A 55,650-nucleotide genomic window follows, 5' to 3' on the forward strand; every position below is an offset into this window, starting at 1 on the left:
CGCGGCCGGACACCCGGCTCGCGGTGCGCGGCTGGCTGGCCTTCACCACCGCGGTCTGCCTGGAGTGGCTGCGCGGCGCGGAGTTGGGCCGCGAACAGGTGCGCGACCTGTGTGCGCGCGCCCTCCTGGGTGTGCTCACGCCCTGAATCCCGCGGTGAGGATCCCGTCATCCGGTTGGCGCGCACCCCGATCTTCGATAGGTTAGGCAAGGCTTGCCTAACAGGAGGTTCGGGATGGGTGACGACACGCACAACTGGACGGCCGCACCGGGCGCGGCGGCGCGGGCCCGCTCGGTGCTCGCCGCCGCGTGGTCCTGCGCGGTGACCACGGAGGGCACCCGCGAGGAGTTCGTCGGTGCGCACACCGTCACCGACGACGGACGGGTACTCCTCCAGGTCCCGGAGGACAGCGTCCTGCGCGCCGCCGCGATCTGCGCGCCGCGCGGCGAGCCGTCCGCGGTGCTGGAGTTCGCCGACGTCGCGCCCGTCCCCGTGCGCGACCGGATCCGCGCCCGGCTGTGGCTCGCCGGCTGGTTCTCCGACCGGGACGGCCGTCTCGCCTTCCAGCCGACCCGCGTCGTGCTCCGGCAGCCGTCCGGCGCCGTCCTCGTCGACCCCGGCGAATTCGCCACCGCGGCACCCGACCCGCTCGCCACCGCCGAGGCCCGGCTGCTGACCCACCTCGCCGACTGCCACGCCGACGCGGTCGAACGCCTCACCCGCCTGGCCGACACGGGCAGCCTGCACGGGGCGGTCCGCGTCCAGCCGCTCGCCGTCGACCGGCACGGACTGACCCTGCGCATCGAACGCGTCCGCGCGGACGGCGACGTCCGGCTGCCGTTCCACGCTCCCGCCGACGACCTCGCCCAACTCACCGAACGCATGCACGCACTGCTCTCCCAGGCTGCCGCCGCCTCCTGCCCCCGCGCGCTGCAGCGCCGGCGCGCGGACGGCGACGGGTGAGGCGAACGGGTCGCTCGGCGACCACGGTCCACCGCCGCCCCGGTCGACGGGGAACCCGCCGGCCGGGGACCGCCGGGCACGAGGGCGCCCGCGCCCGTGACCGTGCGCCGCTCACCCGCACGGGTGAGCGAGGCCGCTCACCAGTCACCGTCCCGCACCGGTGCGCCCGTCGCGTCCCCCAGGGGTTTCACCTGATGGGGCGAAGGGGCCTGCCAGGGCTCGTGGTCGTCACCGAGCCAGTCGCCGACCGGCTTCACCTCCCGCAGCGCGTCCGAGGGGGCCAGGTCCTCGGCGTCCTGGTCGTAGTAGTCGAACCACGGCAGGCCTGCCCGGGTGTAGGCGGCCCGGTCCACCGGCGACGGCGGCGGCGCCTCACCCGTGATGCTCCGCCACTGGGGCGGTGTGACCAGATGGACGAACACCCGCCCCGAGGGCCGCTCCGACCAGTCCGTCAGGGGCCGGTCGTCCGCGTAGACCTCCTGCCGCATCGAACCCCCGGCCCCGAGCCCCATCGCCGCGCCGGCCCGGCCGGGCCGCCCGGCACCCGGCGCGGGCGCCGCCATCGCCGCCGGGGCGCCCGGCCCCGCGGCGAAGGGCGCCGCCGAGCGAGCCCGCACCGCCCGCCGGCGCCGCGCCTCCTCCTCGCGCCACCGGGCCAGCGGACCGTCGTCCAGCGGGAAGGACCGCAGCTGGACGCCGCCCCACACCTCCTCGCCGGTGACCTGTCCCTCGACCGTCGCACCGAGACCGAGCGGTACCGCCACGAACTGGCGGACCGTTCCCTCACCGGAGTTGATGCCGTCCAGCCAGGGCTGGCGGGGCAGGACGACGTAGTTCTGCGGTCCGCGCGTCAGCCGGTCGCTCCACGGGCGGCCCGACACCGCGCACACCTTGCCCACTCCGACCTGCAGCGCGGCCGGTTCGCGTGTGCCCGCGAAACTCAGCCACATGGCCTCACGCAGATACACCGGCAGCATCACTCCGCCCCGCGCCCGCCACGCCTTGGGCACCGCGTCCCCGTAGTCCGTGACGCGCCGGAGGGGGAACTCGCCCAGGCCCGGCGGCAGCGCGTGCGTGCCCGACTCGGGCAGCCGCAGCGTCCGGACGAACCGCACCGCCACCCCTCCGGGCAGCCGCAAGGTGTTCCCGTCGATCCGTACGCTGCCCTCGGTCATCCGCACACGCCCCCTTCGCGTTCGCCGGACCCCGCGCGAGTGCGCGGGCCCCTCCGCTCAAGAACGAGCGGAGGCACCGCGGCGGTTCCGGCTCAGCCGGTCCCACAGGCGGGTGAGCCGGGGCAGCCGCTCGCGCTGCTCCCGGGAGTGCCGGTCCAGTTCTTCGAAGAGCCGGCGCGTGCGGTGCTCGGTGTCCATCTCGTCGAGGATGCGGTTGACCTCGGTCAGCACAGCCCCGAGGAGCTGCCACTGGCCGGCGTCGCGCCGGGCCTCCGCGAAGAGCGACTCGGCCAGCTTGTCCCGGGTCGCCGCCGCCTGCCGCAGCTGGGAGGCGAGCCGGTCCTCCGCCGACTCCGCGTTCGCGCTCACACTCGTGGTCACCAGCACCGCGAAGCTGACCACGGCATCGGCGATCTCGGACAGCAGCTGCTCGAAGACCGCCCCCGTGTCCGGCGCGAACAGCCTGCCGGGCCCGCGCTCCTTGGACAGGTCGGTCAGGGTGCGTGCCAGCACCCGCAGCACCACGGTGCAGATCTCCAGCGTGTCGAGGCCGGTGCGCAGCACGATCCGGTGCAGCAGCCCCTCACGCACGCGGGGGTTGAGCCGCAGACTGTCCTCCGCCTGCCGGAGGTCCGCGTCCACCTCGGAGATGTCGTGGTCCAGCCGGCGGGCCTCGTACAGCCGGGCCTCCGCGCGCGACGAGGGCGGGCCCTGCGCGGCCTCCTCGCCGATCCGCAGCATCAGCTGCCGCACCCGCCGCGCCAGCTCCTCGATCGACTCGCCGGCCTCCTCCACCCACACCGGCGGAGCCAGCAGCAGGTTGAAGCCCATCCCGACGACCGCTCCGATCAGGGTCTCGACGATCCGGGCCCAGGCGGTGTCCCCGTGGGTGGTCACCCCGAGCACCAGCATCGCGCTGATCGCCACCTCGGGAACGAACTCGTCCACCCGCACAAGATGGCCGATGATCAGCGACGACAGGATGAGCAGACCCAGGCTCCACCAGGTCAGACCCACCAGGAGGCTGAAGAGGATCGCCACGACGACCCCGGTCACCACGGCGTTCACCCGGCGCAGCCCGGTGGTGAGCGTGGAGTACAGGGTGACCTGGACGACGAGCAGCGCGGTCAGGGGCGCGGTGAGCGGCGCGGTCTCGGGACTGAGCCGCACGGCGATGACGTAGGCGACCGTGGCGGCCGCCGCCGACCGCACCGTCTGCACGGTCAACGGGTCCCGGCGCCGCTTGAAGAACTGAACGGCCGAGGCGGTCATCTCACGTACACCTTGCATCTCGGGACGGTTCCCCTTACCCGGACGCGACGAACGTGTTGCGTGGTGACGGCAGTCCCCCGGCGGACAAGCGGGGCGGAGCTACAGCTTGTCGAGGAAGGCGAACAGGTTGCGCCGCGTGCGGTCGATCTGCTCCTCCAGGGACAGGCTCTCCTCGAAGCGGCCCCCGCTCTCCGGGACCTTTCTGCCGCGCACGTAGAGGGAGCAGGCGAGATCCGTGCACATGTAGGCGCCGACCGAGTTGCCCTCGCGGCCGGCCGTTCCCGCCCTGCGCGCCGTCATCAGGGAGACACCGCCGCGCGGATGCGTCGTCAGGCACAGGGAGCACATGCTGCGGTGCAGGAAGCCCCGGCGGGCGGGCTGGAACCGCATGGCCACCCCACGAGCCGCCCCTCGCGCTCGGCGACGACATAACTGCGGTCGGGCGCGCCCGGGTCACGCCAGCCCAGGAAGTCGAGATCGTCCCAGGGGTGGGTGTCCAGGCCCCGGGGCACCGCCAGCCGCTTGGCCTCACCCTTGGAGCAGTTGATGAACGACGTGCGGATGTCCTGCTCGGTGAGCGCTCTCATGAAGGCCGTCTCCTGGCGTGCGCCGGTGCGCGTGCTGTACGTGATCTTGCAGGACCCGGGGTCCGGGTCTCCGGCTCAGGGTAAGGACGGGTTCGCCGGGGGAGCCAACGGTTTTCCCGCCGCGCTCGCCGTCCCGGAGGAGACCGCCGAGTACCTGGGCGCGGGCCTGCCCGACCTGATCAGCCTCTTCCAGCCGGAGCGCGTCCTCAGGGACGGCTGGGCGGGTTTCCAGGACCCCCAGTCCCCGCACCTCGCCCGGCGCACCGCCGTCGCGGACCGCACCCCACGCTGAGCGGCGTCCGCCGCACGCACCGATCCGGTGCGTGCGGGTGCCCAGCGAGTCCGGTGCGTGCGGGTGCCCAGCGAGTCCGGTGCGTGCGGGTGCCCAGCGAGCGGGTCCCACGGCCCGGCCACCGGCCCGACGCCGCGGAGCGGGCCCACGGGGGCGGCTCGGCGCGACGGTGCCCGTCCCCGGGTGCCCGACGCGCGGCCCGGCCCGGTTACGCGGAGGGCTCGTCAGGCACCGGCTGCTCAGGGTCGCCGGACGCCGAGTGGGGAGCGCCCCTGCGGCCCGTTCCGGCCTCGTCCGTGTCGGGCACGTCGGAATCGGCCCGGTCCGTCTCCGGCTCCTCCGACTCGCCTGCCTTCTTCTCGCTCTCCCGTTCCGCGGCGGCAGGGGCCACCTCCCAGGGGTCCTCACCCGGGCCGGCCTGCTGGTCGGGCAGATCGCGGGGTACCCCCGCGCCGTTCTCACCGGGGCCTTCGAGGCGGTGGTCGGTCACGTCCCTCTCCCTCCGTATGTGCCGGCATTCGCGGGTACCTCCGGGATCACCCGCGAAACCAGGCACTCATCCGGCCTTGCGCCCGCGCAGCGGCTCCGTGGCGTCCCCCGCCCCCTGCCGCAGCCCCAGCAGGAACTCCTCCACCACCTGCGTCGCCGTGCGCACCGGCCGCCAGCCCAGTTCCTCACGCGCACGCGTGCAGTCCATCAGCGGCAGCCTCAGCACGGCGTCGAACAGGTGCGGGGAGGCCGGCAGCAACCGCAGCCCCCACCCGGCGGCGACCGCCGAACGGGCGGCCGCACGCGGCAACCGCACCCGGCGGGTGCCCAGCATCTCCCCGAGCAGGTCCGCGTCGACGGTCGGCTCGGCGGCGAGGTTGAAGGCGCCCCGCGCCTCGGCGGACAGCACCGCCAGCCGGTAGGCGTCGGCCGCGTCGTCGGTGTGCAGGGCCTGGACCCTCAGACCCGGGATGTCGGGCAGGAACGGCAGCAGATCGGGCCGCGCCATGGGACCCGGCAGGAAGCGCCCGCCGAAGATACGGCGCTGTTCGCTCGCCGACTCCCGCTTGAAGAGGAACGCGGGCCGCATCCGCACCACCCGTGTGCCGGGATGGTCCCGCTCGAAGGTGTCCAGCGCCCTCTCCAGGTACGCCTTCTCCCGGCAGTACGCGGCGTCCGGCCAGCCGTGCGTCGGCCAGGACTCGTCCACCGTCCGGTCCTTCGGGCCCGGTGAGTACGCCCCGACGGACGAGGCGTGCACCAGCGCCCGCACCCCCGCCTCGGCCACCGCGTCGAACACCCGCATGCTGCCGAGCACGTTGGTGCGCCACGTGGTCGCCGGATCGTGCGTCGGCTGGAACGCCCAGGCCAGATGGATCACCGCGTCGGCGCCGGCGAACTCCGCCGCGAGATCGAACCGGTCCGATGCCACGTCCACCGCCGACCACTCGGTCTTCGGCGGCGACCACTCGGGGACCCGCCGGGCCAGACCCCGTACGGACGCCACCCCCGGGTCCGCCGCGAGCGCCCGCACCACGCTGGTCCCGGCGTTGCCCGTGGCGCCCGTGACGACCACCCTCATGCCCGCTTGGCTGCTCACCTTCCGCTCCTCTCGGCCGTACGCTCCGCGGAACCGGCGGGTACCCCCGGGCGACGGCGTTCACGCGGCGAGGCGGGTCGGCCGCCCTCGCGCACATGAGGGCTGTCCGGGACCCGGTGCGGACGCGTCGACGCGGGGCAGTCCGCCCCACCGCACTGTCCGCAGCGAGCGGCACCGGCTCGAGCGACGCCGGAGCGGTGGGTGAGGGGGCGCCCCGCACAGAGAGCCCCGACCGCGACGGGGGAATCACGGCCGGGGCGGACAGAGGGTGGGTACGGACGGCGGTCGCCTCTCGGCGAAGGGCTCCACAGGGCTTCAGCCGAACGATCGTCCCTGTGGGCGAACGATGAGGTCCGGGGACACTGTCCCGTCCGCACCCACGTTCTGTTCAACGGCCGGCCTTCGCCGGCTGTTCCGCGTCCGGCCGGAGGCGCGCGTGAGGTGCGTCACCGAGCCCGCCCCGCGCCGTCGAGCTCCGCCCAGAGGTTCTCCGCCTGGAGCAGCAGCGTGCCCAGGACCGCCGTCCGCGCGGCGCCCTGCCCGGCGTGCTCGCGCAGTCCTTCCTGGAGCCTCTCGTGCAGCTCCCTCATCACGGCCTCCGTCCGCTCGTCCAGCAGCCGGTCCTCGCGGACGCCGCCACCCACCAGCCGGTCGGCCTCCGCCCGGCAGCCGTCGCCGAGCAGCTCCAGCAGTTCCGCGTAGCAGCGCAGCACCGCGGCGTCCGGAGCGGCGGGCGTACGCTCCTCGTCCGCGGCCACCGCCAGCGTGCGGGTCAGCGCCGTCACGTGTCCGGTGATCCGGCTGAACCGCTCGTCCTCCTCCGCCGGCGGCAGGGCCGCGGTCGGCGCCCGATGCAGGCCACGCAGGACACCCGAGGTCAGCCGCAGGCTCTCCGTGCTCCAGCCCCGCGCCGAGCGCAACGCCTCGAGACGGTCCTGAAGCCGCCCCGACGCCCCCACCCAGCCGACGGCCGTCTGCCCGTCCCACTCGCCCTCGCGCAGGTCCCCGGCGACGGTGCGCAGCACCTCGCCCGCCTCCCGGGCCAGCGCCGACAGGTTCTCCCGTACGTCGCGCAGATGGATCGGCGGCAGCACCAGCGCGTTGACGGCGATCCCGATGACCGCGCCGAGCGCGGCCTGGCCCAGCCGGTGCCCGACGGCGACCGCGCTCACCGTTCCGGTGGCGATGGTGAACACGGCCGTGGTGGCGGCGTAGATGCCCTGGTCGCCGAAGCGCGGCCAGTTCGACAGCAGCACCAGCACCGGCACGGACAGCGCCAGCGCGCCCGTCGTGTCCCCGGTGACGGCCTGTGCCCCCGAGGCCACCAGGGCGCCCACGCAGATCGCGGCGAACTGCCGGGCACCCTGGACGATCGAGCTGTAGACGGTGGCCTGCACCAGCACCAGCGCCACCCACGGAGCCATCAGGGCCATCGGATCGCCGAGCCACACCTGCGCCAGCAGCCAGGCCAGCAGTGCCGCCGCCGCGGCCTTCAGCGACTGGACGAGCAGGTCCCGTTCCCGCCCCGGCCCGCGCCAGGCGGCCCGCGCCGCCCGCCCGACGTTCCGTGCGTCCCAGCGCACGGCCTCCCGCAGCCTGGCGATCGCCGAGACCTGTCCGCCGGCCTCATCCGGCGGCATCTGTTCCCACGTACGCACCATGCCCTGCGGGTATCCCGTTCGCCCGGCACCTCATGCCAGGGGACTGTCCGGCAGGGACGCCAGGAGCTGAGCCGGACCGTCGTAGACCGCGTCGGCGCCGGCCTCCTCCAGATCGGCCCGCGCAATGCCCCCGCACAGCACGCCCACGCAGCGCACCCCGGCGCGGCTGCCCGCCCGCATGTCCCACACCGTGTCACCGACGAAGACCGCCCGCCCGGCCGGCACCCCGGCCAGCTCCAGGGCGCGTTCGACGGGCTCCGGCGCGGGTTTGCCCCGCTCGACGTCGTCGGCGCTCGCCGTCGCGGTGATCGCCTCGTCGGCGTCGATCGCCCGGCGCAGCGCGCTCAGCTCCGCACCGCCGGCCGAGGTGGCGAGCACCACCGCCCAGCCGTCCCGGTGCAGCCGTTTCAGCAGCCGTCCGGCGTCCGGCAGTGCGGGCAGCCGGTCGAAGTACTGTCCGTACAGCGCCTTGTGCGCGGCGCTCAGTTCCTCGTCGCGCCCGGTGTCCCGGTCCTCGCCCAGCAGGTGGGCGACGAGGTCGGAGGAGGGCAGTCCCACGGCCCGGTGGACGGCGTGCATCGGCACCTGGTGGCCCGCCTGCCGGAGCGCCTCCCACCAGGCCGTCACGTGCAGGTGGTTGGTGTCGACCAGAGTGCCGTCGACGTCGAACACGGCAGCCCGTTCCATACGTGATCCTTTCTCGGGGGCGGGGACGGGTACCACCTCAGGCGCCCGCCACTCCGGAGGGCACCTTCCGTTCCCGGGCCCACGCCAGCACCTCCTCCAGGGACCAGGTGGTGACCACCCGCTCCGGCGGCACTCCGCACTCCTGCGCACGGGCGCAGCCGAGGATCTGCCAGTCCAGCTGGCCCGGCGCGTGCGCGTCGGTGTCGAGGGAGAAGAGCACACCCGCCCCGACCGCACGGCGCAGCAGCCGGCGGGGAGGGTCGAGCCGCTCCGGCCGGCTGTTGATCTCCAGGGCGGTCCCGGTCTCCGCGCAGGCCGCGAACACCTCGTCGGCGTCGAACTCGGATTCGGGCCGGCCGCGTCCGGTCAGCAGCCGTCCGGTGCAGTGCCCGAGGACGTCGGCGTGAGGATCGCGCACGGCGGCCACCATCCGGCGGGTCATCGACCGCGCGTCCATGCGGAGCTTCGAGTGCACCGACACCACCACGACGTCCAGCCGGTCCAGCAGTTCCGGCTCCTGGTCGAGGGTGCCGTCCTCGAGGATGTCGCACTCGATTCCGGTCAGCAGCCGGAACGGCGCCCACCGCTCGTTGAGCTCCGCCACCACGTCCAGCTGCTCGCGCAGCCGGTCGGCCGACAGCCCGCGCGCCACGGTCAGCCGCGGCGAGTGGTCCGTCAGCACCGCCCACTCGTGTCCCAGCAGCGCGGCGGTGCGGCCCATCTCCTCGATCGGGCTGCCGCCGTCCGACCAGTCCGAGTGCAGGTGGCAGTCCCCCCGCAGCAGGTCCCGCAACCGCTGTCCGTCCCGCTGCGCGGGCTGCCGCTCCGCCTCGTCCTCCAGCTTCCGCAGGTATCCGGGCACCTCGCCGGCCAGCGCCTCGTACGCCACCTGGGCGGTCTTCGGCCCGACCCCCTTGAGCGCCTCGAGCGTCCCGGCGGCCGCCCGCTCGCGGACCCCGTCCGCGCCGAGCTCCGACAGTGTGCGGGCCGCGGTACGGAACGCACGGACGCGGTACGTCGGTGCCAGGGACCGCTCCAGCAGGAAGGCGATCCGCTCCAGCGCCTCGACGGGTTCCATCACCACCTCCTCGCTCCAGGGTTCCCCAGGGCGGGTACGGCCGCACGACGGCGGACGCCGCGTTCGTCCCGTTCGCGCTCTACCCTCGAGGCATGACCGAAAGCGCGAGCCCGTACATGTCGCACCCGCGGATCATGGTGCTCGGGGTACAGCCCGGGACCCCGCCTTTCCGGATCGTGGAGATCGACGGACAGGTGGTCGGTGAGGCCAAGACGCTCACCGACGTGCTGCAAGCCGCCGCCGCGTTCGGGATCACGGTCCACGACCTGGACGACCCGGACACCGTCCGCTGGGTCGGTGGTGACAAGCTCACCTGGACCGTGCGCCAGTTCTCCCAGGAGCAGCGGGAACGGGGCGAGCGAGCCTAGGCGGGACCCTCCCCGCGCCGGCCCGGACGCCGGGGAGGCTGCCCTGCCGCGCCGCGGCGGGCGACGGAGAACCCGCCGCCCGCCGGCCGGGGGGCCCTCAGGCTTTCGGCTTCCGCGCGTGCACGGCGCGGCTGAGGCGCCGGCCCAGGAGCAGATAGCCGATCAGCGCCCCGCTGGTGTTCAGGATGACGTCGTCGATGTCGAAGGCGCGCCCGGTCACCAGGAACCCCTGGGCGACCTCGACCAGCAGCATCACCACGGACGTCAGCACCAGCACGCGCAGGAATCCGCGGGTGCGCGGTGCGACGACCGGCGCGAGGACACCGAAGGGCACTCCGAGCAGGATGTTGCCGCCGATCTGGCGCACGGCGTCGCGCAGCGCGGGCTGGTCGAGATAGGCCCGCAGGGAGCGGCCCGGATGCAGATTGGTGTGGGTCAGGGCCTCCGAGGCGGGCGACGGCTGAAGGGTGAGCCGGGCCAGCACCACCGCGAAGACGACCATGAAGACGAGGGCGCACAGCAGCACCAGCAGCCGCAGGGGCAGCGGGAGCGGTCGTGGGGCGGCGCGGGCCATTCGGTCCTCCAGTCGTCAACTTCCTTCAGTGATACGGCTGTTACCCCCGGCGGGGGTCGTCAGTCGCCGTAGGTGACGCGCACCTTCTCGAAGCCCAGGGAACGCAGCAGGCCCTCGAGCATCCCGGTGGTGTTGGCCTCGGCCCGGGCGGTGAGTCCGCTCTCCTTCGCCGCGTCACCGATGTGCCGCACCGCGAGCTTCTGCACGGCCTGCTCGCCGTTGGGATTGTCGGAGAAGAGGTCGCCGAGCCGGTCGAACAGCCCGCGCTGCTTGGAGACGGCGTAGGAACGCTCGGGATCGAGCGCCGGTGTGCCCAGGCGCGCGTGGGGCAGTCGCAGCGTGGCGGACGTGCGGTCCTCGTCCACCCGAACGTCGTCCTCGCCCAGCTTGCCGAGATCGACGTAGGCGTCGACGGTACCCGCGCCCACGTAGAGCGTACGGCTGCCGCGGACCGCGTCGGGCAGGTACTTGGCGTCCTTCTCCAGGTCCACCACGACCTGGAAGTTGCCCGAGGCGGCGTCGTAGCGGCTGATGTCCTGGATGGACTCCAGCAGCGCGGGGCCGGAACGGTCCCGGGTCTCCGTACCGAACACGTCCTTCAGGCCCGGCAGCACGCTGAGCCGGATGCCGGCGAACAGCACGGCCAGCAGGAGCACCACCGAGCCGACCACTTTCACCCAGCCCGGAACGCGAGCGGTCATTGCCTTCACCTGAGTCGTCATGGCGACGGCCCTCCTTCCTGAAGTCCGGATGCCCCTCAGTTCGCATGCCAGACAGGGAAGTTGAGGATCCGACGACCGTGGCGGAAGCACGCAGGGGCGCACACCGGGCCGCCCTGCCCCGGCAGGATCCGGCGGGGACCGGCGGTGCCGTCAGAGCGGGCCGGACGCGGACTCCGGCTGCTGCAGGGCCGCCTCCAGGGTCGGCCACGGGGGCAGCAGACGGGACAGGCCCGTGATGCGGAGCATGCGCAGGGTCAGCGGATGGGCGCAGACCAGGTGAAGGCTCCCCGGCCCGTCCGCGGTCCGGTGCCGGGCCCGGTACAGCAGCCGCAGGCCCGAGCAGTCGAAGAACTCGACCCGCGACAGGTCGATCACGATCCGGGCCTCCGGTTCGGCGGTCGCCATGTCCAGGTGCGGGACGATCTCCGCGGCCGCGGCGATGTCGATCTCGCCGCGGAACTCCAGCACCGTGTGTCCCCGGTCCTGGCGGACGCGCAGATGCCGGGTCAGCGGCGCAGGTTCGTACCGCACGACGCCATCTCCTCCAGCCTGCTCCGTGCGACGGGGCGGGTGACGGCCCCAACGCCGGTCCCTGCCCTGCAAGTTACCCTCGATCGACTGCATTTGAGCATGCCCGATTGACATATGTCTTCGCATTACGGCCGAGTTCTTCCGTGTCGCTTACGGACCGGGTGCCCGACTGAAACCGGCGAGCGGGGACAGGTGTCACCTACAGGGCGGGGCAGCAGCGCCCCGCACCGGGACCCCGGAGGAGACATGGCACTGGTGACGACGGGCGTGGTGGTGCTCGACTGCGCCGAGCCCGAGAAACTCGCCGAGTTCTACAAGGAGTTGCTGGGAGCCGACGAGGCGGACGTCAACGCCAACCGGGTGGAGATCCGGGCCGCCGACGGCTTCCGGCTGGCGTTGCGCCGCGACGTCAACGCGACCGCGCCCAGCTGGCCCCGCCCGGAGAACTCCCTCCAGGCGCACCTGGAGTTCGTGGTGGACGACCTGGACGCGGTGGAACGCCGGATCGTGAGTCTCGGGGGCCGCCCGATCGAGTCGGGCGACCCCGCGGGCCCCGCCGAGGAGCGCGGCTACGCCGACCCGGCGGGCCACTCCTTCGTCGTCCGCCGGGGCGCCCCGACGGCACCGAAGCAGGGCTGAAGCCTCACCTCAGTCACGGCCGCCCTTGTCCGGGACCGGCCAGCTGCCCGTGGACCGCTCGATCGCCTTGGCGCCCGCGCGGTCCACGGCACTGCGCACCACCGCGAAGATGGCGCCCTGGATGGCGGCGGCCAGCAGGATCTCGCCCCAGCGGCGGTCCCGGTCCAGGGCGTCCGGCGCGTCGTCCTCGTGCCGGATCACCTTCCAGGTCTTCTGGAAGGCCATCCCGGCCAGGGTGCCGCTCGTCCAGCCCAGTACGAACCCGACGGGCTTGTACGCCAGGGGCATCTTGTTCTTGACCTTCTTGCTCTTCTTCGCCACGTCGATCTCCCGGATCGGTTGCTTGCTCGGTTCTCTTCGATGGATGTCGGTCGGGCCGGACGGTCAGGGGCGGCCCCGCGCGGGCACCTCCTCGCCGGCCGGCACCGGCCCCGGGGGAGTGCCGTCCCCGAACGGCCGCCCGCCCAGCTCCTCGCGGTGGTGGGGCGTCGTCCAGCCGGACAGGTCGGGGCCCAGGGGCACGATGCCGGACGGGTTCACCCCCGTGTGCACCTGGTAGTAGTGCCGCTTGATGTGGTCGAAGTCCACGGTGTCTCCGAATCCCGGCGTCTGGTACAGGTCGCGGGCGTAACCCCACAGCACCCGGTTCTCCGCCAGCTTCCACCGGTTGCACTTGAAGTGACCGTGGTACACCGCGTCGAACCGCACCAGCGTGGTGAACAGCCGGATGTCCGCCTCGGTGATCGTGTCGCCGACCAGGTACCGCTGCCGCTCCAGCCGTCCCGCCAGCAGTTCCAGCCGCCGGAACACGGCCGTGCACGCGGTCTCGTACTCCTCCTGGTCCGTGGCGAAACCCGCTCGGTACACGCCGTTGTTGACGTCCTGGAACACGTCCTCCATGACGGCGTCGATCTCGTCGCGCAGCGCCGGCGGATACAGGTCGGGCGCCCCCTCGCGGTGCAGGGCCGTCCACTCGGTGGCCAGGTCCAGCGTGATCTGCTGGTAGTCGTTGGTGACCAGCTGTCCGCTCGGCACGTCCACGATCGCCGGCACACTGACCCCGCCGGGGTGGTCCGTCTCGTGCCGGTCGTACGCCTCGCTCAGGTACCGGATGCCGAGCACCGGGTCGCGGCCGTCCGGATCCAGGGTGAAGCGCCAGCTCCGGTCGTCCTGCACCGGGTCCGCCACCGCCAGGGACAGCGCGTCCTCGAGCCCGAGCAGCCGCCGGGACACCAGGGCCCGGCTCGCCCACGGGCAGGCGCGGCTCACCACCAGCCGGTAGCGTCCCGCCTCCACGGGCCAGGAGTCCCGGCCGTCCGCGGTGATCCGGTCCGCGAAGTGGGCCTTCGACCTCCTGAACTTCTTCCTGCCGTACGCGCTGTTGCCGACGCCCCCGTCGTCGCGGCCCATGGTGTTCTCCTCCTCGCCGTTCGGATGTCCCTGTGACCGCGTTCCCCGTTTTCCGCCGACGGCACGGTGTGCCCTGGGCCGACCGGGGCAATCGGCCGAGGGTGAGTACTCGATCGGATCGCAGAACCCGGATCACGGTGCTGGTGGCGCTCGCCGCCAACCTGGTGATCGCCGCCGCCAAGGCCATCGGTGGACTGGCCGCGTCCTCCCCGGCGTTGCTGTCGGAAGCGGCGCACTCGGTCGCCGACAGCCTGAACGAGGTGTTCCTGCTGGCCGCCCTGCGGCGCAGCCGCCGCCCCGCCGACCGCCGTCACCCGTTCGGCTACGGCAAGGAACGCTTCTTCTGGTCGCTGCTCGCGGCCGTCGGCATCTTCGTGATGGGCGGCTGCTTCTCCTTCTACCAGGGCATCGAGGCGTTCAGGGGCGGAGGCGAGGAGAAGGACCTGAGCGGCTACGTCGCCGGACTGATCGTGCTCGGCGTCGCCCTGCTCGCCGAGGGCGGCTCGCTGCTGCGCGCCCTGTACCAGGTGCGCCGGCAGGGCGGCCTCGCCAGCGGACTGCGCGATCCGGCGCTGCGCACGGTGGTCGCCGAGGACGGCACCGCGGTGGTGGGCGTCACCCTGGCCGTCGCCGGCATGGCACTGCACATGATCACCGGCCGCGTGGTCTGGGAGGCGGCCGCCTCGCTCGCCATCGGCGCCCTGCTCGTCTACGTCGCCTACCGGCTCGGCCGCGAAGCCCGCGACCAGCTGATCGGCGAGGCCGTCGCCCCCGAGACGAGCGAGCGCATCCGGGAGCTGCTGCGGGCGCAGCCCGAGATCGACAGCGTGGAGGCACTGCTCACCATGAAGACCGGCATGGACACCGTCCTGGTGGCCGCCCGCGTCGACCTGATACCCGGACTGGACAGCGAGCGGGTGGAGGAGGTCGCCGTACGTATCAAGCGGTCCATCTCCCACACGTTCCCCGAGGCGGAGCAGATCTTCCTCGACGTCACCGAACGGGGCTCCCCCGAAGCGCGCGAGGCATGGGAAAGCCCCGCCGCGACGGGGGAGCGCGGCGGGGCCTGAGGCACGAATGCCCGGCGGCCGGGGCTTCATGCGTACCGGGCGCAAGAATCTTCCGGGCCGCCGGGCCCGCGTGCGTCAGCCCTGTTCGGGCCGCTCCAGGACGAAGACCGGAATCTCACGGTCCGTCTTCTCCTGGTACTCGGCGTAGGCCGGGTAGGCCGCGACGGCCCGCTTCCACCACTCGGCCTTCTCCTCCCCGGTGACCTCACGGGCCGTCATGTCCCACTTGTCGGGACCGTCCTGGAGCTCGACGTGCGGGTCGGCCTTGATGTTGTGGTACCAGACCGGGTGCCGGGGCGCGCCGCCCAGCGAGGCCACCGCCGCGTAGCGCCCCTCGTGCTCGACCCGCATCACCGGGGTCTTGCGCAGTTTGCCGCTCCTGGCACCCCGGCTGGTCAGCACCACGACGGGCTGCCCCGTCTGCTGCAGGGTCGTCCCCCGGGTGCCGCCCGAACTCTCGTACAGCTCCACCTGTTCGCGCACCCATCGCGTCGGGCTGGGTTCGTACTCCCCTTGCAGAGGCATGGCATCCGTCCCATCGTCGTCGTGTACTGCGCCGAGTCGATCATCCGTGGAACACCGCCGCACGCCGAATTCATCCGGACCGCGCGACCTCTCAGACGGACGACACCGCCATGCGCGGCGCGAGTACCGTCATCACCGCCGCTCGCGACCAGGGCGGTCACCAGGCGCCCCCGGCGCCCCGTCAGGGCCCCGGCCCAGCAGCGCGCCGGCCCCGGCGGGCAGCACCACGCGCAGCGCGGCCGTCATGAGCGCGGCGGTGTCGGTCCTCCCCGGAGGCCGGACCGCTGCTCATGGTGGGGATTTCGGAGCCTGCTCCGGGAAACGGGCCATCGGTTCTCCCGGGGTGGTTAGGGTTTCCCGGTGACCGAGAAGCCCTTCCTCTACGTCGTGGTCTGCGCCGCGGGTGTCGCCCCCGGCGTCAGCAAGCTGATCACCCGCGCCCAGGAGCGGGGCTGGGAGGTCGGTGTCATCGCGACACCCCTCGCCATGAACGGTTTCTTCGACGCCGCCGCCGTCGAGGCACAGACCGGCCGTCCGATCAGGTCCGCCTGGCGCTCCCCGGGCGAACCGAGCCCCTTCCCGGCCCCCGACGCCGTGGTGGTCGCACCGGCCACCTTCAACACCGTCAACAAGTGGGCCGCCGGCATCGCGGACACGCTCGCCCTCGGCACCCTGTGCGAGGCCACCGGTCTCGGTGTGCCCGTCGCCGTCCTGCCGTCCGTGGCCGGTGCGCTGGCCGCCCATCCCGCCTACCGGGACAGCCTCACCCGGTTGCGCGGCATGGGCGTGCGCTTCGCCGATCCGTACGCGGGCGAGTCCGAACCGGACGGCGAGCGGCCCGAGTTCGGCTGGGAGCGGGCGCTGGACCTGCTGCGGCGGGAGTGACGCACCCGGCGGCGAGCGCGCGCGGAGCACCCGCGCCCCCCGGCGAGGACGGTCGGCCTCCGGCAGCGGACCGGATCGGGCGGGCGGCCACCGGCGGCCCGGGGGCACCGGCCGCCCAGGGGGTCAGACCTCGTCCACCAAGGACAGCTCCGCCCAGATGGTCTTGCCGTCCGCCGTGTGCCTGCTGCCCCAGCGCTGGGTGAGCTGGGCGACCAGCAGCAGCCCCCGGCCGCCCTCGTCCCAGGTCTTGGCCCGGCGCAGATGGGGGGCCGTGTGGCTGGTGTCGGACACCTCGCAGATCAGCGTCGAGGCGTCGTGGATCAGCCGCAGCCGGATGGGCGGGGCGCCGTAGCGGATGGCGTTGGTGACCAGCTCGCTCACCACCAGCTCCGCCGTGAACGACGCCTCCGTGAGCGCCCAGTCGGCCAGCTGGTCGAGGGCCTGCTTGCGGATCGGGGCGACCAGCGCCGGATCGGCCGGGATGTCCCAGGTGGCGACCTGCGCGGACGGCAGCCCGTGGATACGGGTGAGCAACAGGGCCACGTCGTCACTCGCGCCGCCCGGTGCGAGCACCGACTGCAGCACGCGGTCGCAGGTCTCGTCGAGCGGGCCGGAGGCGTCGGACAGCGTCTCGCGCAGCAGCGCGTACCCGGCCTCGCGGTCACGCCCGGGGGACTCCACCAGTCCGTCGGTGTAGAACGCCAGCACCGCCCCGTCGGGCAGCTCCAGCTCGGCCGACTCGAAGGGCAGTCCGCCCACGCCCAGGGGCGGGCCCGAGGGCAGGTCCAGGTGCCGTGCGGTGCCGCCCGGCGGGATCAGCACCGGCGCCGGGTGTCCGGCCCGGGCGAGGGTGCAGCGGCGCGACACGGGGTCGTACACCGCGTACAGACAGGTCGCGCCGACCTCGTTCTGCACCGGGTCGCCGCCCGACTCCTGCGACAGGTGGTGGACCAGGTCGTCGAGGTGGGTCAGCAGTTCGTCGGGCGCCAGGTCGATGTCCGCGAGCGTGCGCACCGCGGTGCGCAGCCGGCCCATGGTCGCGGACGCCTGGATGCCGGACCCGGCCACGTCCCCCACCACCATGGCCACCCGCATCCCGGACAGCGGGATCACGTCGAACCAGTCGCCGCCCACCCCGGAGCGCGCCGTCGGCAGGTAGCGGGTGGCCGCCTCCACGGCGGCCGTGCGCGGCAGGGTGCGGGGGAGCAGGCTGCGCTGGAGGGCGAGGGTGGTCTCGCGCTCCCGGGAGTACCGGCGGGCGTTGTCGATGCAGACCGCGGCGCGCGCCGTGACGTCCTCGGCGAGCAGCACGTCGTCGTGGGTGAACGCCTCGGGGTGACTGAAACGGGTGAAGGCCGCGACACCCAGCGTGGTGCCACGGGCCTGCAGCGGCACGGACAGGATCGAGTGCACTCCGCGCTCCCGGATCTCCCGGGCCCGCACCTCGTCCACGGCGAGCCACGGATCGAGCTCACCGGAGGACATCGAGGCCATGACGCTGTGGCCCGCGATCAGCGAGTCGGCGTGCGGCGCGGCGGCCGGGTAGACGACCACCTCGCCCACCTCGGCGGTCGCTTCGGGGTCGCCCGGTGTGCGGGAGCGGTGGGCGACCCGGCGCAGCGAGACCGGAGTGGTCAGCGGCTGCACGGGCTCACCCCCCGGCTCGTCCGGCTCCAGCAGGTCCACGCTGACGAAGTCGGCGAGCACCGGTACGCAGACCTCCGCCAGCTCCTGCGCCGTACGGGTGACGTCCAGGGTGGTGCCGATCCGCATGCTGGCCTCGTTGACCAGTTGCAGCCGCTCGCGCGCCCGGAACTGGTCGGAGAAGTCGTGGGCGGTCACGCACACGCCCCGCACCCGGCGGGCCCCGTCGGTGAGCGGCGCCAGCCGGGCCAGCCAGGCGTGCGCGCGGCTCTCGCTCGTGGCCTTCATGTACGTCTGCATCTCGTGCGGCCGGCCGGTGCGCAGCACCTGGTCCAGGTGCCGCTCGAGCTCGCTGTGCTGCACCCGCCCGCCGACGTCGGTGGGCCGCAGCCCCCGCAGGTGGTCGGCCGGCAGTCCGAGGAGGTGCGCCATCGCGTCGTTGACCCCGCGCAGCCGCAGGGCACGGTCGAAGACCATCGCGGCACAGGGCGACTGGTACACGGCCGCCCTGACCAGCGGTTCGTCGGGCAGTTCGTGCTCCGAGGCCTCCAGCGGGCTGACGGCGAGCCAGTCGCCGGGACCGCCGTCCGCCGGATGTCTGTGGTGGGCGAGCACCCACACGGTGACGGTGCCGCCGTCACGGTGGCGCAGCGCCAGGGTGCCGCTCCAGCGGTCGGCCGGGAGCGGGACGGGTTCCGTCCCCTCGGCCAGCAGGACGGCGGCCGGCCGGCCGACGACCTCCTCGGCCGTGTGCCCGAGCAGCAGACGCGCGCCCTCGCTCCACCGCGCGAGCGTGCCGTCGGCGGCGATGACGGCCCTGGCCGTCACGGCATCGTCGAACGGGTCGTCCGGCCTCATCGTCGCCACTCCATCGCGCACACTCACCGTGAACCGGTGTATCGCCAGAGCCCCAGCCTAGTGCGTCCGGGCCCCCCGCGAACGCGAACGCGCGTGGGCGCCGACCGTCACCAGTCCCGTCCCACCCGTTGACGGGCCGTCACCACAGCCACAACCATGGTCGGCGCACGGAGATGGGAGCGCTCCCAATGCGCGCTCCGGAGCCCCGCACCTCCCCAGAGGAGCTCAGACGTGAACAGACGCAGAACCGCCCTGCTGTCCCTGACCGGCCTGCTGGCGACCGCCCTCACCGCGCTGCCCGCCGCGCCGGCCGGGGCCGACGAGGTCGAGCAGGTGCGCAACGGCACCTTCGACAACGGCACCGACCCCTGGTGGGCCTCCGCGAGCGTCACCGCGGGCCCCTCCGAGGGCCGCCTGTGCGCCGACGTCCCCGGCGGCACCGCCAACCGCTGGGACGCGGCCGTCGGCCAGAACGACATCACCCTGGTGAAGGGCGAGTCGTACCGCTTCTCCTTCCAGGCGACCGGCTCTCCCGCGGGCCACGTCGTACGGGCGATCGTCGGCCTGCAGGCGGCGCCGTACGACACCTATTACGAGGTGTCCCCGCAGCTCAGCGTCTCGGGGGACACCTACTCGTACACCTTCACCTCGCCCGTCGACACCGCGCAGGGGCAGGTCGGCTTCCAGCTCGGCGGCAGCGCGGACCCCTGGCGGTTCTGCGTGGACGACGTGTCCCTGCTGGGCGGGGTCGCCCCGGAGCCGTACGTGCCCGACACCGGCCCCCGGGTCCGGGTCAACCAGGTCGGCTACCTGCCCTCCGGGCCGAAGAACGCCACCCTGGTCACCGACGCCGTCGAGCGGCTGCCCTGGCGGCTGGCGGACGGGAGCGGCCGGGTGGTCCGCAAGGGCTGGACCGTGCCGCGGGGCGTGGACGGCTCCTCGGGGCAGAACGTCCACTCGATCGACTTCGGCTCCCACCGCAAGCGCGGGACCGGCTACACCCTGACCGTGGACGGCGAGACCAGCCGGCCGTTCGACATCGACGCGCGCGCCTACGAGCGGCTGCGGCTCGACTCGGCGAAGTACTACTACACGCAGCGCAGCGGCACCCCGATCCGCGACGACCTGCGGCCCGGCTACGGCCGCCCCGCCGGGCACGTCGACGTGGCCCCCAACCGGGGCGACGGCGCGGTGCCCTGTCAGCCGGGCGTGTGCGACTACACCCTCGACGTCACCGGCGGCTGGTACGACGCGGGGGACCACGGCAAGTACGTCGTGAACGGCGGCATCAGCACCTGGGAGGTCCTCAGCACCTACGAACGCGCCCGGCACGCCCGCACCGGCGAGGCGGACAAGCTGGGCGACGGCACGCTGAACATCCCGGAGAGCGGCAACAAGGTCCCGGACATCCTCGACGAGGCCCGCTGGGAACTGGAGTTCCTGCTGAAGATGCAGGTCCCCGACGGTGAGCCGCTGGCCGGCATGGCCCATCACAAGATCCACGACGAGCAGTGGACCGGGCTGCCGCTGCTGCCGAGCGACGACCCGCAGAAGCGGGAACTGCACCCGCCGACCACCGCCGCCACCCTGAACCTCGCGGCCACGGCCGCACAGGCGGCACGGCTGTACCGCTCCTACGACAAGGAGTTCGCGGCCACGGCGCTGGCGGCCGCGCGCAAGGCATGGACCGCGGCCCTCGCCCACCCGGACCTGCTCGCCGACCCCGACGACGGGATCGGCGGCGGGGCCTACCCGGACGACACGGTGTCCGACGAGTTCTACTGGGCGGCCGCGGAGCTGTACCTCACCACGGGGGAGCGGCGGTTCGAGGAGTACGTGCTGAACTCCCCGGTGCACACCGCGGACATCTTCGGCCCGCTCGGCTTCGACTGGGCGCGCACCGCCGCGGCCGGCCGGCTCGACCTCGCGACCGTGCCGAACCGGCTGCCCGGCAAGGACAAGGTCCGCCGCTCCGTGATCGAGGGCGCCGACCGCTACCTGGCCACGCTGAAGGCCCACCCGTACGGCATGCCGTACGCGCCCGCCGACAACCTCTACGACTGGGGCTCCAGCCACCAGGTGCTCAACAACGCGGTCGTCCTCGCCACCGCCTACGACCTCACCGGAGCGTCGAAGTACCGCGACGGCGCGCTGCAGAGCATGGACTACGTCCTGGGCCGCAACGCCCTGAACATCTCCTACGTCACCGGCTACGGAGAGGTCAGCGCGCAGAACCAGCACAGCCGCTGGTACGCCAGGCAGCTCGATCCGAACCTGCCGAACCCGCCGGCCGGCACGCTCTCCGGCGGACCGAACTCCAGCATCCAGGACCCCTTCGCCCAGTCGAAGCTGCAGGGCTGCGTCGGCCAGTTCTGCTTCATCGACGACATCCAGTCCTGGTCGACCAACGAACACACGATCAACTGGAACGCGGCACTGACCCGGATGGCCTCCTTCGTGGCCGACCAGGGCTGATACCGGCACCGCGGGCCGGTGGCCGCCGGCTGACCGGCCCGCGGCAGGCGAGCCACCGCCCGCGCGAGGCGAGCCACGGCCCGCGGCACGGCGACCGGCCGTGCCGCGGGTCTCTTGGTACCCCTGCGGGAGCCTTCTGACCTGCGGCTATTTACGAGTAAGTACCCGAGCGGTACCGTGTGGGCATGCCTGCTCTCAACGTGGAGTTCAGCGACCGCGAGCTCGAGGACCTGCGGCAGATCGCCAAGGAACGCGGTACGTCCATGAAGGCGCTGGTGCGCGAGGCGGCCGCGGCCGACATAGCCCGTCACCGCGCCCTGCAGGAGGGCGCGGAGGCCTTCCGCCGGTTCTTCGCCTCCCACAAGGACGAGTTCGCCGCCGCCTTCCCGGACGACGAACCTCCCGCCAAGGGCGAGGGGCGGGCCGCCTGACCGATGGCACCCGTACTGCACATCGACGTGCCCTGGCTGCTCCAGCGCCACGAGGAGGTCCTTCCGGACCAGCCCACCGTCAACGACTTCTCCGCCCTGGTCGCGGCCGTCGCCCGGCATCGCGTCGACCCGCCCCGGCTGGGCGTGGACTCCGATCCGGCATGGCGGGCGGCGGCGCTGCTGCACACCCTGGCCGTGCTAAGGCCGCTGCCCTCGGCCAACGCCCGCTTCGCCTGTTCCACCGCCGTGGCCTACATGTTCGTCAGCGGGGTCGGCATCGACCCGCCCTACGGCGCCCTGGTCGATCTCGCCCGTGACCTGATCTCCGGTGACGCCGACGTCTACGCCGCGGCCGACCGGCTGCGCTCCTGGCAGATCTGAGCGCGCGGGACGAAACAGCCGCCTGTACGCGAGACCCGCCGCGGAGGACCGTGACGCGAGACCTCCGCAGGTGACCGCGACGCGAGGCCTCCGCGGAGGGCCGTGACCCGTCGTCCGCGCTCCGGCGTGCGCCGGGAGCGTGCGCACAGCCGCGGTCGGGGCAGGGCGTTCACACGGGCTGCGGGCCGCGTCCGGTCGCCGCGCGGGTGAGCGCCGTACGCCCCCTGTGTCGCTGCCGATGTGAACCGCGGGAAAAACGCGGGCCGAAAGCCGGAGTGACGGCTTGCCGGCACCCCCGCCTTTCTGACTTTCTGTCAACGCGGGCATGTGACCCCACCGCCTTGTTGGCCGAGTGCCGGTTGTGCGAGAGTGAGCCACCCGCGAGGGGGTAAAGGCCGGGGACGCACACGAGTTGAGGAACCGGATCCGATTCGCCGCCGGTGAATTCGCGCCCCCCGCACCACCGTCAAAGAGGTATGCACCAATCGGGCTCCCTTTTTCGGTGTCGGAAACGCTCGAATGTCACATGCGCTGTGGGAAGGAATCATCTCAGTGCACACCCCCCACCCCCCTCGACCTCCCTATCCGCCGCCGGGCGGGGATCCCGGGGAATCCGACGAGGCCCTCGCCGCGCGGTTGCGGGGCCGGCCGGAGGGCGAAGCCGCCCACTCCGTCGCGCTGCTGACCGCGCGGCACTGGCGGCCGATGCAGGATTACGCGGTCGTCTGCCTCGCCTCGTCGGGACAGACGGCCGCCATGGTCACCGCCGCCGCCCTGCACCGTGTCCTGGACCGGGTCGCCGTGGGCGAACCAGCCGTCGCGCTGCGGCCGGTCCTGCTGGTCGCCGTGCGGGACACGGTCCGGGAATGGGCCGCCGACGACCGAATAGCCGCAGTTCTGCCGGGTCTGCAGAAACCGGCCGGCGGGCGCGGCATGCGCGCGGCGACGACCATGACACCGGAAAACCGCGCACTCGCTCAACGGGCATTCCGGTCCCTGTCCGCACTCGCGCGCTGTTTGCTCTGGCATGCCGAGGTCGAGGCCGAACCGATTTCCGTACCGGCCGGTCTGCTGGGCATGGATCCCGACATCGCGTCGGGCGCACTCGAACAGGCGCGGGACACATTCCGTCAAGGTCTTGTCCATGCCCACCTGGAACTGGCACCGACGAAGGACTGCGGCTTCTACAACCGTCTCCTCGACGTTCCCATCCGCCGGGGCGGGGCCCTGCTGCCGGATGTCCGCAGGCATCTGGCGGAGTGCCGCTACTGCCGGAACGCCGCCGAACAACTGAGCCACTTCGAGGGCGGGTTGGGCACGCTGCTGGCCGAAGCCGTGCTCGGCTGGGGCGCCCGGCGCTATCTCGACTCCCGCCCGGGGCGCACGGCGGCGGGCCCGCGCGGCGGCCGGGCCGCCCGCCGCCGACGCCGGGGTGGCGACGGGGAGTCCGGCAGCGGACGGCACCGTCTGCTGTCCCGGCTGCCCGTTCCCGGCCGTCTCGCGGGCATCGCCCTCCCGGACCCGGTGCGCTCCACCAGGACCCTGCTCACCGGACTCGGCGCGGTGTCCGCCGGGGTCCTGGTCAGTGTGCTCATCGCCGGGTCCTCCACACCGGACGGCGGCGCGGCCGACCCGACGGGTTCCACCGGTGCGGCGGGCGGGCGTGCGGCCGTGCCGTCCGTGTCCCCTCCGGGCGCCGCGGGACTGCCGAGCGCGCCGGGCCGCACCCGGCTGCGCAACATCGCCTCCGGCCTCTGCCTCGACACCCGGGGCGAGCCGCGGGACGGCTCGGGCACCCGGCTCGCGGAGTGCACCTCGGCGTGGACCCAGCAGTGGACGTACGAGGACGACGGTCTGCTGCGGAGCGTCGCGGACCCCGGTCTGTGCCTGGACTCGCACAAGGACGCCGGTGTCGTCGTCCTGGGCACCTGCGCCGATCCCGGCGACCCGCGCCGCGACGACGTGCGCTACGACCTCACCCTCCAGGGGGAGCTGCTGCCCCGCTGGGACGAACAGCTGGCCCTGATCCCCGCAACCCCTGACGCGAACGCCGACATCGTCGTCAAGGTCCGCGACCGGACGGTGAACCAGCGCTGGGCGGCCGAGCCCGTGGACGCCACCACGGAATCCTTCTCCATCACGGGATCGGACATCCCGCCGGCCCGCCACGCGCGGTTGCCGGAACCACTGGTGTGACGGTGTCGACGGCCGGGCCGGGACCTGCTCGGGAGGTTCCGGCCCGGCCGTCGTCCGTGCGGGTGCCGCTGCGACGGCACGAGGCCGCGGCGGTGGAGGCGGGCGGACCCTGGTGGGCGCCGAGCCCCCGAGCCCAGGACACCGCCGTGCGGGCAGGGGCCCGGCGGCGCTCACGCGCTCGTGACGCGCGGAGTACGTCTGGGTTGCGAGTCGGTGACGGACCGTTCGGACGGGTCCGTTCCGGGTGATCGTCGAGTCATGCCCGAGCGCGCCGGCCAGCAGCCCTCCCGCCTACGGAGCGCCGTCACCACGGGGTTTCTCGTGCTTCTCGTCCTGCTGGCGGACGTGGCCGCCGGCGCGTCGGTCGTCCTCGTCCTCGCCCTCAGGGGACTGGGCCGGCTGGACGCCGCCATGGCGTACGGGGCGATGGGCGGGCCACCCCCTGACTGGGGGCCGGTGACGGGCTTCGGGGTGCTGGCCCTGGCGTTCGGCGCAACGGCGGTCCTGCTGCTGCGGGCGGGGGAGCGAGTCGCCGGGGCGGTGCAGCTGGCGTTCTGCGTCGTCGTGGCCGTCCACGCGCTGCGGTCCTGGCCCTGAACCGTCCGCTCGGACCGGTCGCGTGGGGCGACCGCCCGTGCGGGGCCGCCCGGGTGCCCGGCGTGCGGCCCTGGAGGACGGCAGGCCGGCCGGTGGCTCGCGGCGGGTCAGCCGCCGGCGTGCGTGAGATCGCCGGGGCCGGGCGTGGCCGGTGTGGCGTGGCCCGACAGCGCCAGGGTGAGGTCGAGTTCGGCGAGCAGACAGCGGATGACGTGCTCCACGCCCGCCTGTCCGTCGAGGCCGAGCCCGTAGACGTACGGGCGTCCCAGCAGGACCGCCCGGGCGCCGAGGGCCAGCGCCTTGAAGACGTCGTCGCCGGTGCGGACCCCGCTGTCGAACAGCACGGTGAGCCGGTCGCCCACGGCCTCCACCACCCGGGGCAGTGCGTCCGCCGCGGCGATCGCCCCGGCCACCTGACGGCCCCCGTGGTTGGACACCACCACACCGTCCATCCCGGCGTCGGCCGCGAGCCGGGCGTCGTCGGGGTGGAGCACACCCTTCAGCACGATCGGGCCGTCCCAGTTCTCCCGCAGGAACGCCAGGTCCGGCCAGGACTTGGCGGGGTCCGCGAACATGCCGACGAAGTGCATGACCGCCGCGTCGCGGTCCTCGTGCACCGGCTTGGCCAGACCCGCCCGGAACGCCGGGTCCGAGAAGTAGTTGGCGGTGCCCACCCCGTGCAGGAACGGCAGGTACGCCCGGTCCAGGTCGCGCGGGCGCCAGGACAGCAGGGGAGTGTCCAGGGTGACGACGAGCGCGGTGAACCCGGCGGCCTTCGACCGGTCCAGGAAGCTCCGGGCCACCTCCACGTCCTTCGGCCAGTACAGCTGGAACCAGCGCTCCGCCTCGCCCATCGCCTCCGCGACCTGCTCCATGGGCGTGCTGGAGGCGGAGGACAGCACGAACGGCACACCCTGCGCGGCGGCGGCCCGGGCGGCCGCGGACTCCGCGTCCGGGTGCATGATCGACAGCACCCCGACCGGCGCCAGCGCCAGCGGTGCCGGCAGGGCGCGGCCCAGCACCTCCACCGACAGATCACGCTCGTGCACGTCCCGCAGCATGCGGGGAACGATCCGGTGGCGGTCGAGCGCCGCGCGGTTGGCGCGGGCGGTGCTGCCGTCCCCCGCGCTGCCGGCGACGTACCCCACCGGACCGGGGCCCAGCCGCTGCTCGGTCAGCTCCTCCAGCCGTGTCAGATCGGTGGGGAGCCGGGGCACGGCGCCCGTCATCCCGTTCAGGTAGATCTCGTACTGGAAGTCCGCCCAGTGCTTCGCCATCCGTCCCGCCCTGTCTCCCGTGCCCCTGTCCTCCCGCTGCATACTGGCCGGTATGCGCGGGCCGCGTCCAGTACGGGACGACCGCGTTCAGCGGCCGGCCATCGCCTCGTGCGGGAACCGGGCCGGCTCCCTCGGCCGGGAGGACGTCGGCCGGTGCCCGGTGTCCATGGTCACCAGCAGCGGCCGCTCCCCAGCGGCTCGGCCGCCGCGGGCAGGGGCTCCTCGCCGTCGAGGAGGCACTCGACGTACCTCGCCGACAGCTCGGCCCGCGCGGCTTTCATGAACACAAGACGTCGCGGAACGGTCCGCTGAGAGCGGAATCGGAATGTTCAGGCCGATTAATGAGCAGGGGGTATTCGGCCAGCTGGCCACTTCGCATGTCCGTCGGCCGCCCCATTGCCGGGTCGAGCCCCGCGCACGCTGTCACTTCGCGCCACTGATTCAACACGCAATGTTACCTGAATCCGCACATCCGATGTGAGTTTCCGTCGCGGACTCGGCAGACTCCGGCACGCCGGTGCGGCTCCACAGAGCCCGAGCCGGCGACCCGACGAAACGAAGCGGAAGGATGCACACAATGCGGAACACCGCGCGCTGGGCCACCATCCTCGGCCTCACGGCCGCAGCCGTCAGCGCACCCCTGTCCGGGGTCGCGCTGGCCGGTCAGGAAGATGCCCCGTCCGCGCTCTACGCCCCCTCGGCCCTGGTGCTCACCGTGGGTCACGGTGACAGCGCGGCGACCGTCACCCCGGAACGCGCGGTCACCCTGACCTGCGCCCCAGGCCCTTCGGGCACCCACCCGGCCGCGGCTTCGGCCTGCGCGGACCTGAACCACGTCAGCGGCGACTTCGACGCGCTGACGATGCGGGAAGGCGTCTTCTGCACCCAGCAGTACGACCCGGTGCTCGTCACCGTCGACGGCGTGTGGCAGGGGCAGCGCGTCTCGTACGAACGGATCTTTCCCAACGCGTGCGTGATGAACGCTCACGGATCGAGCGTCTTCGCGTTCTAGACCGGGATCGCACGGTTCCCGTGACCGCGCGGCGGCCCGCAGATTTGGGGAGTGCGAGCCTCCACGCGGAACGTGCGATCTCGCGGAAGGAGGCCGGCGGGCGGAGTGGGGCCGCCCGCCGGCCTCCGGACATCACGGGCCGCGGTTCACGCCCGGTCGCGGTGGCTGGTGTCGCACCACGGGTAGCGGCGGCTGCGGCGGCAGGTGCACAGGGCCACCCGGAAGCGGTCGGAGGAGACGACCGTGCCGTCCTCCAGCTCCACCTCCACGGGGCCCTCCAGCAGCAGTGGCCCCTTGCGCTGCACGGTGACCCGCCGCGGGGCGTCAGACGGGGAGTTCGGCACGGACGACCACCAGCTCTTCCTCGTTCTCCGCCGGGGGCAGCAGCCCCCGCGCGCGCAGCCACTTCTCGCGCTCCTGGAGCACCGGCCCGAAGGCGATACGCCGGCGCCGCGTCACCGCGGCCTTCATCCCGGCCGCCCGCAGCAGGCCGAGCGTCGCCTCGGGGTCGCTGAGCGCGGACTGCACCAGCAGCAGCACACCGCCGGGCCGCAGCAGCCCAGGGGCCTCGCGGCAGATCCGGTCCAGGACCAGCCGGCCGTCGCCCCCGGCGTCCCAGGCCCGGGCGGCGCCGCGCGGCAGCCTGTGGCCGCCGGGCGCGGGCACGTACGGCGGATTGGCGAGGATCAGGTCGAACGACCGTCCCCGCACCGGATCGAACAGGTTCCCGTGGCGGACCCGCACGGGAACACCGGCCCGCAACGCGTTCATGCGCGTCGCGCACACCGCCCGCCACGACACGTCGACCGCGGTCACGCGGGTGCCGCGCCGCGCGGCGGCCACCGCCAGCGCACCGGACCCGGTTCCCACGTCCAGCACGTCGGCGCCCGGCGCCACAGGCTCCTCGAACAGGGCCCCGGCCAGGAGTTCGGTGTCCTCTTGAGGGGCGTACACGCCCGGTGGTACGAGTGATTTCACAGCCCGCCGAGTACCCCCCTGCTCAGGAGGTATGGGTGGACTTCCGATCCGCGTGGTCCAGGGGTTCGCGCAGGCCGGAACGGCCCGCCCGCCAGTCGGCCAGCAGGGCGTCGCCGAGCAGGTCCTCGGTGAACACGGTCGCGTCCACACCGAAGGCGATGTCGCCGGCCAGGTGGGGCTCGTCCTCCAGCAGGCCGCCGACGACGTCGTGGCGCACCACCTGCTCGTGCACCGCGTCCGCCTCCACGTGCTCGTCGTAGAAGTGCTCGGCGGCCGGCCCCGCGCCCGTCCGCCGCATCGCCTCCGCGAGCCGCCGCGAGCCCGGTGAGGAGGTGATCTCGACCGTGGCGAAGTGGCCCACCAGAGCGCCCCTGAGGGAGCGGTGCAGGCCGAAGAGCGACATCAGGTTCACCACCACGAGAAGCTCGGCGCGGGCGGCGTCCAGGTACCGGCCGTACGTCGTGTCCAGGCCCAGGTCGGTCATCAGGTCGGCGAACAGCCGGGCGTGCACACGGTCGGCCCGGCCGCCCCCGTACTCGTCGAACTCGACGGCCGCCATGCCCGCCTTGGCCCGACCCCGCAGCCGGGGCAGCACCCAGGCGTGCGGGTCGGCCTCCTTGAGGTGGTAGAGCGACCGCAGGGCGGCGTACTCGCGCAGGTGCCACAGCTCGCCCTTGTCGCGCAGGAAGTGACTGACCCCGGTGCCGCCGACCGGCTCCACGAGGATCCCGGCGAGCGCGTCGTCGACGGCGTCGTGCCGCCGGGCGTCCGCGCGGAGCGCGCCGAGGAAGCGCCGCTCCAGCGCGGCACGGGTGCGCAGCAGCTCCGGGTCCCATTCCAGGTCGGGGGCGACGCCCGCGAACCCGCGGTAGTGCAGTTCGTAGCAGAGGTACAGGGCGAGCTGGAGGTCGTCGCCGTACACCGGGGCCGCGTCGACGTCCCGCTCGCAGGGCAACGGGCCGGTGCCGCGCAGATGGTCCTGAACGGCGCTGCTCACGGGGCCGCGCGGCGCGGGCAGCAGGGGTTCGTCTCGGAGGTCTTCCATGGTCCGACGGGTACCCGGACGGCGCACGCGAACCCCCGCCCGTGTGGCAGCGGGCCGTCCACGGGGTACTCCATGTCGGCATGAAGGCACTAGTGATCAACTGCACCCTCAAGAAGTCACCGGAGACCTCCAACACCGAGGCGCTCTTCCGCACCGTCACCGAGCAGCTGGAAAAGGACGGCGTGCGGGTCGACGTCGTCCGCGCGGTGGACCTGGACATCGCACCGGGCGTGGTCAGCGAGGCCGTGCACGAGGGCGACGACTGGCCGGAGGTGCACGAGAAGATCCTCGCCGCGCGGATCCTGGTCATCGCCACCCCGACCTGGCTCGGCCAGCCCTCGTCGGTGAGCAAGCGCGTCCTGGAACGCATGGACGGGATGCTGTCCGAGACCGACGACGCCGGCCGCCCGGTCGCCTACAACAGGGTCGCGGGCGTGGTCGTCACCGGCAACGAGGACGGCGCCCACCACGTCATCAGCGAGATCACCGGCGGCCTCCAGGACATCGGCTACACCATCCCCGGTCAGGCGTGGACCTACTGGAACCAGGGCCCCGGCCCCGGACCGAGCTTCCTCGAGGGCGGCAGCGGTCACGACTGGTCCCGCAGGACCGGCTGTGCCATGGCGGCCAACCTGCTGGGCGTGGCCCGCGCCCTGGAGGCCCACCCGCTCGGCCCGCCCCCGCAGTAGCGCGCGGGCCCCTCGCCCGGTTGCGCGGCGCGGGCTCATCGGTCGCCCCGCGACTCCTCCTGCGCCTCGGTGCTCGGCGTGACAGCGTCCCCCGCCCCGCCCCGGTGGTGACGTTCCCCGCCGGAGTCACGGGTACGGCGTCCGGCCTCCCCGACCTCGTGCAGCACCTCCTCGGCGGCCGTCTCGGGCTTCTCGCGGTCGTTCCGCTCGGACACGGGCTCTCCCTTCGTCGTGGACATCGGAGCGGACACCGGAAGGGACATGGATCAGGCGGGGGCGGGGGCGGTGGCGACGCGGAGGGGTACGGGGCCGGCGCCCGCAGCCTCCTTCCCGTTGAGGCGGGCGATCTCCGCCCACCACGACGGACCGTCCTCCAGATGCCGCAGCAGCACCCCCTCCCTGAGCGCCCACGGGCAGATCGTCACCGTCCGCAGCCCGGTCAGTTTCATCGCCGTGTGCGCCACCACCGCGCCCGCCAGGCTCTGCCCGGAGCGCGGCGCCGAGATGCCGGGCAGCCGGGCGCGGTCGACGGCCGGCAGGGCGGCCAGCTGGTCGATCGCCACCCGCAGATCGGCGCTGCGCAGCTCCCGCTCCACGAACGGCCCGTGCCGTCCGGGCGCGGCCCCGCACAGACGTCCCAGCTGCTGGAAGGTCCGGGAGGTGGCGACCGCCGTACGCGGCCCCTCCCAGCGGATCCGGGCCGCCACGTCACGCAGCTGGTGGCGCACACGGCGACGCAGGGCCCGCACCCGCTCCGGGGCGGGCGGGTCCTCCTCCTCGAAGTACTCGTGGGTCAGCCGGGCCGCGCCGAGCGGCAGCGACGCCGCGAAGTCGGGCAGCCGGCCACGCCCGAAGGCGACCTCCAACGATCCTCCGCCGATGTCCAGCATCGCCAGGGGCCCGCACCGCCAGCCCATCCAGCGGCGCGCCGCGAGGAAGGTGAGCTCCGCCTCGACCTCGCCCGGGAGGGTGCACAGTTCCACGCCCGTCCGCTCCCGGACCGCGCGCAGCACCTCCAGCCGGTTCGGGGCGCCGCGCACCACGGCCGTCGCGAACGCCAGCGGGCCGGCCGCCCCCCATCGTGCGGCGGCCCGGTCCGCGGCGGCCACGGCCTCCACCAGGTCCTCCACCGCCCGCTCCGGCACCGGTCCGCCCGGTGTGACCTGTTCGGACAGCCTGAGCCGCCACTTGGACGTGTGCACCGGAAGCGGAGCGCCGCCCTCCGTGTCCGACACGACGAGTCTGACGGTCTTCGATCCCACATCCACCACGCTGGTCCGCATGGCCCGTGGGTACCCATTTACCGGGCCGGTCAACGGGACGGCCCGGTACGGAGGTCGAAGACCCGCCACGCCAGGACGCCCCGGCGGCTCACGCCATCTGACGCCGCACCAGCTCGTGCAGCCGGCCGCCGGTGTCGGCCAGCAACTGCGCGGGCGGCCCCTGCTGGACCACCTTGCCGCCCTCCATCACCACCACCCGGTCCGCGTCCAGGACCGTCGACAGCCGGTGCGCGATGACGATCCGGGTCGCCTCCAGGGCCTTGGTGCTCTCGATCACCGTGCGCTGCGTCTCGTTGTCCAGGGCACTGGTCGCCTCGTCGAAGAAGAGGATGCGCGGCCGGCGGATCAGCGCCTGGGCGATCATCAGCCGCTGCCGCTGCCCGCCGGAGACCGCGCCGCTGCCCGAGACGATGGTGTGCAGCCCCATCGGCATCCGCCGGATGTCCTCGGCCAGCCCCGCCATCTCCGCCGCCGCCATCGCCTCCTCCGGCGTGTACGGTTCGGCCCCGCAGATCACGTCGAGGACGGATCCGGTGAACGGCTGCGCGTGCTGGAGCACCACACCGCACTGCCGGCGCACCGCCGACTGATCGAGGGCGGCCAGGTCCTGCCCGTCGTAGAGGACGCTGCCGGACACCGGCCGGTCGAAGCCGATGAGCAGCCGCAGCAGCGTCGACTTGCCGCAGCCGCTGGGACCCACGACCGCCACGAACTCGCCCGGCCGCGCCTCGAACGACACGTCGTCCAGGACCAGCGGGCCGTCGTCGGCGTAGCGGAACGACAGCCGGCGCGCCTCGACCGCACCGGTCAGCGGGCCCGGCCGGGTGCTCGCCGCGCGCACCTCGGGCGTGGCGTCCAGCACCGGCCTGATCTGCTCGAACAGCGGCAGGGCGGCGACCCCCGAGACGAACGCCCCGGTCAGCTGGGTGACCGAGGTCAGCACCATCGTCACCGACGTGTTGAAGGTGAGGAACTCCGCCGCCGTCATCGACCCCCGGGCGGGACCCGCCAGCAGCATGAACATCGCCAGGGTGCACAGCGGCAGGTACACCGCGCCGAGCACCGCCGTCAGGTTCTTGATCCGGCCGGCCCTCTGCTGCAGCTCCCGGCTGCGGGCGAACTCCGACGCCCAGGCGGCGTACGCGTAGTTCTCCGCCGCCGCCACCCGCAGCTTCGGCAGCCCGCGCAGGGTCTGGAAGGCCTGGTTGTTCAGCTTGTTGGTGAGGACCACCAGGCGGCGCTGCCAGCGCACCTGCCACAGCCCGAGCCCCAGGAACACGCCCGCGACGACGACCAGCATCCCGATCGCGGCCAGCGCCATCGGCACGCTGAACCACAGCAGCACCCCCAGGTTCACCGCCCCGACGGTGACCGCCTGGGCCACCGTCGGGCCCACCCCGGCCAGCAGCCGGCGGATCGCGCTGATGCCCATGGCCGCGCTCGCCAGCTCACCGGTGGACCGCTCCGTGAAGAAACGGGTGGGCAGCCGCAACAGCCGGTCCCAGACGGCGGGCTGGAGGGTGGCCTCCACCCGGCCCTCCAGCCGCAGCAGGGTGAGGTTCTGCAGCAGCATGAAGGCGGCGGCCACCACACTGCCGATGATCACCGCGAGACACACCTGCACGATCAGCCCGGTCTGCGCCCTCGGCACGAACTCGCCGAGCACCTTGCCGGTCGCGAGCGGCACCGTCGCCCCGATCGCCACGGTCACCAGACCGCTCAGCAGCAGACCGGTCAGATCACCGCGCGTGCCGGTCATGCAGAACCGCAACAGCCGCAGCGGACTCAGCCGCCGCTCGGGCAGCGGACGGTAGAACATCACCGCCCGGGGCTCGAACTCCTCTGCGTTCGCCTTCTCGACCGGCGTCTCCCGGCCGGTCGCGGGATGCACCGCCACATAGCCGCCGCGTCGCCACAGCAGTGCCACCGGCGCCCCCGACAACGCCCGGTGACCCACCAGCGGGCCGACGTCGTCCCGCCACCAGCGGCCGTGCAGCCGCACCACCCGGGTCCGCAGACGGGAGGCCAGGGCGATCCGCTCGACCGGATCGAGACGGTCCGCGCCGGCGGGGGACTGCGCGGGCGCGGCCAGGGCGATCCCCGCCGCGCGCGCCACCCGCTCGCAGGCCGCGTACGTGGCGTCCGCGTCGGCGGCCGTCGCGCGCTGCCCCGACGGCTTGCCGATGGCGGCGAGCAGCGTCCGGTCGGCCCGGGCACGCACCGCCTCACCGGCCCTGATGCCCTCCGCGGTCCGTGCCTCGTGGGTGTGCTCCAGCTGTTCGATCCACCGGTCCAGCGTGGTCATCAGCCGGTACTGCTGGTCGACCATGCTCTGCCACAGCGCCGGATCCACCAGGAGGTCGGCCGCCGCCTCCGCGCCGTACCGCGAGCCGTACTGCGCGCTGCCCGGCGGTACCTGCATCCAGAACACGTCGTCGTCGCCGGGCGCGGTGGCGCGCTCCGTGGCCATCGGCGCCTGGAACAGCACGGCCAGGCCGCGGCCCACGCCCAGCGCGAGGGCGTACTCCAGCGGGCTCGTCGTGGGCGGCACGTACTGCGGATTGCCGTACTCGTCGTACGACCAGGTCTGGGTGCCTGCCGGCTGGTACAGCTCGCGCAGCCCGATGCGGTGCACCACGCAGTCCCGCAGCGGACGCGCCACCAGGGTGTGTGCCGGACCGGCGGGCGGGCCCAGCACCAGGGAGCCGGCCCCCAGCCGGCCCAGATGGTGCCAGTGGCCCTCCTGCCCCGCGTCCACCGCGAAAAGGTCCACGGCGCCGGACGCGATCAGCCACAGCACCTGCGGCCCCTCCAGGTCCAGCCGGCCGGACCCGGAGCAGTCGATCGGCGTGCCCAGCGTTCCGAGCGCGCCCAGGACGAGGTCGCCGCCCCGGCCCTCGTGCACGGCTGTCATCTCATCGCTCCCTGACCAGCGCCGCGTACGCGCCGCCGCGCGCCACCAGATCCTCGTGCCGTCCGCGCTCCACGACCGTGCCGTGGTCCAGGACGACGATCTCGTCGCTGTCGCGCACCGTGCTCAGCCGGTGCGCGATCACCACACAGGCACAGCCGCGCCGGCGCAGGTTGTCCATCACCACCAGCTCCGTCTCGGCGTCCAGCGCGCTGGTCACCTCGTCCAGCACCAGGATGCTCGGACGGCGCACCAGCGCCCGGGCGATCTCCAGACGCTGGCGCTGACCGCCGGAGAAGTTCCGGCCGTCCTGCTCGACCGGACTGTGGATGCCGCCCGGCCGGCGCGTGATCACGTCGTACAGTGCCGCGTCCCTCAGCGCCTCCACCACCGCCTCGTCCGGGATCGACGGGTCCCACAGCGCCACGTTGTCGCGCACGGTGCCCTCGAACAGGAACACGTCCTGGTCGACGAAGGACACCGACGCGGCCAGCGCCCCGCGCGGGATGTCCTCGATGCGCTGCCCGTCGATCCGGATCACGCCCTCCCACGGGGTGTACAGACCGGAGATCAGCCGCGACACCGTGGACTTGCCGCTGCCGGAGCCACCCACCAGCGCCACCTGCTGTCCCGGCCCGACGGTCAGGTCGAACCCGGTGAGCAGCGGCTCGTCCAGCGGGTTGTAGCCGAAGGCGAGGTTCTGCAGCTCCACGTGCCCGCGCAGCCGGCGGGTGGACTCCCCGGCGCCGGGACGGCCGTAGAGCGGGTCCGTCCGGAAGTTCTCCACGTCCTTCAGCCGGGCCACGTCCGCCGCGAAGTCCTGGATGCGGCCCGCGACGCCGTTGAGCCGGGTCAGCGGGGCGGTGAAGCGGGTGACGAGCGCCTGGAAGGCCACCAGCAGACCGACCGACACGTACCCCTCGACCGCCCGGAGGCCGCCGATCCACAGGATCAGCGCGCTGTTCAGCGTGGCGAGCGTCGGCGCCACGATGCCGAGCCACGCCGTCGGCACCCCGAGCCGCTGCTGTTCCTCCAGGGTCGTGGCGTGCTGCCCGGCCCACTTGCGGAAGTAGCCGTCCTCCCCGCCGGTCGCCTTCAGCGTCTCGATCAGCTGCAGACCGGTGTACGCCGTGTTGGTGAGCCGCGCGGTGTCCGCCCGCAGCTTCGCCGTACGGGTCGCGCGCAGCCGGATGACGACCCGCATCGCCGCGATGTTCAGCAGTGCCACACCGATGCCCACGTACGTCAACTGCGGGTCGTACGTGTACAGCAGCACCGCGTACAGCACCACCACCAGCGCGTCCACGCCCGCCGCCGACAGGTCGCGGGACAGCGTCTCGGCCACCGCGTCGTTGGACTGCAGCCGCTGCACCAGGTCGGCCGGGCTGCGCTGGCCGAAGAACGTCACGGGCAGCCGCAGCAGATGGCGCAGGAAGCGGGCGCTGGACAGGGTGGAGGAGATCAGCCGTCCGCGCAGCAGGTTGCCCTGCTGGAGCCAGGTCAGCACCAGGGTGAGCAGCACACAGGCGCCCATCGACGCGAACAGCACGTCCAGCGTCGAGGTCCGGCCGCCGATCAGGAACTCGTCGATGAAGGTACGGCTGAGTCCGGGAACCGCCGCGCCCACCGCCACCAGCAGCAGGCTGGACAGCACCACCGCGGGCATGGTGCCCGCCGTGCCGCGCAGCCGGGCCGGCATCGCGCCGAGCACGCCCGGCCTGCGGCCGCCCCGGGTGAAGTCCGCACCGGGCTCCATCACCAGCACGACACCGGTGAAGCTGCCGTCGAACTCCTCCAGGGGCACGAACCGCCGCCCCTTGCCGGGGTCGTTGATGTACACCCCGCGGCGGCCGAACCGGCGGCCCATGCCGTCGTAGACGACGTAGTGGTTGAACTCCCAGAACAGCACCGCCGGCGCGGTCACCTCGGCGAGGGCGGCCAGATCCATCTGCATGCCCTTGGCGGTCATCCCGTAACTGCGGGCCGCCTTCAGCAGGTTGCTGGCGCGCGAGCCGTCCCGCGAGACACCGCAGGCGATGCGCAGCTCTTCCAGGGGGACATGGCGGCCGTAGTGGCCGAGCACCATGGCCAGCGAGGCGGCGCCGCACTCGACGGCCTCCATCTGGAGCACCGTGGGCGTACGCACCGTCCTCGCACGGGGCTTGGGCACCGTGCGCCTCGGCGGTGCGGCCCGGCGTCTGCCGCGGGTCTCCCTGGTGGTGCTCACGGCAGCAGCCAGTCGACGGGCCGCCGGTCGGCCAGCCGGACCGACCCCGTGGCCAGGGTCATCGAGGTCAGCTCGAACGGCGGACCGTCCGCGGACGACCACACGTAACCGCTCTTCGTGGCCGACGACCTCTTCAGCTCGACCGTGACCGCCACCGGCCTGCCCTCCTTGGTGAACTGCTCGCCCAGCTGGGCGTCCCCGAGGAAGGCGGCGATCTGCCGGGCCGACTGGACCGACCGGTCGACGGACGTCACCTCACCGCGCAGCACGCCGTACTCCTGGCTCGGCACCGACTGCACGGTGAGGTCCACGGAGGCGTGGGCGGGAATGCCGGCGGCGCTCTCGGCGGGGACGTACACCGTCGCCCGCAGCGGGGCCCCGGCGCGGGCGACCTTCTCCACGGCGGCGACGTTCGCGCCCGTGGAGAGGATCTGGCCGGTCCTCGCGGCGAGCGCGGTGATCCGGCCCGCGTCGAGGGTACGGACGGTCTCCTCGCCCCGCGCGGTGCGCACCTTCAGGACGGGGGAGCCGGCGGGCAGCCGTGCGCCCTCCTTCGCGAGAACGGCGGTGACCTGCCCCGCGACCGGGCTCTGCAGCACGTAACTGCCCTGCCCGTACGTCAGGACGGCGGGCGCGCCGACGGTGGAGGTCACCGATCCGGTCACCGCCCACACCGAGGCCGCCGCCATCGCGACCACCGTCACGGACAGCACCAGCCAGCCCTGCGGACGGGCGAAACGCACCGGGAGGTCGAGCTCTTCGGGCGCCTGGAGCTTGGCGAGGGCCTGTTGGCGGAACTGCACGGGTCTTCCCTCACCTGGACCGACTGTGCGTGGGGACGGGGGACTTCACACGCGTCACGGAGTCCCGGAGCCGGGGGGCGGCTCCGGGACTCCGTGACACAAGGGTGCGATCAGAGACCGGCGACCAGGTTCGTGACCGGCGCGGTGTTCAGGCCGGTGGCGCCCTCGACCGTGCCGACGACCGTGTCGACCAGGCCGGAGACCGGGGCGATGCTGTCCACCGCGCCCGTGAGGGTGTTCACGGCGTTCACGGACAGGCCGCCGGAGACGTTGTCGAGGTCGGCGTCGGAGATCTCGACGGTCTCGACCTGGGGGGTGGAGTTCATGATGGGACTTCCCTTCATATGGAATTTCACAAGGGGGAGCGGCCCCTCTGGGGACAGACGAAAGCCGCGGACCGCGGGCGCCGGACGCCCGTCGCCGGGAGCCCGAAGCGGCCTTGCGGTGCGATGGATCAAAGCACGCCGCCGACGCGGGCTTCCAATCAATCAAACGTCCCACCAGGCAACTTGCGCCCGCCAGGCGCCCAAGCGTGCAGACGCGGGCACGGGGCGGCGGCGACTTCTTCACATGGCTCACGGCATCGTCCCGCCCCGCCCCTTGCGTCCCCCGGCCGGATTCCGGCAGACCGGACCCAAAGCCGTGCCGCGGCCCGTCGGCGCCCGTGCCGGCACCGGCTCCGGTGACCGCGTTGGGCATTCGCTGTGCAGATTCGCTGAAGCAGCCGTTCCGCTCTCGCGTGGCCACGCCACGCCCGCGGTTGGTGACGCTGCGTGAAGGGCGGGCCGGGATTGAACGCGCTTCACGCCCCGCTCGTACCAACAGCCATCCAGGCGCCCCCCGTTGACGCCGCACGGCGGCACGACGCCGGTCCCCCCAGGAGGTCGAGTAGTTTGAGTCACAAGCGAATTCCGAAGCGCAGGGCCGCGATAGCGGTGGGCGGTGCGGTGGCGCTCGGAGCCGCCGCCATCCTCCTCCCCAACGCCAACGCCTCCCAGGACGGCGCGTCGGACGGCGCGGCCGCGGCGCCCAGGACCCTGAAGGCGGGCGACGCATCGGACCTCGCCTCACGACTCGCCGGGCTCCTCGGCGACGCGTTCGCCGGCTCCTACTACGACGGCGAGAACAAGCGGCTCGTCGTCAACGTCGTGGCGGGCGACGACAACACCGTCGTCGTACGGGCCAAGAAGGCGGGCGCGGCCGTCCGCGAGGTCGACAACAGCATGACCGAACTGGAGGCGGGGGCGCGGACGCTGAAGGCGGAGGCGACCATCCCGGGCACCTCGTGGGCCGTGGACCCGCGCACCAACAAGATCCTCGTCACCGCCGACAGCACGGTCACCGGGGACAAGTGGGACCGGTTGGAGTCCACCGTCGAGAGCCTCGGCTCCGGCATGGTGACCATCAAGAAGTCCGCGGGCACCTTCAGGACGTTCGTGTCCGGCGGCGACGCCATCTTCTCCGGCGGTGCGCGCTGCTCGCTCGGCTTCAACGTCACCGCGGGCGACGGCTCCCCGGCCTTCCTGACGGCCGGCCACTGCGCCGCCGGGGGCGACCAGTGGTCCGACGCCCAGGGCGGACAGCCCCTCGCCACGGTCGACCAGGCGGTCTTCCCGGGCGCGGGCGACTTCGCCCTCGTCACGTACGACGATCCCGCCACCCAGGCGCCGAGCGACGTCGACGTCGGCAACCAGCTGGTCCCGATCTCGCGGGCGGCGGAGGCCACCGTCGGGCAGGAGGTGTTCCGCATGGGCAGCACCACCGGGCTCGCCGACGGCCAGGTGCTCGGTCTGAACGCCACGGTGAACTACCCGGAGGGCACGGTCACCGGTCTGATCCAGACCGACGTCTGTGCCGAACCCGGTGACAGCGGTGGCTCGATGTTCACCCGGGACGGCCTCGCCATCGGCCTGACCTCGGGCGGCAGCGGCGACTGCACCTCCGGCGGCGAGACGTTCTTCCAGCCGGTCACCACCGCCCTGGCGGCGGTCGGCGCGACCCTCGGCGCCGACGGCGCGGCGGGCGCCGGCGACCAGGCGGGCGGTGAGGACGCCGGTGGTGAGCAGGCGGGCGGTGATCAGGTCGGCGGACAGGACGCCGGTGGTGAGCAGGCAGGCGCCGGTGAGGAGGCCGGCGCGGGGTACGGAGCCGGGCAGGACGCCGGGGACGAGTCCGGACTGACCGACACCCACTGACGCTCCCGCCCGGGGCGACCCCGGCCCGGTTCCGCCACTTTCTCACTCCGCCACTCCGCCACTCCGCCACTCCGGCGCGGCGGGACCGGGCGGCCGCTGCCGGCGCGAGGACGGACGCAGTATGCTCCGGCCGCCCCGGCATCCGGTCGGCTGACGGGCCGTTGCCGGTGGGCGCCGCACGGACGAGCGGCGGGACTCCGTCCCCGCGACGCGGCTCGGACCGCCGGTCCACGGGGCCCACCGCCCCGGCGGAGCGCCGTCCGTCGCCCCCCCCGGGCGGGCCGTACCCGGATCCCGGACGGTCCTGGAAGAACACCGCCGACCGGCCCGCGGCCGGTACCGGGCCGCCGGACGCACGCGACGCGACCGTCCGGCGAGCGGGGTGGTGACGACCACGGGTGCCGATCCGGGCCCCGAAAGGCCCGGGCGCGTGCCACACGTCCCGGGAGGGCCGGTTCAGCCGGGCGGCAGAGCCCTGAGCAGCAGCACCGCCACGTCGTCCGGGCGCCCCGCCACCTCCGCGCCGTGCCCGACCAGCGCGTCGGCCAGGTCGTCCAGCGGCAGGTCACCGAGGTCGGTGAGACGCCGGCCCAGACCGGCGAGCGCGTCCTCGATGTCCGTCCCCGGGGACTCCACCAGCCCGTCGGTGTACAGAACGAGCAGCGAACCGGGGGAGAAGTCCACCTCGGTCGACGGATACACGGCCGAACCGTCGATCCCCAGCAGCGGACCACCGGCCAGGTCCAGCACCCGCACCCGTCCGTCCGGCCTGCGCAGCAGCGGGGGCGGATGACCCGCGCGGGACATCACGGCACGCCCGTGCGCCGGATCGAGCCGCAGATACAGACAGCTCGCGAACAGATCCGAACCCAGGTCCAGCAGAAGCCGGTTGGTGCTGCCCATGACGTCCTCGGGCGCCTGACCGACGGCCGTGTACGCGCGCACCGCGGTGCGGACCTGGCCCATCAGCCCGGCCGCCGTCACGTTGTGCCCCTGCACGTCCCCGATCACCGCCGCGGCCGTGCCCCGCGTCGGCACCAGGTCGTAGAAGTCGCCGCCGATCTCCATCCCCTGGGTGGCCGGCAGATAGCGTGCGGCCGCCTCGATCCCGGCCAGCGGGGGCAGCGTGTGCGGCAGCAGCGCCTGCTGCAGCCCGTGGGCGAGCCGGTGCTTGGCGTCGTAGAGCACGGCCCGTTCCAGCGCCTGGGCGATCAGCCCCGCCAGACTGGTCAGTACCGCCCGCTCATCCGTCGCGAAGTGGTGCGGGGACGCGTAGGACAGCACGCACGTCCCCACCGGGCGTCCGGAGGCGACCAGCGGCAGGTACGCCCACGCCGAGAAGTCGGACAGGCTCACCAGCGCCGGATACATGCGTTCGACGTCCGCGCGGTTCTCGAAGAACGCGGGCACACCCGTACGGAGCACCTGACTGCCGGGGGTCGGCTCCGACAGAGGCATCCCGTCGTACCCCTCCACGACGCGCGGATCCGCGTACCCGCGGTGCCCCAGCACCCGCAGCCGGCCCGCCCGGGAGCCGAGCACCACCAACCCCTGGCTTCCCACCGCCGGGGCGACCTCGTCCGCGACCAACTGCACCACGTCCTGCACCCCGACCGCCTCGGTCAGCGCACCGGCCAGACCCAGCACCTGGCTGATGGTGACCAGCCGGGTGCCTGCCCGCCCGGGCGGCGGCGCCGTGCGGTCCATCTCCGCGACCGCGCGCGCCCTGCTGATCCGCACGGTCAGGCCGGTGGTGCTCGGGTACAGCCGGAAGGACAGCCACTCCCCGGGCGGCCGCAGCGCGACGAACGAGGTGACGTGCTGGCTGAACAGCGCGGCCCGGTAGCGGTCCTCGTACACGGGGTCGTTCAGCCACGGCACCGACGCCCACAGCTGGGTGCCCAGCAGCCGGCCGGCCGGGACGTCGAGCAGTTCGGCGGCGCCGGCGTTGGCGAATCCGACCCGCCCGTGCACATCGAGCGAGCACAGCCCGTACGGCAGCCGCGCCACCATCCTCGCCGCCTCGACCGAGCCGAGCGTGCCGGCCACGCCGCCCACCAGCGGCGCGGCCAGCAGATCCGGCTCGGCCGCCAGGGGCAGGCTCTGCTCGGCTGCCCGCTCCAGCCGCATCGCCAGCCGGTCGCAGGCGGCGGTCAGCTGATTGCGCTCCTCGTCGGACAGCTCCTGCGGACGCGTCCCCGGCCAGGTCACGAACACCGCCCCGTACGCCCTCGTCGCGGTCGCCACCGGCAGCGCCGCCAGTGCGAAGGGGTACGGCAGCACCATGGCGATCCGGGGATAGCGGCGTGCCATCTCCTCCTCCCCGCCCACCCAGACCAGTCGCCGTTCGCGCACCGCGTCCGACACCGGGATCGGCGCGCTCAGCCCCACCCGCTCCCACGGGGCCGCGAAGGCGCGCGGCAGGCCCGCCATCACCGCCATCTCCAGCACCGGATGGTCCGGCGAGAGCAGGTACACCGCCCCCGAGTGAGCGTGCACCTCGTCCATCACCGAGGCCAGCGTCAGCGACAGCAGCGGACGGCCCACCGGGGTCCGCGCACCCGCCGGCGCCTGCGCGGACGACTGCCCCTCGGACACGGCGACCACCTCCTCGCACGGTCGCGCCCCGCGACCCCATCTTCCTCCTGCCGGGCCGTCGCGCACGACGAGCGGCGACGGGAGGAGCCGCACGCCGGGGAAGGGCGTAGGGTCACCGCCCGCCGGCGAGGCACACCGCTCCCGTCGTCCCACGTGCGGGTCCCCGCGACCGGCCGTCGAGATCGCCGCGAGCGAACGGCGAGTCCGTCCGTAGCCGAACGCTCCCAGGGGCTGCGCCGGTGTCCCATAAGCGCTGTAATGGCCAACGTGGTCGGTGAGGGCGCTGCGGGACGCAGCACGAGAACGCTGCGCGCGGAAGGTGCCCTCGCGGCGATCGCGGCGGATCCGGAGTCACCCGACCGGGTGCGCAGGATCCTGGAGCAGGCCCTGGTCTTCGCCGGCGTCGCGTTCGTCGGCGTGTACGCGCCCAGCGCGGACGGCGAGGTGCTCTGTCTGGCGGAGTCCGCCGGGGTGCCGAGGACCCTGTGCGGGGTGCGTGACAGCTACCCCCTCGAGGTGCCCTCCCCGGTGACCGAGGCGTACCGCGGGCGGCCGGTGTGGCTGGGACCGCGGGACCTCGCCGCGCAGGCCCAGTCGAGGCGCGTGCCACGCCGCGACTTCCACTTGGCGGCCCTGCCCGTGCGCCGCAGCGGCGACGGCTGTCTCCTGGCGATAGGTGAGCGCCCCGGCGGGTTCGACGCCGACGACCGCCTCTGCCTCGGGCTCGTGGCCGACGCCGTCGGCTTCCCCGCGCCGCCCGACGCCACCGACGCCGCGGAGCTGCCGCCGGGTGGCTTCAGCCTGGCCATGGACACCGGCCGGGTCCGGGTCGACGCGGACGTCCTGGAGCTGTTCGGCCTCGGACCCGAGGAGTTCGACGGGAGGGTGGAGACGCTGCTCGGCCTGACGGTGCCCGAGGACCTGCCCTCACTGATGTCCGTGGTCGAGGCCGACCACATGACGATCGGTGACCGGGAACTGGAGTTCCGGGTGCTCCAGCCGGCCGGACCGCCCAAGTGGATCCGGCTGCGCGGCCGGCTGCTGCCCGGCGGTGAGGGCCGCCCGGCCCGGCTCGTGGGCTCCGTCGCCGACGCCTCCACCCTGCGCTCCGACATCACCGACGTCGCCCGGGTCCAGCGGCTCGCCGCCGCCCTGGCCACCGCCGTCACCGTCCGCGACGTCGGTAAGGCCGTCGTCGCCGCGCTGCGCCGGCCGCTGCGCGCCGACCGGATCGCGCTGGCCGAGCTGGAGGGCGAACGGCTCGTCGTCACCGTCCTCGACCCGCCGGAGCCGGAGGCGTGGCCGGAGCTGTGGCGCGCGGAGTGGCGCACCGAGTGGCCCGACGCGCCCGTGCGCACCATGCCCACCCTCGCCGCCGCCCTGCGGGAGGGCCGCGCCGGGATCTGGCCGGCGGGGTCCCCGCTGGAGACGGCTCTCGCCGAGGTCGGTCCCGGCGGGTTGGCGGTGCTGCCGCTGCCCGCCGGCAACCGCATGGCCGGCGCCTGTCTGATCGGCTGGGACGCCCAGCACGACTTCGGTGCCGACGAACGTGCCCTGCTCACCGCCGCCGCCGGCCTCGCCGGGCAGGCGTTGATGCGTGCCCGCGCCTTCGACGCCGAGCACGAACTGGTCGGCATGCTCCAGCGCCAGCTGCTCCCGCGCAGGCTGCCCCGCCTGCCGGGCGGGGTCGCCGTCGCCCGGTACCTGCCCAGCACCGCGGGCCTGGAACTCGGCGGCGACTGGTACGACGTGATCCCCCTGCCGGACAACCATGTCGCCCTCGTCATCGGCGACGTCCAGGGCCACAACGCCGGCGCGGCCACCCTCATGGGCCAGATGCGCACCGCGCTGCGCGCCTACGCCGTCGAGGGGCACCCGCCGGACGTGGTGGTGTCGCGCGCCAACCGGCTGCTCATGGACATGGAGACCGACCTCTTCGCGACCTGTTGCTACGTCGACGTGGACATGGAGGAGGGCTTCGCCTGGAGCGTACGCGCCGGTCACCTTCCCCCGGTCCTGCGCCACCCGGACGGGCGCACGGAGATCGCGGAGGGCGAGGGCGGACCCCCGCTGGGGGTGGTCCGGGAGAGCGACTTCCCCATGAGCCCGATGCGCCTGCAGCCCGGCACGATGATCGCCCTCACCACGGACGGCCTGGTCGAGTCGCCCGAGACCGACATCGACGAGGGCATGGCACGCCTCGCACGGCAGCTGTCCGCAGCCGATCCCGCCCATCTCGGGCCGGTCGCCGACACCCTGCTCGGCAAGGCGCCGCGCAGCGACGACGTCGCCCTGCTGCTGATGCGCTACGACGGCATGATGGCGCTCCCGCTGCGGGAGAGCTGGACGGTGTGGCGGGTGCCCCAGGCCGTCGGCCACGCCCGCCGCTTCACCCGGCGCACGCTGCGCTCCTGGGGCGTGACCGAGGACGTCGACGCGGCCCTGCTGGCCGTCTCCGAACTGGTCACCAACGCCCTGGTGCACACCGACGGCCAGGTCCGTCTCGACCTCACCCTGGTGGGGGGCCGGCTGCGCGTCGCGGTCGCCGACGCCTCACCCCGCACCCCCGTGAAACCCACCAGCATCGGCTGGGAGGCCACCGGCGGCCGGGGCGTCCTGCTCGTCGAGGCCGTGTCGGCCGGCTGGGGCACGCTTCCGGTCAGTGGGGGCAAACAGGTGTGGGCGGAGTTCGTCCTGCGCTGACCTCGCCGCCCCGACCGCCGCACCCGTGACCCGAGCGGCACCGGCGTGACGCGTCGGCCGAGCAACTCGGGTGTTCGTAGGGCGTGAGCCGGGGGCGCCGTGGTGAGTGGGGCGGCGGATGGTTTGCCTCCTGCCGTCCCGGGGACCCGGGGGCGAGCGGAAGCAGAAGGAAGATGATGCGTCGTGACACCGGAGATCAGCGACAAACCCCGGATTCGCCGGCCGGAGACCGGTTGGGCGCGCGCCCGGCGACTGCGCGGCGAGGAACCACTGCGGACCTGCCTGCCCGCAGTGGCGCACGCCGTCCCCGCCACCGCCCCGGGCACGGGGACGGAGACGAACATCGTCAGGGGCGAGGACTAGGGACCGGGTGGCCCGGACGGAGCGTGCGGGCCGCTCTTCGAGCCGCTGTCGCGGGCAGGGGGTGACGCGTGCGGCTGCTCCTGATGTCCGACACCCACCTGCCCAAGCGCGCCAAGCGGCTCCCGGAGCCGCTGCTCGAGGAAATCCCCCGCGCGGACGTCGTCTTCCATGCGGGGGACTGGGTCGACACCGACACCCTCGATCTGCTGGAGGGCCGCAGCCGGAGACTGGTCGCCGTCCACGGCAACAACGACGGGCCCGAGCTGCGCGCCCGATTGCCCGCGACCGCGTACGCCGAGCTCGACGGCCTGCGCTTCGCGGTGATCCACGAGACGGGGCCCGCACGGGGGAGGGAAGCACGGTGTGCGGCGCGGTTTCCCGGCGCCGATGTCCTGGTGTTCGGGCACAGTCACATCCCGTGGGACACCACCGCGCCCACGGGACTGCGTCTGCTGAACCCGGGCTCTCCGACGGACCGCCGCCGGCAGCCCCACTGCACGTACATGACCGCCGTGATCGCCGGCGGCCGCCTGACGGAGGTGGACCTCCACCGGCTGCCCCCGCGCTGACGGTCCGGGCCGCTTCGTCTCGGTGGAAGCGGCCCGGGCGCTGCGAGTATGTGCGCTTTCACGGACCTCCTTCCCACGATCGGAGGTGACAGAGGGCGCCTACCCCCTGTGCCCGGCTCACACACCTCTTTTCCCCTGCCGTCCGGGAACGCGGCGCGACGGTCTCCGCGGTCACGGACACGGCCACGTCCCCGGGCGTCCGGGCTCCGCCCTCGCTCCCTGATGGTTCCCCCGCGCCTCCGCCGTCCCGCTTCGGTCAGTCGCCCGGCGTGCCCCTCCAGTCGGCCTCCACGTGGCCCAGACGCACCCGCTGCGGGTGGTCGCCGACGGGTACGGACACGGTCTTCTCACCGGTCGCGAAGTCGATGGCGGTGACCCGGTCGGCGCCGCTCTCGGAGACCACGCAGGACCTTCCGTCCCCGCTGACCGTCGCCCAGTACGGCTTGGACACGGTGACCAGGGGTCCCTCCCGCAGGGTCGTCCGGTCGACGACGGTCGCGTAGTCGTCCATGGTGCCGGCGACGCACAGCTTCGTGCCGTCGGGCTTCATGGTGATGCCGTGGTGACGGGAGTCGTTGACCCAGGTGGTGCGGTCGGTGCTGGTGGCCGGGTTCTTCGGCAGGGTCTTGGTGCGGGTGATCCGGTCGGTGGCGACGTCGTACTCGAAGAAGCCGTTGAAGAAGGACACCTGGAAGTACAGCTTCGACTCGTCGGGGGAGAAGGCGGCGGGGCGGACCGCGTCCGAGTGGTCCTTCAGACCGATCGCGTCGAGTCGCTCGCGCATGTCGATGACCTCGACCTGTTCGAAGGTGGTGGCGTCGACGACCGTGACGCGCCGGTCTCCCTTCGTCCAGTCCAGCCAGGTCGCGTCGAGCGCGGTGTTCACCTCGCCGATGGACATGTTCCAGATGTGCCTGCCGTCGGCGCTGAAGATGTTCTCGTGCGGCTTGTCGCCGGTGGTGAACGAGCCGAGCTCCTTCCCGGTGCCGATGTCCAGGACGTGCACCTTGTTGGAGGTCGAGGCGGAGACGGCGACGCGCTTGCCGTCGGGGGAGACGGCCATGTGGTCGGAGCGGTAACCGGACACGGGGAAGCGCCAGTTGACCGCTCCGGTGGCGAGGTCGAGTGAGACGACGTCGGCGAAGCTCGGCCGGGACACCACCACCGAGGTGCCGTCCGGGGTGGAGTACATGTCGTCGACGAACTGGTCGTGGCCCTCGCCGACGCTGCTCCGGATGGCCATGAAGTAGATCCAGCGGATCGGGTCGGCGCTGATCTCCGCCATCCGCTCGGCCTTGTCGGGGACGACGTCGATCCGGCCTATCCTCGCGAAGTCGCCGGTGGATTCGATGACATCGGCGGTTCCGTCCCAGTTGTTGCCCACGAACAGCACCTCGCGCAGGTCGGCGGAGGAGTCAGGGGCGGAACCGGCGGCGCTCGCGACGGACGCCGGTGCGGTGACGGTCAGGGCGAGGGCGGCGAGGACGCACAGGTGCCTGGTTCTGCGGAGCTGCATGACTGCTCTCTCTTCTGCGGTGGGGGTGAGTGGAACATGTCAAGGCAAGGGCCGGGGCCCGCCCGGTCCTGAACACCAGTGCTTCACGGGCAACTTACCGAAAAGTAAGGAGGGTTTTCCTTCTCCACAAGACCGCGGACACGACGAAGTTCCGCCGAGAGGCGGAACTGTGGACGCCGGTGGGCGACGCCGGGGCGGCCCGCCCCGGCGTCCGGCAGGGGTGTGACGCGACCACGGGTACCGTCACCGCCGTCCCGCCCGGACGGACCGGACGGACCGGACGGACCGGACGGACCGAACAGACCGGGCGGCGGGCCACGCCCGGGCGGACCGGACGGCGGCGGGGCTACTCGTCCCAGGCCTGGATCATCGTCTGACCGGTGATCTTCCCGTCCCGCAGCGTGAGCATCGACTCCGAGAGCACCCGCACCCCGTCCGGGTACCGGCAGCTCTCGCAGTAGGCGGCGTGATCGCCCTGGACGACGCACGCCTCGAGCGAGTGCGTCATGTCCCGGCTGTAGACGTCGTCGAGCATCGCGGCGATCTCGTCCCGTCCGTGCAGCACCTTGGGGTGACTGGGCTGGGTGTTGCGGTCGACGATGCGCAGTTCGGCGTCGTCCGCGTACAGCGCCACCAGCCTCGCCGACGTGTCCGCCTCGATGCCGCGGCGCAGGGTGTCCGTGCCGAAGTGCGACTGTGCAGCGGTTGTCATGATGACCACCTCCCGTCGAGGCCGCGGCCCGGGCCTGCGACGGGCCGAGACGGCCTCTCCTACGAGCCTCCTCCGGCCCGGCGGACACGGCAAGTCCCACAGCCGTGCCCCCGGCCGCGGTCACTCACCCGTCGCCAGGAACTGGGTCGCCGCCAGCTCCGCGTACAGCGGATCGTCGGTCACCAGCTCCCGGTGCGTGCCCACGGCGCGGACCCGGCCCGCGTCCATCACCACGATCCGGTCGGCCATCGTCACCGTGGACAGCCGGTGCGCGACCACCAGCACCGTCGTCGTACGGGCCACATCGGCGACGGTGTCCCGCAGCGCCGCCTCGTTCACCGCGTCGAGCTGCGAGGTGGCCTCGTCGAGCAGCAGCAGCCGGGGTTGGCGCAGCAGGGCGCGCGCGATGGCCACCCGCTGCCGCTCACCGCCGGACAGCTTGGTGCCGCGGTGCCCGACCAGGGTGTCGAGCCCGTCCGGCAGCCTGGACACCAGAGTGTCCAGCCGGGTCGTCTTCAGCACCCGCGCCACCGTGTCGTCGTCCGCCCCGGGGCTGCCCAGCAGCAGGTTGTCCCGGAGCGAACCCGACAGCACCGGCGCGTCCTGCTCCACGTACCCGATCGCCGCCCGCAGCTCCGCGAGCGGCCAGTCGGCCAGGTCCCGGCCGTCGAGGGTGATCACGCCGTCGTCGGGGTCGTAGAACCGCTCGATGAGGGAGAACACGGTGGTCTTGCCCGCGCCGGACGGGCCGACGAACGCCGTCATGCCCTGCGCGGGGACGCCGAACGTGACCCCGTGATGGACGTACGGCAGGTCCTCGGCGTACCGGAAGCGGACGTCCTCGAAGGCCAGCGCGGCGGGCGCCGTGCCGGGTGCGGGCAGTTCCGCGGGCCCGGCCGCCGGCTCGGCGGGCAGCCGCAGCGCCTCCTGGATCCGGGCGAGGGCGGCGCTGCCCGCCTGGTACTGGGTGATCGCGCCGACGACCTCCTGGATCGGCGCCATCAGGTAGAAGACGAACAGCAGGAACGCCACCAGCGTCCCGATGTCGATGGCCCCCGTAGCCACCCGAGCACCGCCCACCGCGAGCACCGTGATGAACGCGATCTGCATCGCCAGACCGGCCGTGTTCCCGGCCGCGGCCGACCACTTGGCGGCGTGCACGCTCTGCCGCCACGACTCCTCAGCGGCCTCGTGCAGCGTGCGCTCCTCCCGGGGCTCGGCCCCCGAGGCCTTCACCGTGCGCAGCGCGCCCAGCACCCGCTCCAGCGAGGCACCCATCACACCGACCGCGTCCTGCGCCCGCCGGGAGGCGCGGTTGATCCGCGGCACGATCACCCCGAGCACCGTCCCCGCGGCCACGATCACCCCGAGCGTGACACCCAGCAGGACCGGGTCCACGAAGCCCATCAGCACCACGGTCGCGATCAGTGTCAGCCCGCCCGTGCCGAGACCGACCAGCGAATCCGTGGTCACCTCCCGCAACAGCGTGGTGTCGGAGGTGATCCGCGCCATCAGATCGCCCGGCTCGGTGCGGTCCACGGCCGCTATGCGCAGCCGCAGCAGGTACGACGACAGCGAACGCCGCGCCCCGAGCACCACCGACTCCGCCGTGCGCCGCAGCACGTACGAACCCAGCCCGCCCAGTACGGCGTTGGCGACCACCAGGGCCGACATCAGCAGCAGGGCGCCGGTGATGGCCCGGTCGGCCGAGAGGTCGTCGATCAGCTCCCGGGCCACCAGCGGCAGCATCAGGCCCGTCGCGCCGGTCAGCAGGGAGAGCAGGGCACCGCCCAGCAGGGCCCACCGGTGAGGGCGTACGTATCCGAACAGCAGCCGCCATGCGGGCGGTCCGGATTCCTCTGCCGTGTCGGCTGCGATGGTCACGTGGCCCCCTCGGTGACGGACGAAGTCCCAGGCTACGGCGAGGGCACCGGCCCGCCGCGTCCTGGTCGGCACCACCGATCGTTCCCGCGTAGGGTCGGAGGGACGGACACCGGCCGATGAAGGAGTCAGCACCATGGCCCAGGAAGTACGCGGCGTGATCGCACCCGGCAAGGACGAGCCGGTGCGGATCGAGACGGTCGTCGTACCCGACCCCGGACCCGGCGAGGCGGTCGTGCGGGTCCAGGCCTGCGGCGTGTGCCACACGGACCTGCACTACAAGCAGGGCGGGATCAGCGACGACTTCCCGTTCCTGCTCGGCCACGAGGCCGCGGGCGTCGTCGAGTCGGTCGGCGACGGGGTCACCGACGTCGAGCCCGGCGACTTCGTGATCCTCAACTGGCGCGCGGTGTGCGGCAAGTGCCGCGCCTGTCTGCGCGGACGCCCCTGGTACTGCTTCGACACGCACAACGCGAAGCAGAAGATGACCCTGGCCTCCACCGGCCAGGAGCTCTCCCCGGCCCTGGGCATCGGCGCCTTCGCCGAGAAGACCCTCGTCGCCGCCGGGCAGTGCACCAAGGTCGACCCCGCCGTCTCCGCGCAGGTCGCCGGACTGCTCGGCTGCGGCGTCATGGCCGGCATCGGTGCCGCCATCAACACCGGGAACGTCGGCCGGGGCGACTCGGTCGCCGTCATCGGCTGCGGCGGCGTCGGCGACGCGGCGGTCGCCGGGGCCCGCCTCGCCGGAGCGGCGAAGATCATCGCCGTCGACATCGACGCACGCAAGCTGGAGACCGCCCGCTCCATGGGCGCCACCCACACCGTCAACTCCCGCGAGACGGACCCCGTCGAGGCGATCCGAGACCTCACCGGCGGATTCGGCGCCGATGTCGTCATCGATGCCGTCGGCCGCCCCGAGACCTACCAGCAGGCCTTCTACGCCCGCGACCTGGCCGGCACGGTCGTCCTGGTCGGCGTGCCCACCCCGGAGATGACGCTGGAACTGCCGCTCCTCGACGTCTTCGGCCGCGGCGGCAGCCTGAAGTCCTCCTGGTACGGCGACTGCCTGCCCTCCCGGGACTTCCCGATGCTGATCGACCTGCACCTCCAGGGACGCCTGGACCTGGCCGCGTTCGTCACCGAGACCATCCAACTGGACGAGGTGGAAAAGGCGTTCGAGCGGATGCACCGCGGCGACGTGCTGCGTTCGGTGGTGGTGCTGTGATGACCGCGCGCATCGAACGACTCGTCACCTCCGGACAGTTCAGCCTCGACGGCGGCACGTGGGACGTCGACAACAACGTGTGGATCGTCGGCGACGACCACGAGGCGATCGTCATCGACGCCGCCCACGACGCCGACGCCATCGCCGAGGCGGTGGGCGACCGGCGGCTGACGGCCATCGTCTGCACCCACGCCCACAACGACCACATCGACGCCGCCCCCGCCCTCGCCGAGCGCACCGGGGCCACCATCTGGCTGCACCCCGACGACCTCCCTCTGTGGAAGCAGACCCACCCGGACCGCGACCCGGACGCCTGGCTGGCCGACGGCCAGGTGATCGAGGCCGCGGGCGCCGACCTCACCGTGCTGCACACCCCAGGGCACGCCCCCGGCGCGGTCTGCCTCTACGACGCGGGGCTCGGGACCGTGTTCACCGGCGACACCCTCTTCCAGGGAGGTCCCGGCGCCACCGGCCGCTCCTTCTCGCACTTCCCGACGATCATCGACTCGATCCGGGACCGGCTCCTCGCCCTCCCGCCGCGGACCAAGGTCCTCACCGGCCACGGCGACCCCACCACCATCGGCGCGGAGGCCCCCCACCTCGAGGAATGGATCGCACGGGGCCACTGAAGGGACCCCGCCCGGGTGACCGGCGGGAAAAGGCGACAAGAGATGTCCGGCTTACCCGTCACTCTCGGAGCGAGAACCGAGCAGGAGTGACGGGAGGCCGTACATGTCGGAGCCGTTGAAGGGCAAGGTCGCGCTGGTGGCCGGGGCGACCCGGGGAGCCGGACGGGGCATCGCCGTGGAACTGGGAGCGGCGGGCGCCACCGTGTACGTCACGGGCCGCAGCACCCGCGCCCGCCGCTCCGAGTACGACCGCCCCGAGACCATCGAGGACACCGCCGACCTGGTCACCGAGGCCGGCGGCACGGGGATCGCGGTACCCACCGACCATCTCGACCCCGCACAGGTCCGCGCGCTCGTCGACCGGATCGACGGCGAACAGGGCCGCCTCGACGTCCTCGTCAACGACATCTGGGGCGGCGAGACGCTCTTCGCCTGGGACACCCCCGTCTGGGAGCACGACCTGGACAAGGGACTGCGCCTGCTCCGCCTCGCCGTCGAGACGCACGCGATCACCAGCCACCACGCCCTGCCGCTGATGCTGCGCACCCCCGGCGGCCTGGTCGTCGAGGTCACCGACGGCACCGCCGACTACAACCGCGACACCTACCGCGTCTCCTTCTTCTACGACCTCGCCAAGAACTCCGTGCTCCGCATGGCCTTCGCCCTCGGCCACGAACTCGGGCCGCGCGGCGCCACCGCGGTGGCCCTCACCCCGGGCTGGCTGCGCTCGGAGATCATGCTCGACCACTTCGGGGTGCGCGAGGACAACTGGCGCGACGCCCTCGCCGACGTGCCCCACTTCGCCATCTCGGAGACCCCGCGCTACGTGGGCCGGGCCGTCGTCGCCCTCGCCGCCGACCCGGACGTGGCCCGCCACAACGGCACCTCCCTCTCCAGCGGCGGCCTCGCCCGGGCGTACGGCTTCACCGACCTCGACGGCAGCCGGCCGGACGCCTGGCGCTACCTCGTCGAGGTCCAGGACGCGGGCCGGCCGGCGGACGTGACCGGCTACCGCTGATTCCCCCCGGCCCCTGCCGCGGTGATCGTCCGGCGGCTACCGTCAGCGCATGACGACGGACACACGCCGGTTCGAGGGGTACGGGGTTCTCATCACGGGGGCGGCACGCGGCATCGGGGCGGCCACCGCCCGGCGGTTCGCCGATGAGGGGGCACGCGTCCTGGTGGCCGACGTCGACCCGGACGCGGCGCGGTCGACGGCCTCGGCCCTGCGGGAGCGGGGTCTCGGCGCCGAGGCCGTCGCCTGCGACGTGGCCGACCGCGCCTCGGTCGAGGCGGCCGTGGCGCACGCCGTGATCGCCTTCGGCTCGCTCGACGTCCTGGTCAACAACGCCGCCCACTGCACCCCGGACACCCCCCGCTTCGAGGACGGGGCCGACGAGGAGTGGGCGGCCGACCTCGACGTCACCCTCACCGGCGCCTGGCGCTGCTGCCGCGCCGCACTCCCGCACCTGGAGGCCTCCGGCCGGGGCGCCATCGTCAGCGTCGGCTCGGTCAACGGCCTGCAGGACTTCGGCAACCACGCCTACAGCGCCGCCAAGGCCGGACTGATCTCCCTCACCCGCACCCTCACCGGGCACGCCGCGCCGCGCGGGGTCCGCGTCAACCTCGTCGCACCGGGGACCGTCCGCACCCGCGCCTGGGCCGGCCGGGACGACGACCTGGAGACCCTCCGGCGTCTCTATCCGCTGGGACGTGTCGGCGAACCCGAGGACATCGCGGCCGCCGTCGCCTTCCTCGCCTCCCGCGACGCCTCCTGGATCACCGGGACCACCCTGGTGGTGGACGGCGGGATCACCGCGGTGAACACGGCGTTCGGCCAGGCGGTGCCCCGTCCGGGAGATCCGCGGTGAGACCGGGCCCCGGGACCGGATGTCACCGTTCGGTTGCGGAGGGTCCGGACGGTACAACCGATTTTCCCGATGAGTCGTCTACCTGGCAGAGTGCGCAGGCCATGCGCACACCCGCTGCGGAAAGGCAGGACGGACCATGGGGGACATGCGTAGACGGAGTGTCGTCGTCCTCGGCGTCACCGCGCTGGTGGCTCCGCTGACCATCGCACTCGGTGCGACCGAGGCGCAGGCGGCGAGCTGTACCACGTCGACGGGCCCTTACCAGAAGAAGGTGGAGAAGTTCCTCGGCCGTCCGGTCGACGGCAGGCAGTCCGCCGCCGACTGCAAGGCCGTCCGGGCGTTCCAGAACACGCACGGCATCAAGCCGAACATCGGGTACGCCGGTCCCGTCACCTGGGGCGTGATGGACCTCATGAACAAGCAGAAGGCCGTCGGGAAGACCCCGAACAAGGCCGGCAAGTGCCCCACCAACAAGGGCCGGATCGCCTGCGTGAACCTCACGCTCCAGCTCAGCTGGATCCAGGACGGCAAGAAGCTCGTCTACGGACCCGTCCCCGTGCGCACGGGGCGCAACGGCTACGAGACCCGCACCGGCCTGAAGAAGGTCTACTGGCGCAACATCGACCACGTCTCGACGATCTACGACGTGCCGATGCCCTACAGCCAGTTCTTCGACGGCGGGCAGGCCTTCCACTCGGTCGGCGTGAGCATGTGGAACCCGCCCGGCTCGCACGGCTGCGTCAACATGACCAGGACCGCCGCCAAGAAGTACTGGTCGCTGCTGAAGAAGGGCGACGACGTCTACGTGTACGGCCGCAAGCCGGGCACCTGATCCCGCCCCGCCCCGTCGTCCCCGGTCCCGCGCACGGGCCCGGGGACGACGACGTCGGTGTGAACTCGCCCACCTTCCACGGCAGATACGGCAGATGGACGTGATCAGTGACACTGTCCGAAATGTCCGATGCGCGTGCGATTACTCACAGCGTCTTCACGTCGGGCGCCGTATGCTTCACGGCATGTCCACCAGTGTTGAACCGTCTTCCGAGCGATTGGCTGCCGAGGTCAACGAGGAGATCCGGGCCCTCTGGCTCCGGTCGGGCGGGACACTCAGCGTCGAACAGCGCGAGGAGTACCAGCGCCTGGTCCAGGAGTGGGCCTCGGCTCTTCCGCAGCCGGCCAGGGCCGCCTGAGCGATCCGTAGGCGGCCCCGGCGCCACCCGTCGGCAGGGCACCCATGAGCGGATGGGTGCCCCCCCTCGCACCGCCCGCGTTCCTCCCGGCTTCGCGGGCGGTCGTCTCCCGCCGGGCCTCAGCCCCAGGTCGCCGAGTAGTGACGCCGGTACGCCTTGCGGTCCTGTTCCGCCCGTATCCACCGCGAAGCGACCAGGGCGACCAGGCTGCCCCCGATCACCAGCAGACCCGGCCCGGCGTTTCGCGGGTCGGCCAGCCGGGACAGCAGCGTCGACGGGTCCGGGACGATGCCCCGCACCGGTGTCGACGGGCCCGGGGAGGCGGCGTCCGGGGCCGTCCCGGCCTCCGACGGCGCCGGGGACGGCGCGGCCGCGCCACCGTCGGCCCCGGGTGCCACGATGAGCCGGACGTCGAGATCCGCCAGCGCCTTCGTCAGCGGCTGGAAGAACGTCGTACCGCCCGTGCGGCAGTCACCGCTGCCACCGGAGGTGACACCGAGCGCGATCCCCTCGGAGAACATCGGGCCGCCGCTGTCGCCCGGTTCCGCGCACACATCGGACTCGATGAGACCGCTGACCGTGCCCTCCGGGTAGTTCACCGTCGCGTTGAGCGCGGTCACCTCGCCGTCGCGCAGTCCGCTGGTGCTGCCACTGCGGAAGATCCGCTGCCCGACCGTCGGATCCGCCACCCCCGTGATCCGCACGCCCTTGCCGTCGCCGATCGCCACCACGCCGGCTCCCTCGCCCGCCCGGCCGCCGGCGTACTCGATCAGCGAGTAGTCGTCCCCGGGGAAGCTGCCACCGATCGTGGTGCCGACCTCCTGCTTGCCGCCGTTGTCGGCGAACCACACCGACCCCTCGGGCCCGCAGTGCCCGGCCGTGAGGATGAACTCTTTGTCGCCGTCAGTGACGTTGAAGCCCGCCGAGCAGCGGCCGGCCGTCGACAGAATGGGCCGGGCGCCGTTGAGGCGGGTGGTGAAGGTGCCCTCGGTCCGTTCCATACGCACGAAGGCGCCGATGCCGTCGGCCACTTCGGTCAGCTCGGACCAGTCGTCCGCGGACACCGTGGAGTCGCCCCGGACCACCACCTCGTTGGACCGGTAGTCCATGACCCACGCGGTTCCGGGCACCCGCGGCGCCGAACTCAGCCTTCGCGTCGCGGACGTGAAGTCGTCCATGCTGTGGCGGACCATCCTCGCCTCCGCGCCCGCCTCGCGCACCTCGGCCGCCGCCTCCTCGTCGGTGACCGCGACCACCGTCCTGCCCCCGGCGTCCGTCCAGCTGCCCGCGGTTCGGGACGTGCCCAGCCGGGACACCAGGCCGGCGCCCGGCCCGAGCGACGTCTCCTCGGCGGTGGAGAACGGG

At 73.2% G+C, this 55,650-nt stretch carries 52 protein-coding genes and 2 pseudogenes (2 of these 54 only partly in view); 24 read left to right on the top strand and 30 right to left on the bottom strand.

The genetic code is table 11. The features are described 5' to 3' along the window. On the top strand, positions 1-146 hold the 3' portion of the coding sequence (locus tag ACZ6A9_RS15870) for a TetR/AcrR family transcriptional regulator (protein WP_468985060.1). The gene continues 463 nt to the left of window position 1, outside the view; the window shows 146 of its 609 coding nt (coding positions 464-609); its start codon lies off the left edge, out of view; it ends in the stop codon at positions 144-146. A gap of 87 nt (positions 147-233) precedes the next feature. Beyond that, positions 234-962, top strand: a complete 729-nt coding sequence (locus tag ACZ6A9_RS15875; RefSeq protein WP_468985062.1) for a DUF2470 domain-containing protein — start codon at positions 234-236, stop codon at positions 960-962. Between the two features lie 137 nt (positions 963-1,099). On the opposite strand, the gene ACZ6A9_RS15880 is transcribed toward ACZ6A9_RS15875, so the two are convergent. From ACZ6A9_RS15880 to ACZ6A9_RS15890, 3 genes and pseudogenes are all read right to left on the bottom strand, one after another. Further along, the gene (locus ACZ6A9_RS15880) at positions 1,100-2,137 is read right to left on the bottom strand and encodes a hypothetical protein (protein ID WP_468985064.1); all 1,038 of its coding nucleotides are present in this window, start codon (positions 2,135-2,137) and stop codon (positions 1,100-1,102) included. Between the two features lie 57 nt (positions 2,138-2,194). Next, positions 2,195-3,427: an FUSC family protein gene (locus tag ACZ6A9_RS15885; RefSeq protein WP_468985067.1), complete on the bottom strand. Its 1,233-nt coding sequence runs from the start codon at positions 3,425-3,427 to the stop codon at positions 2,195-2,197. An 81-nt stretch (positions 3,428-3,508) separates the two neighbouring features. Continuing rightward, a pseudogene (locus tag ACZ6A9_RS15890) lies at positions 3,509-3,996 on the bottom strand (FBP domain-containing protein). 97 nt (positions 3,997-4,093) lie between these two features. Here ACZ6A9_RS15890 and ACZ6A9_RS15895 point away from each other — a divergent pair. Further along, positions 4,094-4,228 (top strand): annotated as a pseudogene (locus tag ACZ6A9_RS15895) (sugar kinase); the annotation flags it as partial. Positions 4,229-4,496: 268 nt separating this feature from the next. Here the strand turns inward: ACZ6A9_RS15895 and ACZ6A9_RS15900 are convergent. The 5 genes from ACZ6A9_RS15900 to ACZ6A9_RS15920 all read right to left on the bottom strand — a co-directional run bounded on the left by ACZ6A9_RS15900 (position 4,497) and on the right by ACZ6A9_RS15920 (position 9,302). Next, complete coding sequence (locus ACZ6A9_RS15900) at positions 4,497-4,778, bottom strand: hypothetical protein (RefSeq protein ID WP_468985069.1); 282 nt, start codon at positions 4,776-4,778, stop codon at positions 4,497-4,499. Between the two features lie 66 nt (positions 4,779-4,844). Continuing rightward, positions 4,845-5,876 carry an SDR family oxidoreductase gene (locus ACZ6A9_RS15905; protein WP_468985073.1) on the bottom strand — a complete coding sequence of 344 codons (1,032 nt, stop codon included), beginning with the start codon at positions 5,874-5,876 and terminating at the stop codon, positions 4,845-4,847. Positions 5,877-6,322: 446 nt separating this feature from the next. After that, the gene (locus ACZ6A9_RS15910; protein WP_468985749.1) at positions 6,323-7,516 is read right to left on the bottom strand and encodes an aromatic acid exporter family protein; all 1,194 of its coding nucleotides are present in this window, start codon (positions 7,514-7,516) and stop codon (positions 6,323-6,325) included. A 51-nt stretch (positions 7,517-7,567) separates the two neighbouring features. Further along, complete coding sequence (locus ACZ6A9_RS15915) at positions 7,568-8,224, bottom strand: HAD family hydrolase (RefSeq protein WP_468985075.1); 657 nt, start codon at positions 8,222-8,224, stop codon at positions 7,568-7,570. Positions 8,225-8,261: 37 nt separating this feature from the next. After that, complete coding sequence (locus ACZ6A9_RS15920) at positions 8,262-9,302, bottom strand: PHP domain-containing protein (RefSeq protein ID WP_468985077.1); 1,041 nt, start codon at positions 9,300-9,302, stop codon at positions 8,262-8,264. 92 nt (positions 9,303-9,394) lie between these two features. On the opposite strand from ACZ6A9_RS15920, the gene ACZ6A9_RS15925 reads away from it, so the two are divergent. Beyond that, complete coding sequence (locus tag ACZ6A9_RS15925) at positions 9,395-9,670, top strand: hypothetical protein (RefSeq protein ID WP_468985080.1); 276 nt, start codon at positions 9,395-9,397, stop codon at positions 9,668-9,670. A 97-nt stretch (positions 9,671-9,767) separates the two neighbouring features. Here ACZ6A9_RS15925 and ACZ6A9_RS15930 read toward each other — a convergent pair whose 3' ends face one another. The 3 genes from ACZ6A9_RS15930 to ACZ6A9_RS15940 form a co-directional block, all read right to left on the bottom strand. Next, on the bottom strand, positions 9,768-10,244 hold the full coding sequence (locus tag ACZ6A9_RS15930) for a VanZ family protein (RefSeq protein WP_468985082.1): 477 nt from the start codon (positions 10,242-10,244) through the stop codon (positions 9,768-9,770). A gap of 59 nt (positions 10,245-10,303) precedes the next feature. Beyond that, positions 10,304-10,966 carry a DUF4230 domain-containing protein gene (locus tag ACZ6A9_RS15935; protein WP_468985083.1) on the bottom strand — a complete coding sequence of 221 codons (663 nt, stop codon included), beginning with the start codon at positions 10,964-10,966 and terminating at the stop codon, positions 10,304-10,306. Positions 10,967-11,116: 150 nt separating this feature from the next. After that, a complete protein-coding gene (locus ACZ6A9_RS15940; protein ID WP_468985086.1) occupies positions 11,117-11,497 on the bottom strand; it encodes an anti-sigma factor antagonist in 381 nt (126 codons plus the stop codon). A 246-nt stretch (positions 11,498-11,743) separates the two neighbouring features. On the opposite strand from ACZ6A9_RS15940, the gene ACZ6A9_RS15945 reads away from it, so the two are divergent. Then, positions 11,744-12,136, top strand: coding sequence for a VOC family protein (locus tag ACZ6A9_RS15945; protein WP_468985088.1), 393 nt, complete (start codon positions 11,744-11,746; stop codon positions 12,134-12,136). A gap of 9 nt (positions 12,137-12,145) precedes the next feature. On the opposite strand, the gene ACZ6A9_RS15950 is transcribed toward ACZ6A9_RS15945, so the two are convergent. Next, positions 12,146-12,457, bottom strand: a complete 312-nt coding sequence (locus ACZ6A9_RS15950) for a DUF4235 domain-containing protein (RefSeq protein WP_189556356.1) — start codon at positions 12,455-12,457, stop codon at positions 12,146-12,148. A 63-nt stretch (positions 12,458-12,520) separates the two neighbouring features. Continuing rightward, positions 12,521-13,546 (bottom strand): glutathione S-transferase family protein, encoded by a 1,026-nt coding sequence (locus tag ACZ6A9_RS15955; RefSeq protein WP_468985092.1) that lies wholly within the window; start codon positions 13,544-13,546, stop codon positions 12,521-12,523. Positions 13,547-13,647: 101 nt separating this feature from the next. On the opposite strand from ACZ6A9_RS15955, the gene ACZ6A9_RS15960 reads away from it, so the two are divergent. After that, positions 13,648-14,616 (top strand): cation diffusion facilitator family transporter, encoded by a 969-nt coding sequence (locus tag ACZ6A9_RS15960; protein ID WP_468985095.1) that lies wholly within the window; start codon positions 13,648-13,650, stop codon positions 14,614-14,616. A gap of 75 nt (positions 14,617-14,691) precedes the next feature. Here ACZ6A9_RS15960 and ACZ6A9_RS15965 read toward each other — a convergent pair whose 3' ends face one another. Then, positions 14,692-15,141, bottom strand: coding sequence for a nitroreductase family deazaflavin-dependent oxidoreductase (locus tag ACZ6A9_RS15965; RefSeq protein ID WP_468985097.1), 450 nt, complete (start codon positions 15,139-15,141; stop codon positions 14,692-14,694). 360 nt (positions 15,142-15,501) lie between these two features. Between ACZ6A9_RS15965 and ACZ6A9_RS15970 the strand changes: the two genes are divergently transcribed. Beyond that, entirely contained in the window at positions 15,502-16,026 is a 525-nt protein-coding gene (locus tag ACZ6A9_RS15970; protein WP_468985100.1) for a flavoprotein, read from the top strand. A gap of 123 nt (positions 16,027-16,149) precedes the next feature. Here the strand turns inward: ACZ6A9_RS15970 and ACZ6A9_RS15975 are convergent, their stop codons facing one another. Next, on the bottom strand, positions 16,150-18,528 hold the full coding sequence (locus ACZ6A9_RS15975; RefSeq protein ID WP_468985103.1) for a SpoIIE family protein phosphatase: 2,379 nt from the start codon (positions 18,526-18,528) through the stop codon (positions 16,150-16,152). Between the two features lie 231 nt (positions 18,529-18,759). Here ACZ6A9_RS15975 and ACZ6A9_RS15980 point away from each other — a divergent pair, with 231 nt between their 5' ends. From ACZ6A9_RS15980 to ACZ6A9_RS16000, 5 genes are all read left to right on the top strand, one after another. After that, entirely contained in the window at positions 18,760-21,003 is a 2,244-nt protein-coding gene (locus ACZ6A9_RS15980) for a glycoside hydrolase family 9 protein (RefSeq protein WP_468985105.1), read from the top strand. A 185-nt stretch (positions 21,004-21,188) separates the two neighbouring features. After that, on the top strand, positions 21,189-21,434 hold the full coding sequence (locus ACZ6A9_RS15985) for a hypothetical protein (RefSeq protein WP_103541942.1): 246 nt from the start codon (positions 21,189-21,191) through the stop codon (positions 21,432-21,434). A gap of 3 nt (positions 21,435-21,437) precedes the next feature. Next, positions 21,438-21,815 (top strand): toxin Doc, encoded by a 378-nt coding sequence (locus ACZ6A9_RS15990; protein ID WP_189556372.1) that lies wholly within the window; start codon positions 21,438-21,440, stop codon positions 21,813-21,815. 552 nt (positions 21,816-22,367) lie between these two features. Continuing rightward, the gene (locus ACZ6A9_RS15995) at positions 22,368-24,011 is read left to right on the top strand and encodes an RICIN domain-containing protein (protein ID WP_468985109.1); all 1,644 of its coding nucleotides are present in this window, start codon (positions 22,368-22,370) and stop codon (positions 24,009-24,011) included. 258 nt (positions 24,012-24,269) lie between these two features. Next, positions 24,270-24,608, top strand: a complete 339-nt coding sequence (locus ACZ6A9_RS16000) for an inner-membrane translocator (RefSeq protein ID WP_468985111.1) — start codon at positions 24,270-24,272, stop codon at positions 24,606-24,608. A 107-nt stretch (positions 24,609-24,715) separates the two neighbouring features. Here ACZ6A9_RS16000 and ACZ6A9_RS16005 read toward each other — a convergent pair whose 3' ends face one another. Further along, complete coding sequence (locus ACZ6A9_RS16005; protein ID WP_468985113.1) at positions 24,716-25,885, bottom strand: lactate 2-monooxygenase; 1,170 nt, start codon at positions 25,883-25,885, stop codon at positions 24,716-24,718. Positions 25,886-26,462: 577 nt separating this feature from the next. Between ACZ6A9_RS16005 and ACZ6A9_RS16010 the strand changes: the two genes are divergently transcribed. Then, positions 26,463-26,897, top strand: coding sequence for a subtilase-type protease inhibitor (locus ACZ6A9_RS16010; protein WP_468985115.1), 435 nt, complete (start codon positions 26,463-26,465; stop codon positions 26,895-26,897). A 146-nt stretch (positions 26,898-27,043) separates the two neighbouring features. On the opposite strand, the gene ACZ6A9_RS16015 is transcribed toward ACZ6A9_RS16010, so the two are convergent. From ACZ6A9_RS16015 to ACZ6A9_RS16025, 3 genes are read right to left on the bottom strand one after another with little or no spacing between them, the layout of a single operon-like run. Continuing rightward, positions 27,044-27,241 carry a CDGSH iron-sulfur domain-containing protein gene (locus ACZ6A9_RS16015; RefSeq protein WP_125501900.1) on the bottom strand — a complete coding sequence of 66 codons (198 nt, stop codon included), beginning with the start codon at positions 27,239-27,241 and terminating at the stop codon, positions 27,044-27,046. Further along, positions 27,222-27,851 carry a HemK2/MTQ2 family protein methyltransferase gene (locus tag ACZ6A9_RS16020; protein ID WP_468985117.1) on the bottom strand — a complete coding sequence of 210 codons (630 nt, stop codon included), beginning with the start codon at positions 27,849-27,851 and terminating at the stop codon, positions 27,222-27,224. Before ACZ6A9_RS16020 ends, ACZ6A9_RS16015 begins: the two co-directional genes overlap by 20 nt. Before the next feature lie 46 nt (positions 27,852-27,897). After that, positions 27,898-28,920: an iron-containing redox enzyme family protein gene (locus ACZ6A9_RS16025; RefSeq protein WP_468985120.1), complete on the bottom strand. Its 1,023-nt coding sequence runs from the start codon at positions 28,918-28,920 to the stop codon at positions 27,898-27,900. 80 nt (positions 28,921-29,000) lie between these two features. Between ACZ6A9_RS16025 and ACZ6A9_RS16030 the strand changes: the two genes are divergently transcribed. Next, positions 29,001-29,609: a flavodoxin family protein gene (locus ACZ6A9_RS16030; RefSeq protein ID WP_468985122.1), complete on the top strand. Its 609-nt coding sequence runs from the start codon at positions 29,001-29,003 to the stop codon at positions 29,607-29,609. A 35-nt stretch (positions 29,610-29,644) separates the two neighbouring features. On the opposite strand, the gene ACZ6A9_RS16035 is transcribed toward ACZ6A9_RS16030, so the two are convergent. The 6 genes from ACZ6A9_RS16035 to ACZ6A9_RS16060 form a co-directional block, all read right to left on the bottom strand. Then, positions 29,645-29,824 carry a hypothetical protein gene (locus ACZ6A9_RS16035; protein WP_468985125.1) on the bottom strand — a complete coding sequence of 60 codons (180 nt, stop codon included), beginning with the start codon at positions 29,822-29,824 and terminating at the stop codon, positions 29,645-29,647. 51 nt (positions 29,825-29,875) lie between these two features. Beyond that, on the bottom strand, positions 29,876-30,892 hold the full coding sequence (locus ACZ6A9_RS16040) for a Ppx/GppA family phosphatase (protein ID WP_468985127.1): 1,017 nt from the start codon (positions 30,890-30,892) through the stop codon (positions 29,876-29,878). An 88-nt stretch (positions 30,893-30,980) separates the two neighbouring features. Further along, on the bottom strand, positions 30,981-33,806 hold the full coding sequence (locus ACZ6A9_RS16045) for an NHLP bacteriocin export ABC transporter permease/ATPase subunit (protein WP_468985130.1): 2,826 nt from the start codon (positions 33,804-33,806) through the stop codon (positions 30,981-30,983). 1 nt (position 33,807) lies between these two features. Continuing rightward, positions 33,808-36,030: an NHLP family bacteriocin export ABC transporter peptidase/permease/ATPase subunit gene (locus ACZ6A9_RS16050; RefSeq protein WP_468985132.1), complete on the bottom strand. Its 2,223-nt coding sequence runs from the start codon at positions 36,028-36,030 to the stop codon at positions 33,808-33,810. Continuing rightward, entirely contained in the window at positions 36,027-36,833 is an 807-nt protein-coding gene (locus ACZ6A9_RS16055) for a hypothetical protein (RefSeq protein ID WP_468985135.1), read from the bottom strand. The genes ACZ6A9_RS16050 and ACZ6A9_RS16055 overlap by 4 nt, the downstream gene beginning before the upstream one ends. Before the next feature lie 110 nt (positions 36,834-36,943). Next, positions 36,944-37,159 carry a type A2 lantipeptide gene (locus tag ACZ6A9_RS16060; protein WP_468985138.1) on the bottom strand — a complete coding sequence of 72 codons (216 nt, stop codon included), beginning with the start codon at positions 37,157-37,159 and terminating at the stop codon, positions 36,944-36,946. Between the two features lie 567 nt (positions 37,160-37,726). Between ACZ6A9_RS16060 and ACZ6A9_RS16065 the strand changes: the two genes are divergently transcribed. After that, positions 37,727-39,028: a S1 family peptidase gene (locus ACZ6A9_RS16065; protein WP_468985141.1), complete on the top strand. Its 1,302-nt coding sequence runs from the start codon at positions 37,727-37,729 to the stop codon at positions 39,026-39,028. Positions 39,029-39,484: 456 nt separating this feature from the next. Here the strand turns inward: ACZ6A9_RS16065 and ACZ6A9_RS16070 are convergent, their stop codons facing one another. Then, positions 39,485-41,635, bottom strand: coding sequence for a PP2C family protein-serine/threonine phosphatase (locus ACZ6A9_RS16070; RefSeq protein ID WP_468985144.1), 2,151 nt, complete (start codon positions 41,633-41,635; stop codon positions 39,485-39,487). A gap of 249 nt (positions 41,636-41,884) precedes the next feature. On the opposite strand from ACZ6A9_RS16070, the gene ACZ6A9_RS16075 reads away from it, so the two are divergent. From ACZ6A9_RS16075 to ACZ6A9_RS16085, 3 genes are all read left to right on the top strand, one after another. Further along, complete coding sequence (locus ACZ6A9_RS16075) at positions 41,885-44,329, top strand: SpoIIE family protein phosphatase (protein ID WP_468985147.1); 2,445 nt, start codon at positions 41,885-41,887, stop codon at positions 44,327-44,329. 183 nt (positions 44,330-44,512) lie between these two features. Continuing rightward, a complete protein-coding gene (locus ACZ6A9_RS16080; protein ID WP_468985150.1) occupies positions 44,513-44,692 on the top strand; it encodes a hypothetical protein in 180 nt (59 codons plus the stop codon). Positions 44,693-44,760: 68 nt separating this feature from the next. Continuing rightward, positions 44,761-45,261 carry a metallophosphoesterase family protein gene (locus ACZ6A9_RS16085; RefSeq protein WP_468985153.1) on the top strand — a complete coding sequence of 167 codons (501 nt, stop codon included), beginning with the start codon at positions 44,761-44,763 and terminating at the stop codon, positions 45,259-45,261. Positions 45,262-45,517: 256 nt separating this feature from the next. Here ACZ6A9_RS16085 and ACZ6A9_RS16090 read toward each other — a convergent pair whose 3' ends face one another. From ACZ6A9_RS16090 to ACZ6A9_RS16100, 3 genes are all read right to left on the bottom strand, one after another. Next, on the bottom strand, positions 45,518-46,777 hold the full coding sequence (locus ACZ6A9_RS16090; protein ID WP_468985156.1) for a YncE family protein: 1,260 nt from the start codon (positions 46,775-46,777) through the stop codon (positions 45,518-45,520). Positions 46,778-47,123: 346 nt separating this feature from the next. After that, positions 47,124-47,489, bottom strand: coding sequence for a nuclear transport factor 2 family protein (locus ACZ6A9_RS16095; protein ID WP_468985159.1), 366 nt, complete (start codon positions 47,487-47,489; stop codon positions 47,124-47,126). A gap of 120 nt (positions 47,490-47,609) precedes the next feature. Continuing rightward, a complete protein-coding gene (locus ACZ6A9_RS16100; RefSeq protein ID WP_468985161.1) occupies positions 47,610-49,373 on the bottom strand; it encodes an ABC transporter ATP-binding protein in 1,764 nt (587 codons plus the stop codon). A gap of 133 nt (positions 49,374-49,506) precedes the next feature. Between ACZ6A9_RS16100 and ACZ6A9_RS16105 the strand changes: the two genes are divergently transcribed. From ACZ6A9_RS16105 to ACZ6A9_RS16130, 6 genes are all read left to right on the top strand, one after another. Continuing rightward, positions 49,507-50,595 (top strand): S-(hydroxymethyl)mycothiol dehydrogenase, encoded by a 1,089-nt coding sequence (locus tag ACZ6A9_RS16105; RefSeq protein WP_468985164.1) that lies wholly within the window; start codon positions 49,507-49,509, stop codon positions 50,593-50,595. Continuing rightward, complete coding sequence (locus tag ACZ6A9_RS16110) at positions 50,595-51,224, top strand: MBL fold metallo-hydrolase (protein ID WP_468985167.1); 630 nt, start codon at positions 50,595-50,597, stop codon at positions 51,222-51,224. The genes ACZ6A9_RS16105 and ACZ6A9_RS16110 overlap by 1 nt, the downstream gene beginning before the upstream one ends. 103 nt (positions 51,225-51,327) lie before the next feature. Continuing rightward, positions 51,328-52,242, top strand: a complete 915-nt coding sequence (locus tag ACZ6A9_RS16115; RefSeq protein WP_468985169.1) for an SDR family oxidoreductase — start codon at positions 51,328-51,330, stop codon at positions 52,240-52,242. 49 nt (positions 52,243-52,291) lie between these two features. Continuing rightward, complete coding sequence (locus ACZ6A9_RS16120) at positions 52,292-53,095, top strand: SDR family NAD(P)-dependent oxidoreductase (protein ID WP_468985171.1); 804 nt, start codon at positions 52,292-52,294, stop codon at positions 53,093-53,095. A 136-nt stretch (positions 53,096-53,231) separates the two neighbouring features. Continuing rightward, positions 53,232-53,927: a L,D-transpeptidase family protein gene (locus tag ACZ6A9_RS16125; protein ID WP_468985174.1), complete on the top strand. Its 696-nt coding sequence runs from the start codon at positions 53,232-53,234 to the stop codon at positions 53,925-53,927. Between the two features lie 172 nt (positions 53,928-54,099). Further along, the gene (locus ACZ6A9_RS16130; RefSeq protein WP_468985177.1) at positions 54,100-54,285 is read left to right on the top strand and encodes a hypothetical protein; all 186 of its coding nucleotides are present in this window, start codon (positions 54,100-54,102) and stop codon (positions 54,283-54,285) included. Positions 54,286-54,404: 119 nt separating this feature from the next. On the opposite strand, the gene ACZ6A9_RS16135 is transcribed toward ACZ6A9_RS16130, so the two are convergent. Then, positions 54,405-55,650 carry the 3' portion of a S1 family peptidase gene (locus tag ACZ6A9_RS16135; protein WP_468985180.1) on the bottom strand. The gene runs 125 nt beyond the window's last position, so the window shows 1,246 of its 1,371 coding nt (coding positions 126-1,371); the start codon falls outside the window, past its right edge — the gene reads right to left on this strand; the stop codon is at positions 54,405-54,407.

The organism is Streptomyces sp. NPDC041124 (genome assembly GCF_055592385.1).

Excerpts from the sequence above, each read along its gene's own strand:
- ACZ6A9_RS15875 (WP_468985062.1), top strand. The coding sequence starts at position 234 with ATGGGTGACGACACGCACAACTGGACGGCCGCACCGGGCGCGGCGGCG.
- ACZ6A9_RS15880 (WP_468985064.1), bottom strand. The coding sequence starts at position 2,137 with ATGACCGAGGGCAGCGTACGGATCGACGGGAACACCTTGCGGCTGCCC.
- ACZ6A9_RS15885 (WP_468985067.1), bottom strand. The coding sequence starts at position 3,427 with ATGCAAGGTGTACGTGAGATGACCGCCTCGGCCGTTCAGTTCTTCAAG.
- ACZ6A9_RS15910 (WP_468985749.1), bottom strand. The coding sequence starts at position 7,516 with ATGCCGCCGGATGAGGCCGGCGGACAGGTCTCGGCGATCGCCAGGCTG.
- ACZ6A9_RS15915 (WP_468985075.1), bottom strand. The coding sequence starts at position 8,224 with ATGGAACGGGCTGCCGTGTTCGACGTCGACGGCACTCTGGTCGACACC.
- ACZ6A9_RS15920 (WP_468985077.1), bottom strand. The coding sequence starts at position 9,302 with ATGGAACCCGTCGAGGCGCTGGAGCGGATCGCCTTCCTGCTGGAGCGG.
- ACZ6A9_RS15925 (WP_468985080.1), top strand. The coding sequence starts at position 9,395 with ATGACCGAAAGCGCGAGCCCGTACATGTCGCACCCGCGGATCATGGTG.
- ACZ6A9_RS15930 (WP_468985082.1), bottom strand. The coding sequence starts at position 10,244 with ATGGCCCGCGCCGCCCCACGACCGCTCCCGCTGCCCCTGCGGCTGCTG.
- ACZ6A9_RS15935 (WP_468985083.1), bottom strand. The coding sequence starts at position 10,966 with ATGACGACTCAGGTGAAGGCAATGACCGCTCGCGTTCCGGGCTGGGTG.
- ACZ6A9_RS15945 (WP_468985088.1), top strand. The coding sequence starts at position 11,744 with ATGGCACTGGTGACGACGGGCGTGGTGGTGCTCGACTGCGCCGAGCCC.
- ACZ6A9_RS15955 (WP_468985092.1), bottom strand. The coding sequence starts at position 13,546 with ATGGGCCGCGACGACGGGGGCGTCGGCAACAGCGCGTACGGCAGGAAG.
- ACZ6A9_RS15965 (WP_468985097.1), bottom strand. The coding sequence starts at position 15,141 with ATGCCTCTGCAAGGGGAGTACGAACCCAGCCCGACGCGATGGGTGCGC.
- ACZ6A9_RS15975 (WP_468985103.1), bottom strand. The coding sequence starts at position 18,528 with ATGAGGCCGGACGACCCGTTCGACGATGCCGTGACGGCCAGGGCCGTC.
- ACZ6A9_RS15985 (WP_103541942.1), top strand. The coding sequence starts at position 21,189 with ATGCCTGCTCTCAACGTGGAGTTCAGCGACCGCGAGCTCGAGGACCTG.
- ACZ6A9_RS15990 (WP_189556372.1), top strand. The coding sequence starts at position 21,438 with ATGGCACCCGTACTGCACATCGACGTGCCCTGGCTGCTCCAGCGCCAC.
- ACZ6A9_RS16000 (WP_468985111.1), top strand. The coding sequence starts at position 24,270 with ATGCCCGAGCGCGCCGGCCAGCAGCCCTCCCGCCTACGGAGCGCCGTC.
- ACZ6A9_RS16005 (WP_468985113.1), bottom strand. The coding sequence starts at position 25,885 with ATGGCGAAGCACTGGGCGGACTTCCAGTACGAGATCTACCTGAACGGG.
- ACZ6A9_RS16010 (WP_468985115.1), top strand. The coding sequence starts at position 26,463 with ATGCGGAACACCGCGCGCTGGGCCACCATCCTCGGCCTCACGGCCGCA.
- ACZ6A9_RS16025 (WP_468985120.1), bottom strand. The coding sequence starts at position 28,920 with ATGGAAGACCTCCGAGACGAACCCCTGCTGCCCGCGCCGCGCGGCCCC.
- ACZ6A9_RS16030 (WP_468985122.1), top strand. The coding sequence starts at position 29,001 with ATGAAGGCACTAGTGATCAACTGCACCCTCAAGAAGTCACCGGAGACC.
- ACZ6A9_RS16040 (WP_468985127.1), bottom strand. The coding sequence starts at position 30,892 with ATGCGGACCAGCGTGGTGGATGTGGGATCGAAGACCGTCAGACTCGTC.
- ACZ6A9_RS16045 (WP_468985130.1), bottom strand. The coding sequence starts at position 33,806 with ATGACAGCCGTGCACGAGGGCCGGGGCGGCGACCTCGTCCTGGGCGCG.
- ACZ6A9_RS16060 (WP_468985138.1), bottom strand. The coding sequence starts at position 37,159 with ATGAACTCCACCCCCCAGGTCGAGACCGTCGAGATCTCCGACGCCGAC.
- ACZ6A9_RS16075 (WP_468985147.1), top strand. The coding sequence starts at position 41,885 with ATGGCCAACGTGGTCGGTGAGGGCGCTGCGGGACGCAGCACGAGAACG.
- ACZ6A9_RS16090 (WP_468985156.1), bottom strand. The coding sequence starts at position 46,777 with ATGCAGCTCCGCAGAACCAGGCACCTGTGCGTCCTCGCCGCCCTCGCC.
- ACZ6A9_RS16095 (WP_468985159.1), bottom strand. The coding sequence starts at position 47,489 with ATGACAACCGCTGCACAGTCGCACTTCGGCACGGACACCCTGCGCCGC.
- ACZ6A9_RS16105 (WP_468985164.1), top strand. The coding sequence starts at position 49,507 with ATGGCCCAGGAAGTACGCGGCGTGATCGCACCCGGCAAGGACGAGCCG.
- ACZ6A9_RS16110 (WP_468985167.1), top strand. The coding sequence starts at position 50,595 with ATGACCGCGCGCATCGAACGACTCGTCACCTCCGGACAGTTCAGCCTC.
- ACZ6A9_RS16115 (WP_468985169.1), top strand. The coding sequence starts at position 51,328 with ATGTCGGAGCCGTTGAAGGGCAAGGTCGCGCTGGTGGCCGGGGCGACC.
- ACZ6A9_RS16120 (WP_468985171.1), top strand. The coding sequence starts at position 52,292 with ATGACGACGGACACACGCCGGTTCGAGGGGTACGGGGTTCTCATCACG.
- ACZ6A9_RS16125 (WP_468985174.1), top strand. The coding sequence starts at position 53,232 with ATGGGGGACATGCGTAGACGGAGTGTCGTCGTCCTCGGCGTCACCGCG.
- ACZ6A9_RS16130 (WP_468985177.1), top strand. The coding sequence starts at position 54,100 with ATGCTTCACGGCATGTCCACCAGTGTTGAACCGTCTTCCGAGCGATTG.